Source organism: Nocardioides cremeus, from assembly GCF_030518195.1.
GTDB classification, from domain to species: domain Bacteria; phylum Actinomycetota; class Actinomycetes; order Propionibacteriales; family Nocardioidaceae; genus Nocardioides; species Nocardioides cremeus.
The window spans coordinates 1-45,905 of sequence record NZ_JAULSC010000023.1 but is presented as its reverse complement, the minus strand read 5'-3'; the positions used below and the strand labels follow the sequence as shown (position 1 = coordinate 45,905).

44 protein-coding genes and 1 riboswitch are annotated in these 45,905 nt (G+C 73.2%); of the genes, 16 read left to right on the top strand and 28 right to left on the bottom strand.

What is annotated here, in order from left to right:
• The first annotated feature begins 486 nt into the window (after positions 1–486).
• Both QWJ41_RS17995 and QWJ41_RS17990 read left to right on the top strand, forming a co-directional pair.
• Positions 487–1,113, top strand: a complete 627-nt coding sequence (locus tag QWJ41_RS17995; protein ID WP_302709836.1) for an alpha-ketoglutarate-dependent dioxygenase AlkB — start codon at positions 487–489, stop codon at positions 1,111–1,113.
• A 91-nt stretch (positions 1,114–1,204) separates the two neighbouring features.
• On the top strand, positions 1,205–1,471 hold the full coding sequence (locus tag QWJ41_RS17990) for a hypothetical protein (protein WP_302709835.1): 267 nt from the start codon (positions 1,205–1,207) through the stop codon (positions 1,469–1,471).
• Positions 1,472–1,535: 64 nt separating this feature from the next.
• On the opposite strand, the gene QWJ41_RS17985 is transcribed toward QWJ41_RS17990, so the two are convergent.
• Genes QWJ41_RS17985 through QWJ41_RS17970 form a run of 4 tightly spaced genes read right to left on the bottom strand, consistent with a single transcriptional unit; the run spans position 1,536 to position 6,080 of the window.
• Positions 1,536–2,276, bottom strand: coding sequence for an SRPBCC family protein (locus tag QWJ41_RS17985; protein ID WP_302709834.1), 741 nt, complete (start codon positions 2,274–2,276; stop codon positions 1,536–1,538).
• Positions 2,276–3,133, bottom strand: a complete 858-nt coding sequence (locus QWJ41_RS17980) for an FAD binding domain-containing protein (RefSeq protein ID WP_302709833.1) — start codon at positions 3,131–3,133, stop codon at positions 2,276–2,278. The genes QWJ41_RS17985 and QWJ41_RS17980 overlap by 1 nt, the downstream gene beginning before the upstream one ends.
• Positions 3,130–5,613: a xanthine dehydrogenase family protein molybdopterin-binding subunit gene (locus QWJ41_RS17975; protein ID WP_302709832.1), complete on the bottom strand. Its 2,484-nt coding sequence runs from the start codon at positions 5,611–5,613 to the stop codon at positions 3,130–3,132. Before QWJ41_RS17975 ends, QWJ41_RS17980 begins: the two co-directional genes overlap by 4 nt.
• Complete coding sequence (locus tag QWJ41_RS17970) at positions 5,610–6,080, bottom strand: (2Fe-2S)-binding protein (protein ID WP_302709831.1); 471 nt, start codon at positions 6,078–6,080, stop codon at positions 5,610–5,612. Before QWJ41_RS17970 ends, QWJ41_RS17975 begins: the two co-directional genes overlap by 4 nt.
• Positions 6,081–6,258: 178 nt before the next feature.
• Here QWJ41_RS17970 and QWJ41_RS17965 point away from each other — a divergent pair, with 178 nt between their 5' ends.
• From QWJ41_RS17965 to QWJ41_RS17955, 3 genes are read left to right on the top strand one after another with little or no spacing between them, the layout of a single operon-like run.
• Positions 6,259–6,918, top strand: a complete 660-nt coding sequence (locus QWJ41_RS17965; protein WP_302709830.1) for an ABC transporter permease — start codon at positions 6,259–6,261, stop codon at positions 6,916–6,918.
• A 34-nt stretch (positions 6,919–6,952) separates the two neighbouring features.
• Positions 6,953–8,116: an ABC transporter ATP-binding protein gene (locus tag QWJ41_RS17960; protein WP_302709829.1), complete on the top strand. Its 1,164-nt coding sequence runs from the start codon at positions 6,953–6,955 to the stop codon at positions 8,114–8,116.
• Positions 8,113–8,958 carry an ABC transporter permease gene (locus QWJ41_RS17955; protein ID WP_302709828.1) on the top strand — a complete coding sequence of 282 codons (846 nt, stop codon included), beginning with the start codon at positions 8,113–8,115 and terminating at the stop codon, positions 8,956–8,958. Before QWJ41_RS17960 ends, QWJ41_RS17955 begins: the two co-directional genes overlap by 4 nt.
• Positions 8,959–9,052: 94 nt before the next feature.
• Here QWJ41_RS17955 and QWJ41_RS17950 read toward each other — a convergent pair whose 3' ends face one another.
• The 5 genes from QWJ41_RS17950 to QWJ41_RS17930 form a co-directional block, all read right to left on the bottom strand.
• A complete protein-coding gene (locus tag QWJ41_RS17950; RefSeq protein ID WP_302709827.1) occupies positions 9,053–9,994 on the bottom strand; it encodes a glycine betaine ABC transporter substrate-binding protein in 942 nt (313 codons plus the stop codon).
• Between the two features lie 204 nt (positions 9,995–10,198).
• Entirely contained in the window at positions 10,199–11,431 is a 1,233-nt protein-coding gene (locus QWJ41_RS17945; RefSeq protein ID WP_302709826.1) for a sigma-54-dependent transcriptional regulator family protein, read from the bottom strand.
• 188 nt (positions 11,432–11,619) lie between these two features.
• Positions 11,620–12,762, bottom strand: coding sequence for an XdhC family protein (locus tag QWJ41_RS17940; RefSeq protein WP_302709825.1), 1,143 nt, complete (start codon positions 12,760–12,762; stop codon positions 11,620–11,622).
• Complete coding sequence (locus QWJ41_RS17935) at positions 12,755–13,891, bottom strand: vWA domain-containing protein (protein ID WP_302709824.1); 1,137 nt, start codon at positions 13,889–13,891, stop codon at positions 12,755–12,757. Before QWJ41_RS17935 ends, QWJ41_RS17940 begins: the two co-directional genes overlap by 8 nt.
• Positions 13,888–14,781 carry an AAA family ATPase gene (locus tag QWJ41_RS17930; RefSeq protein WP_302709823.1) on the bottom strand — a complete coding sequence of 298 codons (894 nt, stop codon included), beginning with the start codon at positions 14,779–14,781 and terminating at the stop codon, positions 13,888–13,890. Before QWJ41_RS17930 ends, QWJ41_RS17935 begins: the two co-directional genes overlap by 4 nt.
• A 60-nt stretch (positions 14,782–14,841) precedes the next feature.
• Here QWJ41_RS17930 and QWJ41_RS17925 point away from each other — a divergent pair, with 60 nt between their 5' ends.
• Positions 14,842–15,255: a DUF2256 and DUF3253 domain-containing protein gene (locus QWJ41_RS17925; RefSeq protein ID WP_302709822.1), complete on the top strand. Its 414-nt coding sequence runs from the start codon at positions 14,842–14,844 to the stop codon at positions 15,253–15,255.
• 23 nt (positions 15,256–15,278) lie between these two features.
• Here the strand turns inward: QWJ41_RS17925 and QWJ41_RS17920 are convergent, their stop codons facing one another.
• From QWJ41_RS17920 to QWJ41_RS17870, 11 genes are all read right to left on the bottom strand, one after another.
• A complete protein-coding gene (locus QWJ41_RS17920) occupies positions 15,279–16,208 on the bottom strand; it encodes an aminoglycoside phosphotransferase family protein (protein ID WP_302709821.1) in 930 nt (309 codons plus the stop codon).
• Positions 16,205–16,774, bottom strand: coding sequence for a nucleotidyltransferase family protein (locus tag QWJ41_RS17915; protein ID WP_302709820.1), 570 nt, complete (start codon positions 16,772–16,774; stop codon positions 16,205–16,207). Before QWJ41_RS17915 ends, QWJ41_RS17920 begins: the two co-directional genes overlap by 4 nt.
• A 32-nt stretch (positions 16,775–16,806) precedes the next feature.
• A complete protein-coding gene (locus QWJ41_RS17910) occupies positions 16,807–17,355 on the bottom strand; it encodes a hypothetical protein (RefSeq protein WP_302709819.1) in 549 nt (182 codons plus the stop codon).
• A 135-nt stretch (positions 17,356–17,490) separates the two neighbouring features.
• A complete protein-coding gene (gene groL / locus QWJ41_RS17905) occupies positions 17,491–19,125 on the bottom strand; it encodes a chaperonin GroEL (protein WP_302709818.1) in 1,635 nt (544 codons plus the stop codon).
• Positions 19,126–19,229: 104 nt separating this feature from the next.
• Positions 19,230–20,123: an SGNH/GDSL hydrolase family protein gene (locus QWJ41_RS17900; RefSeq protein WP_302709817.1), complete on the bottom strand. Its 894-nt coding sequence runs from the start codon at positions 20,121–20,123 to the stop codon at positions 19,230–19,232.
• Between the two features lie 78 nt (positions 20,124–20,201).
• Positions 20,202–20,714, bottom strand: a complete 513-nt coding sequence (locus QWJ41_RS17895; RefSeq protein ID WP_302709815.1) for an SRPBCC family protein — start codon at positions 20,712–20,714, stop codon at positions 20,202–20,204.
• Positions 20,715–20,993 carry a MoaD/ThiS family protein gene (locus QWJ41_RS17890; protein WP_302709814.1) on the bottom strand — a complete coding sequence of 93 codons (279 nt, stop codon included), beginning with the start codon at positions 20,991–20,993 and terminating at the stop codon, positions 20,715–20,717. It lies immediately after the preceding gene.
• Between the two features lie 14 nt (positions 20,994–21,007).
• The gene (thrC, locus tag QWJ41_RS17885) at positions 21,008–22,273 is read right to left on the bottom strand and encodes a threonine synthase (RefSeq protein ID WP_302709813.1); all 1,266 of its coding nucleotides are present in this window, start codon (positions 22,271–22,273) and stop codon (positions 21,008–21,010) included.
• 10 nt (positions 22,274–22,283) lie between these two features.
• A riboswitch (SAM riboswitch) is annotated at positions 22,284–22,446 on the bottom strand.
• Between the two features lie 81 nt (positions 22,447–22,527).
• Positions 22,528–23,373, bottom strand: a complete 846-nt coding sequence (gene otsB / locus QWJ41_RS17880) for a trehalose-phosphatase (protein WP_302709812.1) — start codon at positions 23,371–23,373, stop codon at positions 22,528–22,530.
• Between the two features lie 8 nt (positions 23,374–23,381).
• Positions 23,382–23,912: a LytR C-terminal domain-containing protein gene (locus QWJ41_RS17875; RefSeq protein WP_302709811.1), complete on the bottom strand. Its 531-nt coding sequence runs from the start codon at positions 23,910–23,912 to the stop codon at positions 23,382–23,384.
• A 5-nt stretch (positions 23,913–23,917) separates the two neighbouring features.
• On the bottom strand, positions 23,918–24,217 hold the full coding sequence (locus QWJ41_RS17870) for a DUF3263 domain-containing protein (protein WP_302709810.1): 300 nt from the start codon (positions 24,215–24,217) through the stop codon (positions 23,918–23,920).
• 137 nt (positions 24,218–24,354) lie between these two features.
• Here QWJ41_RS17870 and QWJ41_RS17865 point away from each other — a divergent pair, with 137 nt between their 5' ends.
• From QWJ41_RS17865 to QWJ41_RS17855, 3 genes are all read left to right on the top strand, one after another.
• The gene (locus tag QWJ41_RS17865) at positions 24,355–25,398 is read left to right on the top strand and encodes a Gfo/Idh/MocA family protein (protein ID WP_302709808.1); all 1,044 of its coding nucleotides are present in this window, start codon (positions 24,355–24,357) and stop codon (positions 25,396–25,398) included.
• Positions 25,399–25,414: 16 nt separating this feature from the next.
• A complete protein-coding gene (locus QWJ41_RS17860; RefSeq protein WP_302709807.1) occupies positions 25,415–26,848 on the top strand; it encodes an alpha,alpha-trehalose-phosphate synthase (UDP-forming) in 1,434 nt (477 codons plus the stop codon).
• Positions 26,849–26,947: 99 nt separating this feature from the next.
• Positions 26,948–28,255, top strand: coding sequence for an alpha/beta fold hydrolase (locus tag QWJ41_RS17855; RefSeq protein ID WP_302709806.1), 1,308 nt, complete (start codon positions 26,948–26,950; stop codon positions 28,253–28,255).
• 37 nt (positions 28,256–28,292) lie between these two features.
• On the opposite strand, the gene QWJ41_RS17850 is transcribed toward QWJ41_RS17855, so the two are convergent.
• The gene (locus QWJ41_RS17850; RefSeq protein WP_302709805.1) at positions 28,293–29,000 is read right to left on the bottom strand and encodes a TetR/AcrR family transcriptional regulator; all 708 of its coding nucleotides are present in this window, start codon (positions 28,998–29,000) and stop codon (positions 28,293–28,295) included.
• Between the two features lie 60 nt (positions 29,001–29,060).
• On the opposite strand from QWJ41_RS17850, the gene QWJ41_RS17845 reads away from it, so the two are divergent.
• The 3 genes from QWJ41_RS17845 to QWJ41_RS17835 are packed head-to-tail and all read left to right on the top strand — an operon-like array spanning position 29,061 to position 32,334.
• The gene (locus tag QWJ41_RS17845; protein ID WP_302709803.1) at positions 29,061–30,566 is read left to right on the top strand and encodes a flavin monoamine oxidase family protein; all 1,506 of its coding nucleotides are present in this window, start codon (positions 29,061–29,063) and stop codon (positions 30,564–30,566) included.
• Positions 30,563–31,627, top strand: coding sequence for an SMP-30/gluconolactonase/LRE family protein (locus QWJ41_RS17840; RefSeq protein WP_302709802.1), 1,065 nt, complete (start codon positions 30,563–30,565; stop codon positions 31,625–31,627). Before QWJ41_RS17845 ends, QWJ41_RS17840 begins: the two co-directional genes overlap by 4 nt.
• Positions 31,624–32,334 (top strand): uracil-DNA glycosylase, encoded by a 711-nt coding sequence (locus QWJ41_RS17835; protein ID WP_302709801.1) that lies wholly within the window; start codon positions 31,624–31,626, stop codon positions 32,332–32,334. Before QWJ41_RS17840 ends, QWJ41_RS17835 begins: the two co-directional genes overlap by 4 nt.
• A gap of 44 nt (positions 32,335–32,378) precedes the next feature.
• Here QWJ41_RS17835 and QWJ41_RS17830 read toward each other — a convergent pair whose 3' ends face one another.
• Both QWJ41_RS17830 and QWJ41_RS17825 read right to left on the bottom strand, forming a co-directional pair.
• Positions 32,379–33,938, bottom strand: a complete 1,560-nt coding sequence (locus QWJ41_RS17830; RefSeq protein ID WP_302709800.1) for a succinic semialdehyde dehydrogenase — start codon at positions 33,936–33,938, stop codon at positions 32,379–32,381.
• A gap of 3 nt (positions 33,939–33,941) precedes the next feature.
• Complete coding sequence (locus QWJ41_RS17825) at positions 33,942–35,570, bottom strand: GMC family oxidoreductase (protein ID WP_439117345.1); 1,629 nt, start codon at positions 35,568–35,570, stop codon at positions 33,942–33,944.
• Positions 35,571–35,732: 162 nt separating this feature from the next.
• Here QWJ41_RS17825 and pdxY point away from each other — a divergent pair, with 162 nt between their 5' ends.
• Both pdxY and QWJ41_RS17815 read left to right on the top strand, forming a co-directional pair.
• Positions 35,733–36,584 carry a pyridoxal kinase PdxY gene (pdxY, locus tag QWJ41_RS17820; protein ID WP_302709797.1) on the top strand — a complete coding sequence of 284 codons (852 nt, stop codon included), beginning with the start codon at positions 35,733–35,735 and terminating at the stop codon, positions 36,582–36,584.
• 219 nt (positions 36,585–36,803) lie between these two features.
• Complete coding sequence (locus QWJ41_RS17815) at positions 36,804–38,570, top strand: dolichyl-phosphate-mannose--protein mannosyltransferase (RefSeq protein ID WP_302709795.1); 1,767 nt, start codon at positions 36,804–36,806, stop codon at positions 38,568–38,570.
• Here the strand turns inward: QWJ41_RS17815 and QWJ41_RS17810 are convergent.
• Complete coding sequence (locus QWJ41_RS17810; RefSeq protein WP_302709794.1) at positions 38,567–39,361, bottom strand: alpha/beta hydrolase family protein; 795 nt, start codon at positions 39,359–39,361, stop codon at positions 38,567–38,569. The genes QWJ41_RS17815 and QWJ41_RS17810 overlap by 4 nt on opposite strands.
• A 141-nt stretch (positions 39,362–39,502) precedes the next feature.
• Here QWJ41_RS17810 and QWJ41_RS17805 point away from each other — a divergent pair, with 141 nt between their 5' ends.
• Positions 39,503–40,552, top strand: coding sequence for a hypothetical protein (locus tag QWJ41_RS17805; RefSeq protein ID WP_302709793.1), 1,050 nt, complete (start codon positions 39,503–39,505; stop codon positions 40,550–40,552).
• Between the two features lie 31 nt (positions 40,553–40,583).
• On the opposite strand, the gene QWJ41_RS17800 is transcribed toward QWJ41_RS17805, so the two are convergent.
• On the bottom strand, positions 40,584–41,447 hold the full coding sequence (locus QWJ41_RS17800) for an FHA domain-containing protein (protein ID WP_302709791.1): 864 nt from the start codon (positions 41,445–41,447) through the stop codon (positions 40,584–40,586).
• A 5-nt stretch (positions 41,448–41,452) separates the two neighbouring features.
• A complete protein-coding gene (locus QWJ41_RS17795; protein ID WP_302709790.1) occupies positions 41,453–41,719 on the bottom strand; it encodes a hypothetical protein in 267 nt (88 codons plus the stop codon).
• Positions 41,720–41,881: 162 nt separating this feature from the next.
• Between QWJ41_RS17795 and QWJ41_RS17790 the strand changes: the two genes are divergently transcribed.
• Positions 41,882–42,646 carry a phosphatase PAP2 family protein gene (locus QWJ41_RS17790; protein ID WP_302709789.1) on the top strand — a complete coding sequence of 255 codons (765 nt, stop codon included), beginning with the start codon at positions 41,882–41,884 and terminating at the stop codon, positions 42,644–42,646.
• Here the strand turns inward: QWJ41_RS17790 and QWJ41_RS17785 are convergent.
• The gene (locus QWJ41_RS17785; RefSeq protein WP_302709788.1) at positions 42,612–44,753 is read right to left on the bottom strand and encodes a DEAD/DEAH box helicase; all 2,142 of its coding nucleotides are present in this window, start codon (positions 44,751–44,753) and stop codon (positions 42,612–42,614) included. The genes QWJ41_RS17790 and QWJ41_RS17785 overlap by 35 nt on opposite strands.
• A gap of 316 nt (positions 44,754–45,069) precedes the next feature.
• Positions 45,070–45,840: a 2-keto-4-pentenoate hydratase gene (locus QWJ41_RS17780; protein WP_302709858.1), complete on the bottom strand. Its 771-nt coding sequence runs from the start codon at positions 45,838–45,840 to the stop codon at positions 45,070–45,072.
• Between the last annotated feature and the right edge of the window lie 65 nt (positions 45,841–45,905).

Here is a 45,905-nt window from a genome sequence, read left to right as displayed (position 1 = left end):
ACGAGCACCAGCGAGGAGCATCGCCGAGACCCGGTGAGTGACGTGCTCGCCGTACGCCGAGTGGTTGCGGGGTCTCGGCGTCGCTCGAGCCTCCGGCCCTCACTGCTCGACCAACGGTGCGACCCTGTCGTAGGTCGAGCAGCGACGAGCACCAGCGAGGAGCATCGCCGAGACCCGGTGAGTGACGTGCTCGCCGTACGCCGAGTGGTTGCGGGGTCTCGGCGTCGCTCGAGCCTCCGGCCCTCACTGCTCGACCAACGGTGCGTCCCCGTCGTTGGTCGAGCAGCGACGAGCGCCAGCGAGGAGCGTCGCCGAGACCCGGTGGGTGACGTGCTCGCCGTACGCCGGGTGGTTGCGGGGTCTCGGCGTCGCTCGAGCCTCCGGCCCTCGCTGCTCGATCAACGGCCGGCGTACGCCGGTTCTCCGGGCGCGACACGCCGTGGACCATCTCGAACACGCGTTCGAGATGCGTCGTACGATGTCGACATGGACTTCCAGACCACGCTCTTCGCGGCGCCGTCCGACGGGGTGCCCGCCCTGGTCGAGGGCCTCGCCGGACTCGAGCGCCACCACCTCGGCCAGGGGGCCTGGGTGGACGTGCTGCGCTCCTGGCTGCCCGAGCCCGACGACGTGATGAGCACCCTCGTCGAGCAGGTGCCCTGGCGCGCCGAGCGACGCCAGATGTACGACCGGCTGGTCGACGTGCCCCGCCTGCTGCACACCTACATGATCGGCGAGGAGCTCCCGCACCCGGTCCTGACCCAGGCCCGGGAGGCACTGAGCGAGCACTACCTGCCCGAGCTCGGTGAGCCGTTCCGCACCGCGGGCTGCTGCTACTACCGCGACGGCCGAGACTCCGTGGCCTGGCACGGCGACACGATCGGGCGCGGCAGCACCCAGGACACGATGGTGGCCATCGTCTCGGTCGGCGACCCGCGCAAGCTGCACCTGCGCCCGCGCGGGGGCGGTGAGAGCCGGGTCTTCGAGACCGGCCACGGCGACCTGCTGGTGATGGGCGGCAGCTGCCAGCGCACCTGGGAGCACGCGGTGCCGAAGGTCGCGCACGCCGGTCCGCGGCTCTCGGTGCAGTTCCGACCGCTCAACGTCTTCTGACGCCCGCACGGGTCTGGCGCGCTCGTCGCGACAGGCGTTCAATGGAGGGTTCCAGGGCGCCGCTCGGGGTGCCTGCGACGGGAGGTACTCCATGACCAGCCAGGACCCGCACTCCGGTGAGACCGGTCGGCACCGCCAGCACCACGAGCGCCCTCCCGCAGCTCATGTGCGCGGCGACCACCCGGTCGGGGCCAGCACCGATCCGTCCATGGGGTTCAGCACCTCGCCCGAGGACCGGCTGCACCTGCCGGAGACGCCACTGGACTCCGGCAAGCGCACCGGCAGCATGGTCTGGCTGCTGATCGCCGTCGCCGTCGTGGCGGTGCTGGTGGCCGCGCTCGTGGTCGCGCTGCTCTGAGGCGCGCGGGCCTCAGGACGTGACGGCCCCCGCGCGGTCGTGCGACCGCGCGGGGGCCCGCGCGTCAGCCTCGTCGCCGGCTGGCCCACCACACGAGCAGGAGCACGACCAGCCCGGCCCCGACCTTCGGGCCGTAGCTGCGCAGCAGCACCGGCAGCACGGTCGAGCCCAGGTCGAGCGCCTCGTCGCCGGCGCCCGCCGACGTGGGAGTCGACGTGCCCGCTGATGACACCGGCCGGGGCGGCTCCGGTCTCGTGGAGGCCGGCTCCGGTTCCGGCACGCCCGGGTCCTCCCCCATGTGCTTGCCCGGAGGAGCAGGAGCGGCAGGGGGCGGCATGTCGGCCGGCTCCGGTTCCCCCGGAGCCGCGAGGCGCTGCTCGAGGCAGCTGACGAACTGGCCCAGCAGCTTGTCGGAGACGTCCTGCATCACCCCGCGGCCGAACTGCGCGGGCTTGCCCGTGACGGCCAGGTCGGTGACCACCTCGACGTCGGTGCGCTCCGCGCCGGCCGCGCTCATCGAGAGGGTCACCTTGGCCCCGGCCGTGCCGTTGCCGCGCTTGTCCTTGCCCTTGGCGTCGACGACGTAGCGGTGCGACGCGTCGTCCTTCTCCACGAACGTGCCCGACCCGGTGTAGAGCAGGGCGATCGGGCCGAGCTTCACCTTGACGGTGCCCTTGAAGGTGTCGTCCTCGACCCCGGTGACGGTGGCGCCGGGGAAGCACTCGGCGAGCGCGCCGATGTCCTGGAAGTGCTCCCAGGTCTCCTCGACGCCGAGCGGGACGCTGAACTGGTGCCGGAGGTCCACTACGCCCCCGCAGCCGCGAGCACCGCTCGCCGGGTCAGCACCGTGGCCAGGTGGCGGCGGTAGTCGGCGTCGCCGTTGAGGTCGGAGGGCGGGGTGCAGCCCTCCGCGGCGCGCGAGGCCGCCTCGCGCACGGCCTCCTCGGTGGCCGGCTGGCCGCGCAGGGCCTCCTCGACCGCCCGGGCCCGCAGCGGCGTGGAGCCCATGTTCGTCAGGCCCACGCGCGCCTCGGTGATCGTGCCGCCCTCGGCCTTGACGGCCGCTGCGACCGCGACGATCGGCCACTGGTGGGCCACCCGTACGAACTTCTCGTAGTGCGCGCCCCAGCCGGTGTGCTTGGGCAGGCGGACCTCGGTGAGCAGCTCGTCCTCGCCGATCGCGGTCTCGAAGAGGTCGACGAAGAAGTCGTCGGCCTCGACCGTGCGGGTCGAGCCGCCCTGCCCGGCGATCACGAACTGCGCTCCGAGCGCCAGCGCGGGTGCACCCAGGTCGCCGGCCGGGTCGGCGTGGGCCAGCGCCCCGCCGAAGGTGCCGCGGTGCCGGATCTGGGCGTCGGCCAGGTGCTCGACGGCACGCGAGACCAGCCCGGCGTGCTCGGCGACCAGCGGGTCGGAGGCCACGACGCTGTGCGGCGTCATCGCCCCGACGACGACCACGTCGCCCTCGTCGCGCACCCCCCGCAGCGACTCGATGCGCCCGAGGTCGATGACCACCTCGGGGGCGTTGAGGCGCATCCGCAGCACCGGCAGCAAGCTCTGCCCGCCGGCCAGCACCTTGGCGTCGTCGCCGTGCTCGGCGAGCGCGGCCAGCGCCTCCTCCACCGAGGTGGGGGCCAGGTAGTCGAACGGTGCGGGGATCACAGCGTGCCTCCGGTCGTGCGGTCGACGGTGCCGTCCATGCCCGTCGAGGAGTCGAAGTGCGGGGCCGCCGCACCGGTGGTGGGATCGCCGCCGCCCGCGTCTCGGTCGTGCACGGCCTTCCAGACGCGCTCGGGCGTGCACGGCATCTGGATGTCGTTGACGCCGAAGTGGCGCACCGCGTCGACGACCGCGTTGACCACGGCGGGCGTCGAGGCGATGGTGCCGGCCTCGCCGACCCCCTTGGTGCCCAGCGTGTTGGTGATCGAGGGCGAGGAGGTGTGGTCGATGTCGAAGGAGATCGTGTCGGCCGCGGTGGGCAGCAGGTAGTCCGTGAAGGACCCCGAGACCAGCGTGCCGGCGTCGTCGTAGACCGCCTCCTCCCACAGCGCCTGGGCGATGCCCTGCACCAGACCGCCGTGCACCTGGCCCGAGACGATGAGCGGGTTGATGATCGTGCCGATGTCGTCGACGCAGACGTACTTGCGCATCTTCACCTGGCCGGTCTCGGTGTCGACCTCCATGGCGCACAGGTGGGTGCCGTGCGGGTAGTTGAAGTTCACCGGGTCGTAGGTGGCGTCGGAGTCGAGCTGGGGCTCGATGCCCTCGGGGTAGTCGTGGGCGGTGAAGACCGCGGTGGAGACCTCCGCGATGCTCATCCCCTGGTCGGTGCCCTTGACCGAGAACCGCCCCCCGGAGAACTCGAGGTCGTCGACCGAGGCCTCGAGCAGGTGCGCCGCGATCGGCCTCGCCTTCTCGATCACCTTGTCGGCGGCCCGCACCAGTGCCTCGCCGCCCACGACCAGCGAGCGCGAGCCGTAGGTGTCGAGGCCGCGCTGGGCGACCTGGGTGTCGCCGTGCAGCACCTCGACGTCCTCGAAGGGGACCCCCAGGCGGTCCGCGATGATCTGGCTGAACGCGGTCTCGTGACCCTGGCCGTGCGCGGAGGCGCCGGTGGTGACCTCGACCTTGCCGGTGGCCAGCATCCGCACGCTCGCGTGCTCCCAGCCGCCGGCGCCGTAGTTGAGCTGGCCCAGCACCCGCGAGGGGGCCAGGCCGCACATCTCGGTGAAGGTCGAGACGCCGATGCCGAGCTGGACGGTGTCGCCGGCCTCGCGGCGTCGGCGCTGCTCCTCGCGCAGCTCGTCGTAGCCGAACATCTCCTTGGCCTTCGCCGTCGCAGCCTCGTAGTTGCCGGTGTCGTACTCGAGCCCGGCCACGGTGGTGAAGGGGAACTCCTCGTGGCGGATCCAGTTCTTCTCCCGCAGCTCGAGCGGGTCCATGTCGAGCTCGGCCGCGAGCTCGGTCATCAGCCGCTCGATGGCGAACGTCGCCTCGGGCCGCCCGGCGCCCCGGTAGGCGTCGGTCCAGGTCTTGTTGGTCAGCACGGTCTGGCAGTTGAACTGGTAGGCCGGGAACTTGTAGATCGCGTTGAACATGAACGCGCCCAGCACCGGGACCCCGCCGCCGATGAGCGAGACGTAGGAGCCCAGGTCGGCCAGCAGCTCGACCTTGAGACCGGTGACCGTGCCGTCCTTCTCGGCGCTCAGGGTCAGCTTCTGCCACTGGTCGCGGCCGTGGTGGCCGACCATCAGCGACTCGCTGCGAGTCTCGGTGTACTTGACCGGCTTGCCCAGCCGGCGCGCGATCGCGAAGACCAGCCACTCCTCCGGGGTGGTCTGCAGCTTGCCACCGAACCCGCCGCCGACGTCGGGGGCGATGACGCGGATCTTGGACTCCGGCACGCCGGTGGTGGCGGCCAGCGCGAAGCGCAGGATGTGCGGGATCTGGGTCGCCGACCACATCGTGATCTGCTCGCCGGTGGGGTCGACGACCACCGAGCGCGGCTCCATGAACGCCGGGATCAGCCGCTGCTGGCGGTACTCGCGCTCGATGACGACGCCGCCGTCGCGGGCCTTGGCGATGGCCTCGTCGACGTCGCCGCCGGTGCCGGCCTCGGCGGAGTCGAACTTCCAGAACGCGGACTTGTTGGTGCCCAGGTCGGGATGGGCCAGCACCTCGTCGCGCGCGGCCGCCTTGAGGTCCACGGCGGCCGGCAGCTCGTCGTACTCGACGTCGACGAGCTCGGCGGCGTCGCGGGCCTCGGCGGCGCTGCGGGCCACCACCACGGCCACGACCTCGCCGGCGAAGCTGACGCGGTCGGGCGGCATCGGCGGGTGGGCCGGGGCGACCTGGTCGGTCGTGATGGCCCAGGCGTTGATCAGCGTGCCCTGGGACTCGCCGAGGTCGGCGCCGGTGAGCACCGCGACCACGTTGGGCGCGGCCTCGGCCTCGCTCTTGTCGATCGAGGTGATGGTCGCGTGCGCGAAGGGGCTGCGCACCATCGCCAGGTGCAGCATGCCCGGCATCGTGATGTTGTCGGTCCAGCGGGTGCGACCGGTGATCAGGCGCTGGTCCTCCTTGCGCCGGCGGTCGCGGCCGATCTCCTGGGCGACCTCGGCGCGCTCCTGGGTCGCGGTCATGACGCCGCCCCCTGCCCGGCCGCCTGCTGCACGGCCTTGACGATGTTGTGGTAGCCGGTGCACCGGCACAGGTTGCCCTCGAGGCCGAGCCGGATCTCCTCCTCGCTGGGCTGCGGGTTCTCCTCCAGCAGCGCCACGCTCTGCATGATCATCCCCGGGGTGCAGAAGCCGCACTGCAGCCCGTGGCACTCGCGGAAGGCCTCCTGCACCGGGTGCAGGTCCTCCCCCGTGGCCAGGCCCTCGATCGTGGTGACCTCGGCCCCGTCGGCCTGCACGGCCAGCACGTTGCACGACTTCACGCTGGTGCCGTCGAGGTGGACGGTGCAGGCACCGCAGTTGCTGGTGTCGCAGCCGACGACGGTGCCGGTCTTGCCGAGGCGCTCGCGCAGGTACTGCACGAGCAGCATCCGCGGCTCGACGTCGTCGGCGACCTTCGAGCCGTCGACGGTGAGACTGATCCGGGTCATGGACTCTCCCTCTGCAGGTGCGCGTGCGCGCATGCTGGTGTGATGCGGCTCACGCTAGGGCGACCGGGTTGGTCGCCGGTTGGCGAGGCGCTCACGGCGGGGGTGAGACCGGGTACGACCCACGCCCGGTCCGGGACGCCGTAAGGTGAGGGGGCTGTCCGACCCCAGAAAGGCACGCGTGGAAGCACTCGGCAACTGGTTCACCTATGTCCAAGACAACCTCGAGTTCATCCTCGAGGAGCTCGTCAACCACCTCCAGATCGTCGCCATCTCGGTCGGTGTCGCCACCGTCGTGGCGGTGCTGCTGGGCGCCTGGGCGCAGAGCCGGCCGATCGTGCGGGCCCTGGCCCTGTCGATCACCGGCATCTTCCTGACCATCCCCTCGCTGGCGCTCTTCGCGCTGTTCATCCCGCTCTTCGGCATCGGCAACCGGCCGGCGATCGTGGCGCTGGTCCTCTACGGCCTGCTGCCGATCCTGCGCAACACCGTGACCGGTCTCGACTCGGTGAGCCCGGCGGTCGTGGAGTCGGCCCGCGGCATGGGGATGAGCCCGCGCCAGCAGCTGCTCAAGGTGCGGCTGCCGCTGGCCTTCCCCGTCGTGATGGCCGGCATCCGCGTCTCCACCCTGCTCATCGTCGGCCTGACGGCCATCGCGGTGCTCGTGGGCGGCGACGGACTCGGCTCCTTCATCCAGGACGGCCTGACCCGCAACGGCTTCCCGAACGCCGGCAACGCCGTCGTCGTCGGCGTCGTCTTCACCGTGGCACTCGGGCTGGTGCTCGACGCCGTGCTCGCGACCGTGCAGCGGGTGTTCACGCCCCGCGGCCTGCTCGTCTGAGCACCACCCACCAACGCTCCATCGAGAGGAACCCATGAGCCCCGAGCCCAAGATCCACCTCGACCGGGTGGGCAAGACCTACCCCGGCACCAAGATCCCGGCCGTCGAGGACCTGACCCTCGACGTCCACGAGGGCGAGATCCTGGTCCTGGTCGGTCCGTCCGGCTGCGGCAAGAGCACCACCCTGCGCCTGATCAACCGGATGATCGAGCCCAGCAACGGACGCATCCTGCTCGACGGCGAGGACGTCACCAAGGTCAACCCCGACAAGCTGCGTCGTCGCATCGGCTACGTCATCCAGCAGATCGGCCTCTTCCCGCACCAGACGATCGCGCAGAACATCGCGACCGTGCCCAAGATGCTGGGCTGGGAGAAGGAGCGCATCACCGAGCAGGTCGAGTCGCTGCTGACGACGGTCGGCCTGGACCCCGACCAGTACCGCGACCGCTTCCCCAAGGAGCTCTCGGGCGGCCAGGCCCAGCGGGTCGGGGTGGCCCGGGCCCTCGGCGCCGACCCCGACATCATGCTGATGGACGAGCCCTTCGGCGCGATCGACCCGATCACCCGCGACCGTCTGCAGAACGAGTTCCTGCGCCTGCAGGAGGAGCTGCACAAGACGATCGTCTTCGTCACCCACGACATCGACGAGGCGATCAAGATGGGCGACCGGATCGCGATCCTGGGCGATCGGAGCACGATCCGCCAGATCGACACGCCCGAGCGGATCCTGGCCTACCCGGTCGACGACTTCGTCGACGACTTCATCGGCACCGGCTCGACCATCAAGGGACTGAACTTCCTCAAGGTCAGCTCGCTGAAGCAGACCGACTACCCCTCGATCTCCGACGCCGACCCCTGCGCCACGGGAGTGGCCAAGCTCGACGAGGCCGGCCTGGAGTGGCTGGTGCTGGTCGACGCCCAGCGTCGTCCGCTGCGCTGGTTGCACCGCGACGAGCTGGCCAAGTCGCCGGCGTCGTACGACGATCTCGGCGAGGACGTCGGCGACCTGCTGAACAGCGACGACAGCCTCTTCCACGCGCTCGAGCTGATGGTCCAGAGCGCAGCGGGCCAGAGCGTCGTGGTCGACAAGCACGGCGCCTTCGCCGGCGTCGTGGAGATGTCGCACCTCAACAAGGCCATCCGCCGCGCGCAGTACGAGGCACGCTTGCACTACGAGGAGATGGAGGCGAACGCATGACCGGCGTCTTCTCCAGCAGCCTGGGCTGGGTCCGCAACCGGACCCCGGTCTCGACCACTCCGCCCGAGGGCTTCTCACCCGACCCGCGCCGGCGCAACGCCGCCGAGCTGATCGACCGGTGGGGACTGTGGATCGCGCCCGTGCTGATCGCCGGCCTCGCCGGGCTGCTGGCGCTCTACCACCGCAGCCTCGACCTCGAGAGCGCCGTGATGCAGCAGCGCTCCGCGCTGAGCTGGTCGGGCAAGCTGTGGCCGCAGACGCTGCAGCACCTAGAGATCGCGGCGTACTCGACGCTGCTGGTGATCGTGATCGCGATCCCGCTGGGGGTCCTGCTGACCCGCCCGGCTTTCCGCCGGGTCGCGCCGACGCTCATGACGGTGGCCAACTCCGGCCAGGCGTTCCCGGCGTACGGGCTGCTGGTGGGCGGGCTCTTCCTGCTCGGCAACGGAACGGCGACCGTCGTCTACTGCCTGGCGCTCTTCGCGCTGCTGCCGGTGCTGCGCAACACGATGGTCGGTCTCGACGGGGTCGACCGCAGCGTCATCGAGGCCGGCCGGGGCATGGGCATGACCCGCCGACTGGTGCTGACCCGCATCGAGCTGCCCCTCGCGGTGCCGGTGATCCTCGCCGGGGTGCGCACCGCCATGGTGCTCAACATCGGCATGGCCACGCTGGCCTTCCTGATCGGCGGCGGCGCGCTGGGCATCACCATCAGCTCGGGCCTGAAGCTCAACCAGGACCCGGTGCTGATCGTCGGCGCGGTGATGGTCGCGATCGTGGCACTGACCTTCGACTGGCTCGGCGCCATGGCCGAGCGCTACCTGCGCCCGCGCGGCCTGTAGGCCCCGCACCACCACGCACGACGACGCCGCCCGGTCCGAGAGGACCGGGCGGCGTCGCTGTCTGCGGGTGCTGCGGGCGCAGCGGGGGCCGGGGTCAGAGGACGCCGGCGTCCTCGAGGTACTGCTCGGCGACGCGCTCGGCAGGAGTGCCCTCGACGTCGACCTTCGCGTTGAGCTCGGCCATCTTCTCGTTGTCGAGGTCGGCGAAGATCGCCTCGGCGATCTCGTCGTAGGTCTCGGCGTTCTCCTCGTAGATCTCGTTGCTCATCGTGAAGGAGCTGTTGTAGATGATCATGACGCCCGGGTCCTCGACGAGCTCGAGGTTGAGCGCGGTGATCCGGCCGTCGGTGGTGAAGACCTCGCCGAAGTCGCAGTTGCCGTCGGAGGTCTCGGAGTAGATCAGGCCGGTGTCGAGGATCTGCGACTGGCTGCCGGGCAGCTCGTAGCCGGTGGCCTCCTCCCACAGCACCAGGCCGTCGGGCCGGTCGGGGAACTCGGTCTCCATGCAGACGGTGGCGTCGGGGTTGGCCTCGAGGTAGTCGGCCATCGACTGGAAGTCGAAGCCGCCCTCCTGCTCGGCCAGGTCACCGTTGGCCGCGAAGCCGTAGGTGTCGTTGAACGGCGAGAGCCCGATCCACTTGATGTCGTTCTGCTCCAGGTCGGCCTCGGCCGTGACGTCGTAGAGCTCCTGGGGGTCCTGGCTGGGGTCCTCGTTGCCGAGGTGGACCGTCCAGCCGGTGCCGTTGTACTCGGGGTAGACGTCGATGTTGTCGCTGAGCAGCGCGTCGCGGTTGACCGACGTGCCTCCCAGGTTGACCTTGTTGTCGACGCTGGCGCCGCGGGCCTCGAGGGCCTGGGCGAACATCTCGCCGAGCAGGATGTTCTCGGTGAAGTCCTTCGAGCCCACCGTGAGCGAGACCCCGTCGAGCTCGGCGCTCGCACCGCTCGCGCTGCTGCTGTCGTCGCCGCACGCGGTGACGGTGAGGCTCAGGGCCACTCCGGCCGACACGGCCATCAACTTCTTGCCTAGGCGCATCTGTTCAACTTTCCGATCGCTTGCAGGATGGAGCGCACGTCCCCATCACACGACGACCGGTAGCCGCCCGCCGGTGCACAGCGTGCGCCCGAGCGCGCTGCAGGGGACCGTGGGCACCTTCGACCATAGTCCGCCCGGGCGGTCGCTGCGGGCCAGATGTGACGCACGGGGATAACGACTCGGTCTCGTTCGGCACCCCTCTTGTCAGCGTCGGGCGGCGGCCAGGCGGCCCTTGAGCAGCGGGACGAGCGGGTGGGCCCGGCCGCCGAGACGGGCCAGCGCCGCCTCCACGACCTCGGTGTCGTACGGCGCGCGGTCGCTGTAGCGGGCCACCGCCTCGGGCTGCGGGTCGGCCAGCAGGGCCTCGCGGACCGCGACGGCGACGTACTCCCCCAGCTCCTGCAGGGCCGGTGAGTCGGTGCCCGGCAGGAGGTCGCCGCCGTAGGCCTCGACGGCTTGGGCCACCCGACCGCGGCGCAGCAGGCCCAGCACGTGGTCGACGTCGGTGGCCACCGGCATGGTCAGCCGGTAGGGACGCGAGGAGAGCTGGCCGCCCAGCGCGTGGCGCAGGTGCGAGACCTCGGCCTTGAGCGTGGAGAAGGTGACCGCGTGGTCGCCGTAGACGCTCGCGTGCAACCGGTCGAGGGAGAGCCCCTCGGGGTGCAGCGCGAGCAGGGCGAGGATCTCGCTCTGGCGCCGGTTGAGCAGCAGCCGCTGCCCGTCGAGGAGCGCCTCGGCGGTGCCGAGGACCGAGAGCACCAGCCCCGGCTCGCCCTCGTCGGGCTCCACGGCGTGGCCCAGCGGCGTGGCGCTGGCCGGCAGCGCCTGCTCGATCAGGCGGGCCATCACCTGCGCGGTCGCCAGCCCGATCGGGTGGGTGCGCTCCCAGGTCGTGGAGAGGTCGAGCACGCCGAGCTGGACGCCGCTCGCCGGGTCGTGCACGGGGGCGGCCCAGCAGACCCAGTTGTGCACCATCGAGGCGTAGTGCTCGGCGCTGAAGACCGTCGCGGCCCGGTCGTGGCGGTTGGCCAGGTCGAGGGCGTTGGTGCCGGCGGAGCGGTCGTCCCAGCACCCGCCGGGCACGAAGTTGACCGACTCGGCCTTGCGACGCATCGTGCGGCCGCCGTACGTCCACAGGATCCGGGTCTGCGGGTCGGTGACCGCGACCACGAGGTCGCCGTCCTCGGCGGTGCGCCGCAGGTCGGCCTCGACACGCTCGACGGCGGCCTGCAGCGGGGAGTCGCGCCAGTAGGCGGCCGTCTCGGTCTCGTCGGCGAGGGGCGCGTGCGGCACCTCGGGCCCGATCGTCTGCTCCGAGCGCGACCAGCTCGACCAGATCTCGGGGCGCACCAGCGCCTCGGCGCCGTCGCCGTGCTCGACGAACGAGGTCCACGCGCGCACGGCATCGACCCGGCGCGCCCGCAGATCGGCTTCCATGGCCAGAACCTAGCACCGGGGGTGATGCGGGTCACAAGAGTCGGAGCTGCCTGGAGGCCCCACGGCGCGGGAGCTTCATCGGCCGGCCGATGAACCTCCCGGGTGGCCGATGAAGCTTCGTCGTCCACCCAGGAGGTCTGTCGGCCGGCCGATGAATCTCCACGCGCGCCACCCCGCCCGTACGCCGCTCAGTCGAGGTCGTGGGGCAGGTCGCGGTGGATGCGGCCCTCGGTGGCGGCGAGGTGCTCACCCGTGCCGCCCCAGCGCCCGGCGATGATCTCGGCGGCGATCGAGATGGCCGTCTCCTCGGGGGTACGGGCGCCGAGGTCGAGGCCGATCGGGCTGGAGAGCCGGTCGAGCTCGTCGTCGGTGAGGCCGGCGGCGCGCAGCCGCTCGAGCCGGTCGTCGTGGGTGCGCCGCGAACCCATCGCACCGACGTAGGCCACGTCGGGCAGCCGCAGGGCGACCTCGAGCAGCGGCACGTCGAACTTCGGGTCGTGGGTGAGCACCGCGAGCACGGTGCGCTGGTCGATGCGCCCGGCCTCCTGCTCGGCGGCCAGGTAGCGGTGCGGCCAGTCGACGACGACCTCGTCGGCGTCGGGGAAGCGGCTGGTGGTGGCGAAGACGGGCCGGGCGTCGCAGACCGTGACGTGGTAGCCCAGGAAGCTGCCCACGCGGGCGACGGCGGCGGCGAAGTCGATGGCGCCGAACACCAGCATCCGCGGCTTGGGCGCGAAGGCCCACACGAAGACCCGCATCCCCTCGCCGCGCCGCTCGCCGTCGGGGCCGTAGGACAGCGTCGCGCTGGTGCCGCTGGCCAGCAGCCCGAGCGCGTCGTCGTGCACCGCGGCGTCGGCGCGCGGCGAGCCGATCGATCCGGCCACCGGCTCCTCCTCGGGGCGTACGACGATGCGCCGCCCGCGCCAGGCCGGGTCGGGGTGGTCGATGACGGTCGCGAGGGCCACGGGGAGCCCGGCCTCGACGTCGGCCGCCAGGGCACCCAGCTCGGGGAAGCTCTCGCGCGAGACCCGCTCGACCCACACGTCGAGGATGCCGCCGCAGGTCAGGCCGACGGCGAAGGCGTCGTCGTCGGAGACGCCGTAGCGCTCGAGCACGGGGGTGCCGCCCGCGACGACCTCCTGGGCCTGCTCGTAGACGGCGCCCTCGACGCAGCCGCCGGAGACCGAGCCGACCGCGGTGTCGTCGGGGCCCACCAGCATCGAGGCGCCCGGCGGGCGGGGAGCGGAGCGGAAGGTCGCCACGACGGTGGCGACGCCGACGGTCTCGCCGGCCTCCCACCACCTCATCAGCTCGGGCAGCACGTCACGCACGGGCGATCACCTCGCAGAGCTCGGCGTAGGTCGCCAGGGAGTGCCCGGCGACGAAGTCGTCGACGTGCGGCAGGACCGCCAGCACGCCCTGCTGCACCGGCTCGTAGCCGGCCTTGCCGCGGTGCGGGTTGACCCACACCACGCGATGGGCGACGCGCTGCAGCCGCGCGACCTGCTCGGCCAGCAGGGCGGGGTCGCCGCGCTCCCAACCGTCGCTGAAGACCACCACGACGGCGCCGCGGGCCGCCCCGCGCCGGCCCCACCGGTCGAGGAAGGCTGCCAGCGACTCCCCCAGCCGGGTGCCGCCCGACCAGTCGGGGACGGCCTCGCCGGCGGTGACCAGCGCCCGGTCGGCGTCGCGCAGGCGCAGCGCGCGGGTCAGGTGGGTGAGCCGGGTGCCGAGGGTGAAGGTCTCGACGCGGGAGCCCGGCAGCGCGTGGGAGAGCCGGTGCGCGAGGCGCAGCAGCGCGTCGGCGTACCCGCTCATCGAACCCGACACGTCGACCAGCAGCACCACCCGGCGCGGGCGCACGCTGCGGCGGCGCCAGGCGATCTCGGCCGGCTCGCCCATCCGGCGCAGGCTGGCGCGCACGGTGCGGGCGGCGTCGACGTCGCCGCGGCGCCACCGCTCGTGGCGCGAGGTGCGCCGCAGCGGCGCGCGCACGTGCAGCGAGGCGAACATCTCGGCCAGCCGCGCCTTCTCCCCCGGGCTCAGCGAGGCCACGTCGCGGTGGCGCAGCACCTCGACGTCGGAGGCCATCGCGCGCACGACCTCGTCGTCGTCACCGCCGTCGCCACCGGCTCCGGCGTCGCTCTCGGGCAGGAGGGCCGGCGAGGGGGCACCCGCCGGCGCCGGGCGCGAGCGGGGCAGCTCGCCGCGGGGGTCGAACCAGGCGGCGAAGACCTGGTCGAAGCGGTCGAGGTCGTCGGGGCCGGCGCACAGCGTCGCGCGGCCGGCCGCACGCACCGCGACCACGTCGCCGAGCCCGACGTGCGCGGTCGCGGCCAGGAACGAGGCGCCACGGTCGTGGGTGACGCCGACCCCGGCGGCGCGCAGCGCGTGGGTGAAGCCGAGCAGCAGCTCGTCGGGGGCGTGAGCCGCGGTGCTCACGGTGCTCACGGTGCTCACGGGGTGAGCATCCGGTCGAGCGCCTGGCGCACCCGGTCGGCGTCCTCGCGGTACTTCACCAGCGCACCCACGGTGCGCGCGGCCGTGGCCAGGTCGATCTCGGTGGCGCCGAGGTGGTGCAGGGCGCGCGCCCAGTCGAGGGTCTCCGCGACCCCCGGCGGCTTCTGCAGGGGGCCGGCGGCGGTGCCGGTGCGCAGCTGCTGGACCACGCCGACGACCTGGCGGGCCAGCTCCTCGGATACCTCGGGGGCACGGGTGCGCACCACCTCGACCTCGCGCTCGAGGCCCGGGTGGTCGATCCAGTGGTAGAGGCAGCGGCGCTTGAGCGCGTCGTGCAGCTCGCGGGTGCGGTTGGAGGTCAGCACCACCACGGGCGGGGTCGCCGCCCGCACGGTGCCGAGCTCGGGGATCGAGACCTGGTAGGTGGAGAGCACCTCGAGCAGGAACGCCTCGAACTCGTCGTCGGCGCGGTCGACCTCGTCGACCAGCAGCACCGCTGGGGCCTGCTGCAGCGCGGCCAGGACCGGGCGGGCGAGCAGGAAGCGCTCGTCGTACAGGCTCTTCTCGGCGCCCTCGGCGTCGACGTCGCCGCCGGCCGCCTCGAGAGCGCGCAGGTGGAGCACCTGGCGGGGGAAGTCCCAGTCGTAGAGCGCCTGGGTGGCATCGATCCCCTCGTAGCACTGCAGCCGCACCAGCGGCAGGTCGAGCGTGGCGGCCAGCGCCTCGGCCAGCGCGGTCTTGCCGGTGCCGGGCTCACCCTCGAGCAGCAGCGGCCGCTGCATCCGCAGCGCGAGGAACACGACCGTGGCCAGGTCGTCGTCGCAGAGGTAGCCGGTCTCGCGCAGGCGCGCCGCGACGGCGGTGGCGTCGGGCACGTCGGTGGGCGTCATGGACCCAGGCTAGTCAGCGGGTCGTTGGCCTCCGGTTGGGTGCGTCCGCAGACTGGAGAGGTGACCCGTGCGAGCAGTACCCCCGAGCCGAAGACCTGCGCCGCGTGCGGGCGCACGATCGAGTGGCGCAAGAAGTGGGAGCGCGACTGGGACCAGGTGCGCTACTGCTCCACGGCCTGCCGGCGCCACGGCGTCACCGACACCGACCGGGCGCTCGAGGCCAGCATCCTCGACCTGCTCGCAGCCCGGTCGCGCACGAGCACCATCTGTCCCTCCGAGGCCGCGCGGGCCGTCGGCGGTGCCAGGACCGACGGGGCAGACGCGGCCGACGGGGAGGCGTGGCGCGAGCTGATGGAGCCGGCCCGCCGGGCCGCCCGCCGGCTCGTGGCCGCCGGCGAGGTCGAGGTCACCCAGGGTGGACGCGTGGTCGACCCGTCGACCGCCAAGGGGCCGATCCGGATCCGTCGCGCCTGAGGTCCGGGCCCGGGTCGGCGGGCTCACAGCAGGGCGCGGGCGCTGTCGAGGAAGGGGCGGCCCACGCCGGTCGCCCCGAAGTCGCTGACGTAGAGGCCGGTGGAGACCCGTTCGAGGAACGCCCAGGCCCAGACCCGGTCGGCGTCGGCGCCCGTGGCCTCCGCGGCCAGGTCGCACCAGTGCCGCAGCCGTCGGCGGGCGTCGGGGCCGCGCAGGTGGCTGCACCAGTCGCGCAGCAGCACCCCGACGTCGTACGCCGGGTCGGCGAGCACCCCGTCGGGGTCGACCAGCACCCAGCCACCCGGCGCACCCGGGCGTGGCTCCCGGACCCGCAGCACGTTGGCGGGGTGCGGGTCGCCGTGGGCGACGACGCGCGGCCCGGCCCACCCCGCAACCTCGTCGGCGCAGTCGAGCGCGGTGCGCAGCACCCGGGGGTTGGTCGGCTGCCCGAGCCGCCGGTCGCGCTCGACGACCCCGGCACGCAGCCTCGGCGCCGGGTCGGCCTCGCCGGTGGCGGCGCCTGCGGGCAGCTGCCAGGCCTCGGCGAGCACCCCGAGCGCCACCCGGAGCTTGTGCTCGGGGTCGGCGGGCAGCCGGTCGAGCGGATCGCCGAGCGACTCGAGCAGCAGCGCCGAGTGCTCCGGCGCCCGGTCGTGCAGCAGCACGTAGCCGTGGCCGTCCGCGGCCGCCAGCACCCGGGCCTCGTCGGCCAGGGTCGGGTCGGGCAGCACGACCTTGACCACCCGTTCCGCGCCGGCGCGGGTGCGCGCACGCACGACGTACGACGCGCTGCCGCCGGGCACCGGCCGGCCCCAGGCCAGGTCCCAGCGCGCGGCGAGGTCGTCGAGGGTAGCGGGCAGGCCGGCCTGCCAGCGCGCGCCCACCTCGCCGAGGTCGGCGACCCGCGCGCGCGTCAGCGGTTGGAGTCGTACCGGCGGGTGCGCCGGGCTCACCGCGGGGTGTCGACGTCGTCGCCGGAGGCCAGGTCGCCGCACTCCACGAGCCGCACCGACCTGGTGGCCAGGTAGTCGCGGGCGCCCTGGTCGCCCACCGCGCTCGCGCGCACCCCCGCCCAGTGCTCGCGCCCGATCAGCACCGGGTGCCCCGGCACGCCGTCGTACGACGCCCGCGCGAGCGCCGCGGGTCCGTCGCCGCCCGCGCGGACCCGGCGCACCACCTCGGGCACCAGGTCAGGCAGGTCGACCAGGCTCACCAGGGCCGCCTGCGCGGGGCCCGCGTCGAGGGCGGCGAGCCCGGCGTCGAGGGAGGCGCCCATCCCCTCCTCCCACCGGTCGGCGAGGACGACCTCGACGCCGGCGGTGTCCTCGAGCACCTGGAGCAGGCGCACGGCCTCGGGCGCGGAGGCACCCAGCACGACGACCACGTCGTCGCACCCGCCGTCGTCGAGCAGGTGCACCGCCCGGGTCAGCCAGGGGCCGTGGTCGTCGGAGACCAGGGCCTTGGGGGTGCCCATGCGACGCCCCGCGCCGGCGGCCAGCAGCAGTCCTGTCGTGTGCACGTGTGCCCCTCTCCTCCACCGACCTCCGCGGGTCAGCGGTTGAAGGCCTCGGCGTACATCTCGGCGAGCTCGGGCTCGGCAGGCCCGCTCAGGCCGCAGCCCAGCACCCGGCCCTCGACGGCGGCCAGCAGGTAGCGCGAGCCCTCCTCGAGCGCGACGCCACCGACCAGTGCCTGCTGGCTCTCGCTCGGGGCCACCACCTCGACCCGGTCGGTGGCGCGGCCGGCGAAGAACTCGACGGGCTCGAGCACCGCGAGGCCGTCGTCGACGCCGACGACGGTGGCCTCGAGGGCCAGCGGCTGCTCGGCCAGCGCCTCGGCGGTGGGCTGCATGCAGCGCCCGCCCTCCTGGCCGAGGTCGAGGCGGGTCACCGTGGGCTCGACGTCCTCGCCCGGGGTGTCGCTGCCCGTGGTCGTGTCGTCGGCCAGCGGCACCTCGGCGTCGTCGCCCCCGAGCAGCGCCACGCCCCCGACCACGAGGATGACCGCGACCGCGAGCCCGGCGACCACCCAGGTCAGGGGTCCGCGACCCGAGCTGGCGACGGTCTCGGTGCTGTCGGCGGAGCGGGGGGTCTCGGGCACGGCCCCAGCCTGCCGCACGAGCGCCCACCCCAAACGTCTTCCCCCCGACCCAGCACGCAGACAGGGCCCCCGCCCGGAGGCGAGGGCCCTGCTGAGGTCGTGCTGGTCGTGCTGGGTGCTACGGGTGGGGCTGGATCAGAAGTCCATGCCGCCCATGCCGCCCATGCCGCCGTCGCCGCCCGGCATCGCGGACGCCTTCTCCGGCTTGTCGGCCACGACGGCCTCGGTGGTGAGGAAGAGCGCCGCGATGGAGGCGGCGTTCTGCAGCGCGCTGCGGGTCACCTTGGCGGGGTCGATGATGCCGGAGGCGATCATGTCGACGTACTCGCCGGTGGCCGCGTTGAGACCGTGACCGGGGGTCAGGTTGCGCACCTTCTCCGCCACGACGCCGCCCTCGAGGCCGGCGTTGATGGCGATCTGCTTGAGCGGGGCCTCGGTCGCGACGCGCACGATGTTGGCACCGGTCGCCTCGTCGCCCTCGAGCTCGAGCTTGTCGAACGCGGTGGCCGAGGCCTGCACGAGCGCCACGCCACCTCCGGCGACGATGCCCTCCTCGACGGCCGCCTTCGCGTTGCGAACGGCGTCCTCGATGCGGTGCTTGCGCTCCTTGAGCTCGACCTCGGTGGCCGCGCCGACCTTGATGACGGCCACGCCGCCGGCCAGCTTGGCGAGGCGCTCCTGGAGCTTCTCGCGGTCGTAGTCGGAGTCGGAGTTCTCGATCTCGGCGCGGATCTGGTTGACCCGGCCCTCGATCTGGGCGGCGTCGCCGGCGCCCTCGACGATCGTGGTCTCGTCCTTGGTGATGACGACCTTGCGGGCCTGGCCGAGCAGCTCGAGACCGGTGGTCTCCAGCTTGAGGCCGACCTCCTCGGAGATGACCTGGCCACCGGTCAGGATCGCGATGTCCTGCAGCATGGCCTTGCGGCGGTCACCGAAGCCGGGGGCCTTGACGGCCACGGACTTGAAGGTGCCACGGATCTTGTTGACGACCAGCGTCGACAGGGCCTCGCCGTCGGTGTCCTCGGCGATGATCAGCAGGGGCTTGCCCGACTGCATGACCTTCTCGAGGATCGGCAGCAGGTCCTTGACGTTGGAGACCTTCTGGTTGGCGATCAGCACGTAGGCGTCCTCGAGGACGGCCTCCATGCGCTCCATGTCGGTGGCGAAGTACGCCGAGATGTAGCCCTTGTCGAAGCGCATGCCCTCGGTGAGCTCGAGGTCGAGCCCGAAGGTGTTCGACTCCTCGACGGTGATGACGCCTTCCTTGCCGACCTTGTCCATCGCCTCGGCGATGATCTCGCCGACGGTCGAGTCCGCGGCCGAGATCGACGCGGTGGCGGCGATCTGGTCCTTGGTCTCGATGTCGATGGCCATGCTCGACAGCGACTCCGACACCGAGGCGACAGCGGCCTCGATGCCGCGCTTGAGGCTCATCGGGTTGGCACCGGCGGCCACGTTGCGCAGGCCCTCGCGGACCATCGCCTGGGCCAGCACGGTGGCGGTGGTGGTGCCGTCGCCCGCGACGTCGTCGGTCTTCTTGGCGACCTCCTTGACGAGCTCGGCACCGATCTTCTCGTACGGGTCCTCGAGCTCGATCTCCTTGGCGATGCTCACACCGTCGTTGGTGATCGTGGGGGCGCCCCACTTCTTCTCGAGCACGACGTTGCGGCCCTTGGGACCGAGGGTGACCTTCACGGCGTCGGCGAGCGTGTTCATGCCACGCTCGAGGCCGCGCCGGGCCTCCTCGTCGAATGCAATCAGCTTCGGCATATCTGCTGCGATCCTTCGCAATCAAGAGCTGGACGGACCGGTTCGTTGCCCGCGACGGACGGCCAGGCCGAACCGGCGGACCCTTCCCGCCGACGCTGCTGACCTCAACTCCCCGGACCGGGGATGTCTGGCACTCTCATGATGAGACTGCCAGCGTCATGTTTAGCACTCGCCCGGGTCGAGTGCAAACGTGGCAGGCGGTGCCCGCGGGGCACCCGGTCGTGCTCGCCGACGGCGGTGAGCAGCGAGGGCAGCAGGGCCTCGGCGGTGCGTCGGTAGCCCAGTGCGCTGGGGTGGAACCGGTCGAGGCTGAACATCGCGTCGGGGTCGGTGGTGAAGAACGGCCCGACCACCTCGGCCAGCGAGACGGCGTGCGCGCCGGCCTCGACGGCCGCCTCCTCCTGGGCGCGCGCGAGCTGGCGCGAGGCCAGCGAGCCGAGCCGCCGCAGCGGCTGCGGCACCGGGCGCAGCGCGCCGAGGTCGGGGCAGGTGCCGACGACCACCTCGGTGCCCTGGGCGCGCAGGCGGGCGACCGCCCCGGCGAGGTGCGCCGCGGCCTCGGCGACCGGCACCCGGTGGGTCACGTCGTTGCCGCCCACCACGACCACGGCGACGTCGGCGCGGTAGCCGCGCGGCAGGGCGTCGAGCTGGGCGGCGAGCATCGAGCTCTCCGCGCCGACCACCGCCGCGGTGCGCAGCCGCACCCCCCGCTGCAGGTGCTTGGCCAGGCCCTTGCTGAGCCGCCCGCCGAGGGTGTCCTTGCGCCGCTGGGCACCCAGGCCCGCCGCGATCGAGTCACCGAGCAGGAGCAGGTCGAGCGGGTCGCCGTAGGTGCGCTTCCAGACCCGGTCGGCGTACGGCGCCTGCTCGCCCAGCGGCTTGCCGATCAGGTGGCGCGCGGCCGCGGCCTGGCGCGCCAGCAGTCCGCGCACGGCGTACGACGCCACGCCGGCGGCGGCGCCCACGACGACGGCGGGCAGGACGAGGCGTCGAGTCACCGGCCCACCACAGCGCACCCCGGTGAACCCCGGGTGAGGCCCGGGCCGACGGCGCGTGACGACCTGGGGCCGTGCCGCTCAGGCGAAGCGGCGGTCGGTGTAGCGACGCAGCTTCTTGAGGAAGGAGGAGAAGGTGATGTCGAGGACCGGGGCGAAGAGCTTGAGGATCCAGCGCTGGGCGCCGGTCGGCCACATCGAGAGCGTCCAGGTCAGCCGGCAGCCCTCGGCCGTCGGCACCACCACGTAGTGCTCGCCGAAGGCGGCCATGCCGGGGGCGTTGGTGCGGGTGAAGCAGAAGGCCATGGTGCGCGGCGGGTCCCAGTCGAGGAAGACCTCCTCGCCCACGATGCCGCCCTGCATCTCGACGGTGCGGGTCGCACCGACCGCGATGTCGCCCTCGGCCGCGCCCGGGCTGGTCCAGGTGACCCTGGTGATCGCAGTGGCCCAGTGCGGCCAGGCCTCGGCGTCGGCCAGCACCTCGAAGAGCTGCTCGGGGGTGATCGCCAGGTCGACGCTGTTGGTGAAGGGCGCGGGCGCGGCGGGGATGTGGGCGACCTCGACCAGGCGGGTCGCGCGCATCTCGCGGGCCACTCAGCAGCCGCCCGCCACGGCCGGGATGACCGAGACCTGCACGCCGTCGGGCGTGGGCGTGGCCAGGTCGTCGAGGAAGCGCACGTCGTCGTTGCCGACGTAGACGTTGACGAAGCGGCGCAGCGCGCCGTTGTCGTCGAGGATGCGCGCACGGATGCCCGGGTGCCGCGACTCGAGGTCGTCGAGGACCTCGACGAGCGTCGCGCCGGAGGCCGGCACCTCGCTCTCGCCGCCGGTGTAGGTGCGCAGGATCGTGGGGATCCGGACGGACACGCTCATCTGTGTTCCTCCGCTCAGGCGATGCCGGTGGCCACGAACGCGGCGTACGACGGCGCGATGGTCGCCGCCGGGCCCACGGAGTCGGCCACGGCGTCGAGGGTCTTCAGGCCCATGCCGGTGTTGATGACCACCGTCTCGAGCGAGGTGTCGAGCTGGCCGGTCTCGACGAGCTTCTTCAGCACGCCCACGGTGGTGCCACCGGCGGTCTCGGTGAAGATGCCCTCGGTGCGGGCCAGCAGCAGGATGCCCTCGCGCACGGCGTCGTCGTCGATGTCCTCGACCGCGCCGCCGGTCTCGCGGCAGATGTCGAGCACGTAGATGCCGTCGGCGGGGTTGCCGATGGCCAGGCTCTTGGCGATCGTGTCGGGCTTGACCGGACGGATGGCGTCGACGCCGCCCTTGTAGGCCGTCGAGACCGGGGAGCAGCCGGAGGCCTGGGCGCCGAAGATGCGCACCGGCTTGTCCTCGACCAGGCCCAGGCGCACGAGCTCGCGGAAGGCCTTGTGCACCTTGGTCAGCTGGGAGCCGGAGGCGACCGGGATGACCACCTGGTCGGGCAGGCGCCAGCCGAGCTGCTCGGCGATCTCGTAGCCCAGGGTCTTGGAGCCCTCGGCGTAGAAGGGGCGCACGTTGACGTTGACGAACGCCCAGCCCTCCTCCTCGCCGGCGATCTCGGAGGCGAGCTTGTTGACGTCGTCGTAGTTGCCGTCGACGGCGACCAGGGAGTCGGTGTAGACCGCCGAGTTCACCTGCTTGGGCTTCTCGAGGTTGCTGGGGATGAATACCACGGTCTTGATGCCGGCCCGGGCCCCGGCGGCGGCGACCGCGTTGGCCAGGTTGCCCGTGCTGGGACAGGCGAAGACCTTGGCCTTGAACTCGACGGCGGCGCTCAGCGCGCAGGCCACCACCCGGTCCTTGAAGGAGTTGGTGGGGTTGGTCGAGTCGTCCTTGACCCACAGCTTGGTCAGGCCCAGCTCGGCGGCCAGGTTGCGGGCCTCGAGCAGGCGGGTGAAGCCGGGCTCGGTGTTGGGGCTCTGCTCGATGTCGTCGGGCACCGGCAGCAGCGCCTTGTAGCGCCAGATGTTGCGCGGCCCGGCCTCGATCTGCTCGCGGGTGACCGCGGGGAAGTCGTAGGCGACCTCCAGCGGGCCGAAGCACTCGGTGCAGGCGTAGTGCGGGCCGAGCTCGACCTGGTGGCCGCACTCGCGGCAGACCAGCCCGGTGGCGTGGCCGAACGCACCCTCGCGCAGGGTGGGCTTCTCGGTGATGACAGCGCTCATGAAGTCCTCCTTCTCATCTTCCCCGGGCGTCTCTCGCACCGGGCCGGATGTAGCACCGTTTCCACGAACCGCTGTCGCAGGTGGTCCGCAGGTGCGGACGCCCTGGTGGGCGGAGGATCGTGGCGGTTGCCGGGACGTCGACGGGCCGTTCCCTCAGTCCCTCTTGATGAGCAGGCGCCACTGTACGCGTCGACCGTCTCGCCATGCGAACCGGCCATCCAGGATGCGGACGCCCTCCGGGTCGCCCGCAGGGCTCAGGCCCGCAGCGCCTCGGCGTCGGCGGTGAAGGTGCGCAGCAGCTCGAGCACCTCGTCGGGCCCGGAGACCAGCACGTCGGCGCGCTCGACGAGGGCCTGCTGCTCCTCGGAGGCCACGGCGACCAGCAGGGTCGCGGCGCCGCTGCGTCCGTGGGCGCTGACCGCCTCGAAGGCCTCGACGTCGCCGAGGTCGTCGCCGGCGAAGAGGAGTCCGGAGGCCCCGGTCAGCCTGACCAGGGTGTCGACGGCCTGGCCCTTGTGCATGCCCGGCGAGCGCACCTCGAGCACGTGGCGGCCGGGCTCGACCACCAGCCCGTGGGCCCGGGCGAGGTCACCGACCGGCCCCTCGAGCCGCTCGAAGGCCGCGGTGGGGTCGGGCAGCCGGCGGGTGTGCACCGCGACCGCGAGCCCCTTGTCCTCGATCCAGGCGTCGGCGGCGTCGCCCTCGCGCAGCACCCGGGGCAGCTCGCGCTCGAAGGTGGCCAAGCCGGCGGGCGGGCGCGGGGAGACGATGCGCCGCTGGTCGGAGGACCACCGCTCGTTGCCGTACTGGCCGAAGACGTAGAGGTCCTTGCCGCTGGCGTGCACCGCGTCGGCGACCTCCTCGAGGCCGCCGAGGTCGAGCGCCTGGCGGGCCGGGCGCCCGGTGACCACGGCGACCGCCCGCACCTGCGCGGCCAGGGCGACCAGGACGTCGGCGGCGTCAGGGTGGATGTGCGCCTGCTCGGGGTCGTCGACGATCGGCGACAGGGTGCCGTCGAAGTCGAGGCCCACGACGCTCTCGGCGGCGGCGCGCACCAGGGCGGCGTAGCGGCCCTCGGCCGCGGCGGAGACGAACTCCATGGCCAGGCTCAGTCGAGCTCGCCGGTCAGGATCAGGGTGAGGCGGTCGAGCTTCATCGCACCCGTGGCCGGCAGGGTGCGGTCGATGCCGAGGTCGAGGGCCAGCAGCTTGGCGGCCCGCTCGAGCTTGGGCGGGTGGTAGACGGTGGTGGCCGGCACGGTGCCGTACCAGTTGTCCTCGCCGACCACCTGCCAGCCGGCGCCGGTGGCGCGCTGGGCGACCCGCCCGGCCAGGCCGGTCACCGAGGAGTTGTTGTAGACCTCGACGTAGACCTCGCCGCGCTTGATCGCCGGCGCGGGCTTCTTGGTCGGCTTCGGCTCGGCCGGCTCGGCCTTCTCCTCGACCTCCGGCTCCTGGTCCTCGCCCTGGTCCTGCACCGCCTCGCGGGCGGCGGGGGTGATCTCGCGCTCGGTGGGCTCGGAGCCCTGGGTGGCCACGAAGGCGAAGGCGGCCATCGCCACGGCGATGACCGAGAGGATCACCACGGGCGAGGGCAGCACGGTGCCGCGCTCGGTGCGGGGACGCTGGTGGGGGGCCACGGCGCTCAGACCTCGAAGCCCAGTCGGCGGGCGGAGCGCTGGCGCTGGCGCGCGGCGCGCAGGCGGCGCAGCCGGCGCACCAGCAGCGGGTCGGCCTCGAGGGCCTCCGGCTTGTCGATGAGGGCGTTGAGGACCTGGTAGTAGCGCGTCGAGCTCATGTCGAACTTCTCGCGCACCGCGCTCTCCTTGGCACCGGCGTACTTCCACCACTGGCGCTCGAAGGCCAGGATCTCGCTGTCGCGATCGCTGAGCAGCGGACCCTCGGTGACGGGCTGGGCGTGGGCGGCGTCCCGCTGGGGCTCCATGCGGCATCTCCGGACTGGGCTGACGAGGTGGGTGGACTGGTGCTCATCGTAGACCACCGAACTACACCCGTGTCATTACCGCGAGGCGTGTCCGCCACCGCCCTCGGGCACCCAGAGGGGTCCCTAGGGTGGGCCGCATGACGAGCGAGCAGCAGACGGTGCGGTGGGGCTTCCTCACCACGGGCAAGATCGCACGCAAGGTCGCCGCCGACCTGGCGCTGGTGCCGGGCTCGGAGCTGGTGGCCGTGGGAGCCCGGCGCCTGGAGTCGGCCGAGGCGTTCGTGGCCGAGCACGCCCCCGGCGCCCGCGCCCACGCGTCGTACGCCGACCTGGTCGCCGACGAGGGGGTCGACGTCGTCTACGTCGCCTCGCCGCACGCGCTGCACCTGGAGCACGTGCGGATGGCGCTCGAGGCCGGCAAGCACGTGCTGTGCGAGAAGCCGGTGACCCTCGACCCGGCGCAGGCGCAGGAGATGGTGCGCCTGGCCCGCCACCACGACCGCTTCCTGATGGAGGCGATGTGGACCGCCTGCCACCCGGTCGTGCGCGAGCTGCGCGAGCGGCTGGCCTCGGGCGAGCTCGGCACCCCCCGCACGCTGCGCGCCGAGCTGGGCTTCCACGTCGACGCCGCGCCCGACGACCGGCTGCTCGACCCGGTGCTGGGCGCCTCGGCGCTGCTCGACATGGGCATCTACCCCTTGACCCTGGCCCACCTGCTGCTCGGCGCGCCCGAGCGCCTGCACGCCGAGGCGAACCTCTCCGAGCGCGGCACCGACATGGACGTCGCCGTGCTGGGCCGCTACCCGGGCGGAGCGCTGGCGACGCTGTCGGCGTCGATGACCGCGTGGTCCGACCGCTCCGCGGCTCTGGCCACCGACCGCGGCCACGTGCACCTCGAGGGGCAGTTCCACCACCCCGACGCGGCGGTGTTCGTGCCCCGCGACGCGGCGGGCGTGGAGGGCGAGCCGGTGCGGATCACGGGCCGGGAGCCGGTCGTGGGCGGCGGCTACGGCAACGAGGTGGCCGAGGTGGCCCGCTGCGTGCGCGAGGGCCTGCGCGAGAGCCCGTGGGTGCCGCACGAGCAGACGCTGGCGCTGATGGCCCAGCTCGACGACGTACGCCGCCAGGTCGGGGTGGAGCTGCCCGGCGCCGACCCCCTCCTCCCGGGCGACGCGGGGTGAGCCGACGCCACCTAGGGTGAGTCCCGTGTCCTACGACCTCGTGATCGTCGCCAACCGGCTGCCGGTGGACAGGGTGGTGCTGCCCGACGGGTCCAAGGGCTGGCGCACCTCCCCCGGTGGTCTGGTGACCGCCATCGAGCCGGTGATGCGCGCCAACCACGGCGTGTGGATCGGCTGGCCCGGCGGCACCGACCAGGACCTCGAACCGTTCGAGCACGACGGGCTCGAGCTGGCGCCGATGACGATGAGCCAGGACGACATCGAGGGGTTCTACGAGGGCTTCTCCAACGGCACCCTGTGGCCGCTCTACCACGACCTGGTCGCCAAGCCGGAGTTCCACCGGGAGTGGTGGGACTCCTACGTCTCGGTCAACCAGCGCTTCGCCGAGCGCGCCGCGTCGTTGGCCAACGAGGGCGCCACGGTGTGGGTGCACGACTACCAGCTGCAGCTGGTGCCGCAGATGCTGCGCGACCTGCGCCCCGACCTTCGCATCGGCTTCTACCTGCACATCCCGTTCCCGCCCGGCGAGCTGTTCCAGCAGCTGCCGTGGCGCCGCCAGGTCCTCGAGGGCCTGCTGGGCGCCGACCTGGTCGGCTTCCAGATGCCCGGCGGCGCGCAGAACTTCGTGCGCCTGGTGCGCCAGCGCGTGGGTCACAAGACCCACCGCGACCTGGTCTACCTGCCCGACGGACGCACCGTGCGGGCCCGGCCCTTCCCGATCTCGATCGACGCCGCCGGCTTCGAGGAGATGGCGCGCTCTGAGCCCGTGGCCGAGCGCTCGAAGGAGATCCGCGAGGCGCTGGGCAACCCGCGCAAGATCTTCCTGGGCATCGACCGCCTCGACTACACCAAGGGCATCTTCGCGCGGCTGCGCGCCTTCAGCGAGCTCATCGACGACGGCCACTTCGACGTCGAGGACGCCGTCTTCGTGCAGGTCGCGGTGCCCAGCCGCGAGCAGGTCGAGCAGTACCGCATCCTGCGCGACGAGATCGACCGGCTCGTGGGGCGCATCAACGGCGACCTGGGCCGCATCGGCCGCCCGGCGATCTCCTACCTGCACTCCTCCTACCCGCGCGAGGAGATGGCCGCGCTCTACCGCGCCGCCGACGTCATGGTCGTCACGCCCTACCGCGACGGCATGAACCTGGTCGCCAAGGAGTACGTCGCCTGCCGCTTCAACGACGACGGCGCGCTGGTGCTCTCGGAGTTCGCCGGCGCCGCCGACGAGCTGCGCCAGGCCTGGCTGGTCAACCCCTACGACATCAACGGCATGAAGAGCGCGCTGCTCGAGGCCTACCAGGCCGAGTCGAAGGAGACCACGCGCCGGATGAAGGCGATGCGCCGCACGGTGACCCAGCACGACGTGGCCGCCTGGGCCGACTCGTTCATGACCGAGCTCTCCGACGTCGGCACGCACGGCAAGGCGGTCCGCCCGGCCCGCCGCTCGTGACCGCCCTGCCACCCTCCGACGAGCGATCGCGGCCAGGGGTGTCGCGGGCCACCCGTAACTCACGGGGGCCGGGGTAGTTTGCGGGGCAGGAGGTGGATCGTGGACCTGATCCCCAAGCCCGACCAGGTGGTGTCGGCGGCCAGCAACGTGGCGCACAAGGTGCTGTACGGCGGCATCGCCGACCTGCGCCCGATGCCGCGCACCCTGATCGACGACGGAGAGCTGCGCGAGGTCTACCACTACCGCCCGGCGGCCACGACCCGTCAGGTCGGCGACCCGGTGCTGCTGGTGACCCCGCTGGCGGCGCCGTCGACCTGCTACGACCTGCGCCGTGGCTGCTCGCTGGTGCAGCACTTCGTGACCGAGGGCCGCCCCACCTACCTCGTGGAGTACGGCGAGGTCTCCTTCCGCAACCGCAACCTCGGCCTGGAGCACTGGGTCGACGAGGTGGTCCCGACCGCGGTCCGCGAGGTCTCGGCCCACGCCGGCGGCCGGCCGGTGCACGTGGTCGGCTGGAGCCTCGGGGGGATCTTCGCGATGCTCGCCGCCGCCGACTCCCCCGACCTGCCGATCGCCTCGCTGAGCATCGTCGGCTCGCCGGTCGACACCTCGCTGGTGCCGCTCGTGGCGCCGCTGCGCCCGCTGCTCCAGCTCAACCCCACCGCCGGGCGGGGGGCGGTGACCCGGGCCTACCAGGCGATGGGCGGGGCGCCCAAGCCGCTGGTCAAGTGGGCCTTCCAGCTCTCGTCGTTCCAGAAGCTCGTCACCAAGCCGCTCGCGCTGGCCACCCACCTCGACGACGCCGACTTCCTGGCCCAGATCGAGGCCGTCGACCGGTTCACCGCCGGCATGATCGCCTACCCCGGTCGCACCTTCGGCCAGCTGTACCACCGCTTCGTCAAGGGCAACGTGCTGCGCACCGGCACCTTCGAGCTCGACGACCGCACCATCGACCTGGCCCGCATCGACGTCCCGGTGCTGGTCTTCGGCGGCGCCACCGACGGCATCGCCCCGGTGCCCGCGGTCAAGGCGCTGGTGCCGCTGCTCTCGGGCTCGCCCGACGTGCGGTTCGAGATCGTCCCGGGCGGACACCTCGGCATGCTCACCGGTCGCGCGGCCCGCGACACCACGTGGCGGGTGCTCGACGCGTGGTTGGCCGAGTGGTCCACCCCCGAGGAGGCGCCGAGGAAGGCACCCGCCAGGAAGTCGGCCTCGAAGAAGGCACCGGCCAAGAAGACGGCCGCGAAGCGGGCGCCTGCGAAGAAGGCTGCAGCCAAGAAGGCACCGGCGAAGAAGGCTGCGGCGAAGAAGACGCCGGCCAAGCGGACCGCCGCCAGCAGGGAGTCGATCGGCGCCAACCCGCAGCGTCGCTACGGCTCGGAGGGCTCGCGCTCGCTGTCCCGCTGAACCGCCTCCGCGCAACGAACCCGTGGCGGGCGGGAGGTCAGCGGCGCAGCCCCTCGAGACCGGCGGCGGTGGCGTAGCGCTCGAGGTAGGCGGTCATCATCAGCACGCCTTCCTCGACCAGCGTCGGGTCGCCCTCGGCATCGTGCTCGTAGGCGAGCTGGAAGACGCGGTCACCGACCTCGACGGCCAGCTCGGCGGCCGCGGGGCTGAGGTCGTCGCGGCACAGGCCGCGCTCGAGCGCGAAGTCGCGCAGCGCCTCGGCGATGCGGATGTTGTGGGCGCGCCCGAAGCGCGCCACCGCGGCGTTGCCGCGGCCACGCAGGTAGATCTCGACGAACGCCGGCCGGCGGCGGTAGACCGCCACGAAGGCCTCCATCGCCGTGCGCACCACCGCGGCCACGCTGAGCTCCCCCAGCTCCTCCAGCGCCGCCAGGTCGGTGGCGACCTGGTCGTCCATCTCGGCGGTGTCGCGCCCGGCCAGGGCGAGCAGCACCGCCTCCTTGTCGCCGAAGTACTGGTAGAGCGAGGCCACCGGGACGCCGGCGTGCTCGGCGATGGCCCGGGTGGTCAGGGACTCGACCCCCTGCTGGACCACCAGTGCCTCGGCCGCGTCGAGGATCGCCTCGACGCGCTGGCGGCTGCGGGCCTGCGTGGGCACGCGGCGTACCGCTCCCAGGGCCGGGTCCATCCCGGATGCCGCGTCGCCGGTCTCCCCGGGGTGCTCTCGCGCTCGTCCCGCTCCCATGCGGCGCAGTGTAGGGTACGGCTGAAACTGACACACGTTCACGTTTGCACCGGGAGCCAGATGACACCGCAGTCCCCCGACCTCGACCTCTCCCGCCGCCTGCTGCTGGGCGGCGGCGCCGGCGCGGCCCTCGGCGCACTGGCGCCCGGGCTGCTCCACGCAGCCGACGCCCAGCCGGCCGGCCGACAGGGGCCGCTCCCCCGGCGCGCCGACGTGGTCGTGGTCGGCGCCGGCATCTCCGGGCTCGTCGCCGCGGAACGGCTGGCTCGCCGGGGGGTCGACGTGCTGTGCGTCGAGGCGCGCGACCGGGTCGGCGGGCGGGTGCTCAACCACCACCTCGAGGCCGGCGGCACCATCGAGGCCGGCGGCGCCTTCATCGGCCCGACGCAGGGCCGCATCGCCGCCCTGGCGCAGCGGATGGGCGTGCGCACGTTCCTGCAGCACAACGAGGGCAACAGCGTCTACATCTCCTCGACCACCGGCCGCCAGGAGTACACCGGCACCGTCCCGCCGGATCCCACGATCCTGCCCGACGCCGGCGTGCTGCTGACCCGCATCGACTCGATGGCCGCCGAGATCGACGTCAGCGCCCCGTGGTCGCACCCGAGCGCGCGCGAGTGGGACGCGATGAGCCTGGGCGAGTTCATCCGCCGCAACGCCGTCAACGCCTCCGGCGTGGGCAACCTGATCAAGTCGTGGACCCAGCCGGGCTTCGGCGCCGACCCCGACGAGCTCTCGCTGCTCTTCGTGCTCTGGTACGTCGCCGCCAGCGGCGACGAGACCCACGTCGGCACCTTCTCCCGCAACTCCGACACCGCGGGAGGCGCCCAGGAGCGCCGCTTCGTCGGCGGCTCCCAGCTGGTGCCGATCCGGCTCGCCCGCCGCCTGGGTGACGTGGTCGCGCTGCGGGCCCCGGTCCGTCGCATCGAGCAGCGCGGCCCCCACGCACTGGTGCAGACCCGGCGCGGCACCGTGCGGGCCCGACGCGTCGTGGTCGCGGTGCCGCCGCCGCTGGTGCTCGACATCGACTGGGACCCGCAGCTGCCCACCGACCGGCGACAGCTGCTGCGGCACATGGACATGGGCCAGCTGATGAAGTGCGACGCGGTCTACGAGACGCCCTTCTGGCGCGAGGACGGGCTCAACGGCTTCGGCATCAACGACTCGGGGGCCGCGCGTGCTGTCTTCGACAACTCCCCGCCCTCGGGCACCCCCGGCGTGCTGCTGGCCTTCGTCGGCGGCAGCACCTGGCGCGAGCAGGGGCCCCGGCGCCGGCGCGAGCGGCGCGAGGCCGTGCTGCGCGGCTTCGCCGACATGTTCGGCGAGCGCGCACTGCGCCCGATCGAGTACACCGAGAGCGACTGGACGAAGGAGCGCTGGACCCGCGGCGGCCCGACCGCGCTGCACGCACCCGGCACGATGGTCGACTTCGGCCCGTCCATCCGGCGTCCGTTCGGGCGGGTGCACTGGGCCGGCACCGAGACGTCGACGTACTGGTCGGGCTACATGGACGGCGCCGTGCGCGCGGGCGAGCGTGCCGCCGTCGAGGTCGGGGACCGGCTGTGAGGCGCCTGGTCGCCGGGCTGGTGCTCGCCCTCGCCGTGGCCGGCGCGCCCGGCGTCGCGGTGGCGGCGCCCGAGCGCGAGAAGTGGGACACCCGGGTCTTCTCCCTCGTGCCCCCGCCCGGCTACCCGGCCTACGTGCACGCCCACAGCAACGGGCGCGTGTACGCCGGCACCTACCTGGCCCGCGACCCACGCCGCGCCTCGACACCCTCGAAGGTCGTGGAGTGGTCGGCGGGCGGCACGCTGCTGCGCTCGTGGACGGTGCCCGGACAGGACCTCGACGCCGACCACGGCGTGCAGGTGGCGCACGAGACCGCCGACGGCGAGCTGGTGCTGCTCGAGATCTCGCGCTCGCGGGTGATGACGCTCGACACCCGCACGGGCCGCTTCCGCACCGTGGCACGACTGCCCGAGGGCGCGGTCCCGAACTTCGCGACCTGGGGCCCGCGCGGGCTCTACGTCACCGACTACGGCGACGGCGTGATCTGGCGGGTGCGCCGCGACGGGCGCGTCCAGGAGTGGTTCCGCGCCCCCGAGCTCGACGGAGTCGCCGGCTTCGGCACCACCGGCATCCGCTGGATGAAGGGACGCCGCGAGCTGCTCGTGGCACAGCAGACCCTGGGCACCGGCGCCACCCTGCCGACCAACGGCGCGCTGCTGCGCCTGCCCGTCGACCGGCGCGGGCGCCCGGGCGAGCTGTCGACGCTGTGGACCTCCGCGCCCGGCGACCTACCCGACGGCTTCGGGGTCGCACGCTCCGGCCACGTGTACGTCGCACTCGCGGGCCTGGCCGCCCAGCTCGTCGAGCTCGACGCCCGCGGTCGCGAGGTCGCCCGCTTCCCCGAGGTGCCGCTGAGCGGCGACAACGGCTCCGAGGTGCCCTTCGACACCCCGAGCTCGGCCACCTTCCTGGGCACCTCGGTGCTGGTGGCCAACCAGTCCGCCGTCGCCGGCGAGCCGTCGCACCAGGCGATCCTCGACGTCGAGGTCGGCGAGCGCGGACGCCCGGACTTCCTGCCCCGGCGGGCCCGCTTCCGCCAGCGGCTACGGTCGCCGGCATGAACGTGCTCGACGAGCTGGTCGACCAGGGCCGGATGGCCCCCGACTGGGCCCAGGCCCTCGCGCCGGTGGCGCACCAGGTCGAGCAGGTGCGGGAGTTCCTGCGAGCCGAGACGGCTGCCGGGCGGCCCTGGCTGCCCGGCGAGGACCGGCTCTTCCGGGCCTTCGAGCGCCCGCTGGCCCAGGTGCGGGTGCTGCTGGTCGGCCAAGATCCCTATCCGACTCCGGGGCACCCGGTGGGCCTGTCCTTCTCGGTCGACGCCGCGGTGCGGCCGGTACCGCGCAGCCTGGCGAACATCTACCGCGAGCTCGAGGACGACCTGGGCCACCCGCCCCCGCCCCACGGCGACCTGACCGCCTGGGCCGACTCCGGGGTGATGCTGCTCAACCGGGTGCTCAGCGTGCGAGCCGGCGCCGCCGACTCCCACCGCGGGCGCGGCTGGGAGCAGGTGACCGAGCAGGCGGTGCGGGCGCTGGGCGCGCGCGGCGGTCCGCTGGTGGCGCTGCTGTGGGGCGCTCGGGCGCGCGGGCTCGCCGGCCTGCTCGGGTCGGTGCCGGTGGTCGCGTCGGCGCACCCCTCGCCGCTGTCGGCGTACCGGGGGTTCCTCGGCTCGCGGCCCTTCTCCCAGGTCGACCGGCTGCTCGTCGAGCAGGGCGGCGCCCCGGTCGACTGGGCCCTGCCCGCCGACCCGGCCCAGATCTCACGCTGACCCGGCCCAGACTTCGCCTCGACCCGGCCCGGACCGGCACCTGCTCAGCGCAGCCGGGTGCGCCGCATCATCCGTAGGCCGCTCAGCATCTGCTTGACGTAGGCGTCGTAGTCCTGGCCCGGGCGCGGGCCGAGCACCTGCTTCTTGAGCACCGCCAGGTTCTGCACGTCGGTGTACTTCAGCAGCCCCTGGTCGCCGTGGCGCGCACCCACCCCCGACTGCTTGACCCCGCCCGAGGGCGTCGACTTCGAGGCGTACGCCGTGGCCAGCGCGTCGTTGACGTTGACGTTGCCCGACTCGATGCGTGCCGCGACGGCCTGGGCGCGCTCGAGGTCGCCGCCCCAGACCGAGGCGTTGAGGCCGTAGTCGGTGTCGTTGGCCAGCGCCACCGCCTCGTCGACGCTGCGGTAGCGGTGCAGCGCGACGACGGGCCCGAAGGTCTCGGTGACCCCGCAGAGCATGTCGGTGGTGACGCCCTCCAGCACGGTCGGGTCGAAGAACGCCGGGCCCAGATCGGGGCGCGGCCGCCCGCCGGTCAGCACCCTCGCGCCCTTGGCCACCGCGTCCTCGACGTGCGAGAGCACCCGGTGCATCTGGTCGACCGAGACCAGCGAGCCGACCTCCGGCCCGAAGTCGTACGACGCCCGCACGTCGAGCGCCGCCGTGGCCCGCACGAACTTCTGCTTCAGCTCGTCGTAGCGGCTGTCGGGCAGGTAGATGCGCTCGATGTGCATGCAGATCTGCCCGGTGTTGCCGAAGACGCCGAACAGGGTGCTGGCCACCCACTCGTCGGCGTCGACGTCGTCGAGCACGACCTGCGGGTTCTTGCCGCCCAGCTCGAGGCAGGCACCGATGAGGTTGCGCCCGGCGCGCTCGCCGATGGTGCGTCCGGTCGCGGTGCTCCCGGTGAACATGACGTACGACGCGTTGTCGATGAGGGTGGGCCCGACGTCGGGCCCCTCCCCGCAGACCACCTGGAAGAGCCCCTTCGGCAGTCCGGCCTGCTCGAGCATCGCGATGCCGTGCAGCGGCGAGAGCGCGGTCTTGTTGTCGGGCTTGAGCACGACGGCGTTGCCGGCCATCAGCGCCGGGATCGCGTCGGAGATGCCGGTGGCGAAGGGGAAGTTCCAGGGGGCGATGATGCCCACGACGCCCTTGGGCTGGCGGATCTCGGTGGAGTGCGAGACCACGGGCACCGGCCCGCCGTGCCGCTTCGGCGCGAGCAGCCGGGGCGCCCGCTTGAGGTAGTGGCTCATCACCATCGGCGGGTCGCAGGACTCCTCGACCGCCATCCGGCGGTTCTTGCCGCTCTCGGCCTGGATGAGGTCGGCGGTGGTCAGCGCGTTGGCCACGAAGATCTCGTGGGCCCGCTTGAAGACCGCCAGCCGGCGGCGCAGCGGGGTGGCCGCCCAGGCCCGCTGGGCCTCGCGCGCGGTGGCGAAGGCACGCTCGATGTCGGCGGGGGTCGACTGCGGCAGGTCGACGAGGTGCTCGCCGGTGTAGACCTCGGTCAGCTTCCAGGTGCCACCCGAGGTGGAGGGCACCCGGGCGACGAGGTCGCGCATGAAGTCGTCGGTCAGGACGGCGGGTCGCTGCAGGGTCATCGCTCAGCCCCGCCCCAGCACGAGGTCGGCACCGCGCTCACCGATCATGATGGCCGGCGCGTTGGTGTTGCCGCCGGTGATGGAGGGCATGATCGAGGCGTCGCAGACCCGCAGCCCCGCGACGCCGCGGACCTTGAGCTCGGGGTCGACGACCGCGAGCTCGTCGACGCCCATCCGGCAGGTGCCCACGCCGTGGTAGACCGACGTGGCCCGGTTGAGGATCTCCTGGCGCAGGTCGCTGCCGCGCAGGTGGGCACCCGGGTGGGTCTCGCCCTTGACCGCGCCGCGGAAGGCCTTGTTGGCGAAGATCTCGCGGGTGATCTCGGAGCCCTCGACGAGCAGGTCGAGGTCGGCGGGGTCGGCGAGGTACTGCGGGTCGATCAACGGCGCCGCGGTCGGGTCGGCCGAGGCCAGGCGCAGGGTCCCGCGGCTGCGGGGGTAGATCAGGGTGCTCAGCACGGTCAGCGACGGGCGCTGGTCGACGTCGTGGCGCACCGGCGCATCCTGGTTGGGCGAGACGTAGGCCCAGGGCAGCAGGTGCAGCTGCAGGTCGGGGATGCCGCCGGTGGCCTGCGAGGTCTGCAGGAAGGCCAGCACCTCGAAGACGGAGTTGGCCAGGAACGTCGACCCCGGTCGCAGGACCTCCTTGGCCACGCCCTTGCCGAAGAAGGTGGCGCTGCCGCGCAGTGCCGACGAGGTTGCGTGGAAGGTCAGGGCGTGGAAGAGGTGGTCGTGCAGGTTGTCGCCCACGGGGAGGTCGGCGACCACCTCGATGCCCTGGTCGCGCAGGTGCTGGGCGTGGCCGATGCCCGAGAGCATCAGCAGCTGGGCCGAGCCCACGAAGCCCGCGGAGAGGATGACCTCCTTGGCGGCCCGGATCGTGCGGCTGGTGCCGTCCTTGTCGCGCACCACGACACCGGTGGCACGACCGTTGTCGATGACGACCCGGGTGGCCAGCACCCGCGACTGGACCTCGAGCGTCGGCGGCGCGAGGTGGTGGATGTAGCCGCGGGAGGCGGAGTAGCGCAGGCCGTCGGCGGCGTTCTGCTGCATCCGGGCCACGCCCTCCTGCGAGGCGCCGTTGTAGTCGTCGAGGATCGGGGCGCCGACGGTGTCGGCGGTGGCCTCGAGGAACTGCAGCGACCCCTCCTGGGGCGTCTTGTTGTAGGTGACCCGGATGGGCCCGCCCTCACCACGGAACTCGTCGGCGCCGCCCTCGTAGTCCTCCATCCGGCGGTAGGCGCGGTTGACGGAGTCGGCGTCCCAGCCGGTGCAGCCCTCGGCCGCCCACGAGTCGTAGTTGGCCCGGTTGCCCCGCACGTAGACCATGCCGTTGATCGAGCTGGAGCCGCCGAGCACCTTGCCCCGCGGCACCGGCATCTTGCGGTCCAGGATGTGCTTCTGCGGGGTCGTGTAGTAGCCCCAGTCGACGGTGCGCTTGATCTGCGGCACCGCGTGCATCGGCCCGATCATGCCGGGCTTCCTGGTCAGGAACTGCTCGTCGCTCCTGCCGGCCTCGAGCACGATCACGCTCGCGCCCGACTGGGCGAGGCGACCTGCGATCGTCGCGCCGGAGCTCCCGGAGCCGACCACCACGTAGTCGGCCTCGTTGCTGGGTGCCTTCTTGGCCATCGGAGCCTCCATGCGCTCGGGCGGTGCGAGGTCCGTGGCCGGGGGGGGCGGCTTCACATACCCTCGGAATGTGTCGGCGCCCACACTAGGGCACGAATGGAACTTGTTCTAGTTATCTGCGCCGGTTGACCGCCGGACTGGACACCTCGCCACAATGGCCGCGTGCGCATCCTGTCGATCCAGTCCTCGGTCGCCTACGGCCACGTCGGCAACTCCGCCGCCGTCTTCCCCCTCCAGCGCCTGGGCCACGAGGTGTGGCCGGTGCTGACGGTCCACTTCTCCAACCACACGGGGTACGGCGCCTGGCGCGGGCCGCTGCTCGACCCCGCCGACGTGCGCGAGGTGATCGCCGGCATCGACGACCGCGGCGTGCTCGGCAGCGCCGACGCCGTGCTCTCCGGCTACCAGGGCGACCCGGCCGTGGGGGCCGTCGTCCTCGACACGGTGGCGCGCGTCAAGCAGCTCAACCCCGACGCCGTCTACTGCTGCGACCCGGTGATGGGCGACGTGGGGCGGGGCATGTTCGTGCGCCCGGGCATCCCCGAGTTCATGCGCGACACCGTCGTGCCGGCGGCCGACGTGATCACCCCCAACCACTTCGAGCTCGACTTCCTGGCCGGCACGACGACCCGCACGCTCGACGAGGTACTCGCCGCGGTCGACGTCGTGCGCGAGCGCGGCCCCCGCGACGTCCTGGTCACCAGCGTGCTGCACGACGAGGTGCCGGCCGAGCACCTCGAGGTGGTCGCGGTCTCCGACGAGGGCGCCTGGGCGGTCACCACTCCCCTGCTGCCGATCAGCCCGAACGGCTGCGGCGACGTCACCGCCGCGCTCTACCTGGCGCACCTGCGCAGCACCGGCTCGCCCGGCACCGCGCTCGAGCGCACCACCGCCTCGGTCTTCGCCATCCTCGAGGCCACCCTCGCCGCCGGCACCCGCGAGATCCAGCTGGTCGCTGCCCAGGAGGCGATCGCGACCCCGCCCGCCACCTTCTCCGCCCGCCGCCTGCGCTGACCCGGCCCGAATCTCCCGCCGAGCCGGCGCAAACCTCCCGCCCAGCCGGCCCGAACTTCGCGCCCAGTCGGCCCGAATCTCCCGACGTACCGACCTGGACCTCCCCTCGGAGATCTGGGCCGGGTCAGCGCGAAGTTCAGGCCGGGTCAGGGGGAAGTAGGGGCCGGGTGGGCGGGAGGTTCGAGCCGGGTCGCGGGGGCGACCGTAGAGTTCGGCGTCGTGAGCACCGACGCCCCCGAGCAGCCGACCGCCCAGGCGGGCGAGCAGGCCGCGACCGACGGGGACGGGCGGGTGCTGCTCTCGCGGACGGCCGACGGCCGCCCCGTCCCCTCGGCCCACGACCGGGCCGGCGCCCGGGCGTGGCTGCGGCTCGAGGACCCGTTCGTGGGCTGGAGCGCCGCGGTCGGGCTCGGCCTGGTCGCGCTGTTCCTGCGGCTGTGGAAGCTCGGGACGCCCGCGGAGTTCCAGTTCGACGAGACCTACTACGCCAAGGACGCGTGGTCGCTGGTCAACCACGGCTACGTGCGCGGCTACGTCGACGACGCCGACGAGCAGATCCTCGACGGCACCGTGCGCGGGCTGTGGCAGGACGACCCGTCGATGATCGTGCACCCCGAGGTCGGCAAGTGGCTGATCGGCCTCGGCGAGCGGCTCGTCGGGATGGACCCCACCGGCTGGCGGGTCTCCTCGGCCGTCGTCGGGGCGCTGATGGTGGTCGTGATGGCGCGCCTGGGCCGCCGCCTGACCGGCTCGACCGGCCTCGGCCTGGTCGCCGGGCTGCTGCTGATGCTCGACGGGCTGCACTTCGTGCTCTCGCGCCTCGCGCTGCTCGACATCTTCCTGGCCTTCTTCGTGCTCTGCGCGGTGGCCTGCCTGGTCGCCGACCGCGACTGGTACCGCGCCCGGATGGCGCGCCTGCAGACCACCGCCGTCACCGACCCCGCCTCGTGGGGGCCGGTGCGCGCCCTGCTGTGGCGGCCCTGGCTGCTGGCCAGCGGCGTGTGCTGGGGCCTGGCGATCGGCACCAAGTGGACCGCGCTCTACCCGTTGGCGGCCTTCGGCGTGCTGGTGTGGGTCTGGAGCGCCGGCGCGCGCCGCTCCTTCGGCGTACGCCGCCCGGTGCTGCGCTCGGTGCTGGCCGACGGACTGCCGGCGTTCGGCCACCTGGTGCTCGTGGCCCTGGCCGTCTACGTCGCGACGTGGACCGGCTGGATGGTCCACGCCGGCGACTACGAGCGCTCGCTCTCCTCGACGCAGTACACCCAGTTCACCGGCGAGGGCGAGTGCCAGGACGAGTCGTTCGTGGCCAGCGACCCCGACACCGGCGCGCGCTGGCCGACCGCCGACCAGGCCGACGCGTCGGGCCCCGGCGAGGTCGTGCAGTCGCTGCGCTCGCTGTGGGCCTACCACCAGGACGTCTACGCCTTCCACACCCACTTCCTCAGCTGCTCCACGCACACCTACCAGTCCGACCCGCTGGGCTGGCCGCTGCTCAACCGCCCGGTCGGGGTCGCCGCCGACACCGGCATCCAGCCCGGCACCCGCGGCTGCGAGGCACCCGAGGGCAGCGACTGCCTGCGCCAGGTGCTGCTGCTGGGCACCCCCGTGCTGTGGTGGGGCTCGAGCCTGGCGCTGCTCGCGGCCGCGGCGCTGTGGATCGGCGCGCGCGACTGGCGCTACGGCGTACCGGTCGTGGGTGCGCTGTCGACGTGGCTGCCGTGGCTGCTCTACGACGACCGGCCGATCTTCCTCTTCTACGCCGCGGCGATGCTGCCGTTCATGGTGCTGGCCACCACGCTGCTGATCGGCAGGATCGTCGGCCCCTCGCGCGAGCCCAGCACCCGCCGCACGGTCGGCGTGGTGGCGGCCGGCTCGTTCGTGGTGCTGGTGCTGCTCAACTTCGCGTGGTTCTGGCCGATCTGGACCAACGAGCTGCTCACCCACTCGCAGTGGCTCGACCGGATCTGGTTCGGCCGCTGGATCTAGCCCTTCGCCCCCTGCGCCGCGGCGCACTCGTTGGCGAAGCGCACCACGTCGTAGGCGCTGTAGTGCGACGGGTCGTCGTGGGGGCCCTGCACGGTGCGCACCGAGACGTCGGCGCCGAAGCCCTGCAGCGCCGCCGAGAGCCGCCCGGTGTTGGCGTCGTAGGGCACGTAGGGGTCGAAGGGGCTAGCCACGAAGCGGAACGTGGTGCCCGTCTGGGCCAGCTTGTACGCCGTGTCGACGGGGTTGCGCTCGCGCGGGTAGGGCCCGCCGCCGTAGGCCTTGCGGATGAAGCCGTTGGCGCCGGGCACGTTGCCCATCGTGGACATGTCGACGGCCGCCTTGACGCCGTACCAGCACGGCGGCGCCTCCTTGCCGTGCAGCAGCGCGTTGAGGGAGGTGGTGCCACCCATCGAGGTGCCGAGGTACATCGTCACCTCGGCGCCGCCCTGGCGCTCGGCCCACTCCCAGACCCGGTCGGCGTCGTCGGTGGAGGCGGGGTTGCCCCAGGCCTCGCGGTGGAACATCGAGGAGGCCACCACCCAGCCGTCGCGGCGCAGCGCGTCGAGCCAGGGGCCCTCCATCTTGTCGTTGACGTTGCCGCCCTGGCCGTGGAAGAAGACGACGACGCCCTTGGGGTCGTTGGTGGGCGGCAGGTTGACGCGCACCTTCTGGCCGGCGAGGTTGTCCTCGACCTTCTCGGCCGGGTGCTCGCCGCTCGCGCCGGTGGTGCCCAGCACCAGGCCCACCGCGAGCAGTGCCGCGAGCACGACCTGGGTCAGCCTCTTGACCACGTCTCCCCCTCCTCCGACCCCCTCCGGGCCGCTCCCACCAGACAACGAGCACGCCCGCCAGGGGTGACGCCCCGGCGATCGTGTCGCAATCGTGACCGCTGGTCGACCTCGCTGCCACACCGGCCCACTAGACAGGGTGCCGTGCCCCGTCCCTCCCGCCGTGCGCTCGTCGGCACCGCACTCGTCCTGCTGCTGGGGCTTGGCGGCCTGGGGGCCTGCCGCGACGACGCGACCGAGCCCGACGACGAGGCGGGCGCACCGTTCACGCTGCCGGTGGGCTCGCCGCGCTACGACCACCGCGCACCGGCCTGGGCGGTCGGAGCGACGCTGCACGTGGGCGAGGTGACGATGGAGCTCGACCCGGCGCCCACCGCGTTCGTGGTGACCCGCTGGGGCGTGCACTACCTGGCCGAGGGGTCGCTGTGGTGGAGCGACGGCGGCGCCGCCGAGCGGGTGGCGCGGGTGGGCACGAGCGAGCTGAGCCTCTCGGCCGACGGGCGCCACCTCGGCCTGCTGGACGCGGCGCGCGGACGCCAGGACGAGTTCGGCACCCACCTGGCCGTGCCGGTGGTGCTCGACGCCGGCACCGGCGAGCAGGTGCTGCGCGAGCCGGCGCCGGTGGAGGAGCTCGGCGACCTCGCGGACCTCTACGAGGACGCCGAGACGGGCTTCCTCGGCTTCTCCGACGATGCGGCGTACGCCGCCGACCCGGTGGCCGGCGGCACCCTGCGGCTGCCGCTCGACGGCTCCGAGCCCGAGCTGGTGCGCCCCGAGCGGGCCCTGGTCCTGCCCGAGGAGCGCGGCACGCCGGTGCGGCTGCGCGAGACGGCCGACGGCCGGCTGCGGCTGGCCCGGCCGCGCGAGCAGTCGACCGCCGCCGGATGGCTCTCGCCGGGCAGCGACGCCGTGATCGCGGCCGAGCGCACGACCGGCGTCTGGTACGACGCCGTCGACGGCACCCCGCACGAGGTCGAGACCGGCGACCGGTTCTTCTACCTCGGCGGCTGGGTCGACGACCGCACCTTCTACGGGGCGGCCAGCGCGCGGGGCAGCGCACTGGGACCCTCCGGGCGCACCGTCGTGGTCGCCTGCACCCTGGGCGAGCGGCGCTGCGAGTCGGTGGGCACCGAGTTCGCGCTGCCCGAGCGCCCCCAGCTGCTCTTCGGCACGGGGCGCCCGGCCGGGCAGTGAGGGCTCGGCCGGGGCGTCACGTGCGTCCGGCTCAGGCGCTCTCGGACAGGTCGGCTCGCGCCGGTGGTCGCGGCGGCTGCGGCACCTGGTGGCCCAGCTCGCCGCCGATGCGGCCGCCGTGCGGTCGGCCGTGGTCGGCGAACTCCTCGCGGGAGTAGACCAGGTGGTGCTCACCGAGGTCGAGGCGGCTGCCGGTGCGCAGCAGCACCGGCTCGGTGACCGGGGCGCCGTGCACCCGGCTGAGCCCGGCGACCGGGTGGACGCAGAACTCGTCGCGCTCGTCGTGCACGACGCGGGCGTGCACCGGCTCGAGGCCGGGCAGCACGATGTCGCAGGACTCGTCGGAGCCGATCGTCTGGGTCTCCTCGAGCCAGAAGACGGGCTGGCGCTCGCCGCCCCAGACGTGCTCGCGCACCAGCACGAGCCGGGGGCTGCCGCCGCCGGCGGGGTCGTGGGTGGTGCTGACCGGGCGCCGCGCCTGCGGGTGCATCGTGGGGAACGGGGGCCACAGGGTGGCGGGCGGGCTCAGCTCGAGGCCGGGCAGCACGGGGCCGCGACCGGCCGCACGCGAGCGGGCCGAGGTCCAGGCGCCCTTGAGGCTGCCCAGGCGGATGTGGCGCGACCGGGTCACCCGGCGCTGCCACCAGGGGGCGCGCACCGCACCGAGGGTCACCAGGTGCGTCTCGCCCTGCACGACCCGGAGCACGATGTCGCGCGCGGCCAGCTCGCCGGCGACCCGACGGATGAGCGGGGCGTCGCCGGCCCCGGCGAACGCGCCGGGGTCGTCGACGTCGAGCGTGAGCCGGCTGCCGGCGCCGGTGAGGTGGCCGTGCAGGTCGTCCTTGCCCTCGCGGCCGAGGCTGAAGTGCAGGTCGGCGGAGACCTGGGTGGCCATGACTCCTACCGTCCTTCGGTGGGGGGCGTGGGCTCGCCCCGGTCGGTGGTGGTGATGGTCAGGCGTCCGTCGACCTTCCAGGTCGCACGGGGGGCGCGGGCGCCGGTGTCGCGGGGGACCTCGACGGTGATGTCCTCGAACGCGTAGTGGATGGCCGCCTCGCGGCCGGTCAGGAACGTCCACATCCGGCGGCCGAGGTCGGTCCAGTCGACCACCTCGTCGCTGCGCGAGCCGTCCACGGCCTGGGTGCTGGTGTCTTGTGTCGTCGCCATGCCTCCTCCTTCATAGTGAAACAACTTGTTGAGGTTTCTCGCTTAGAGTTCAACACAGGTTGTGCAGGAGCGCAAGGGGGCGGCGGGTGCGACCTGCCCGAGAGGAGCACGACCACCAGAAGGGGGGCGCAGCCGAGGCCGGTCGGCAGCGATGATCGAGGGATGAGGGAGGCCACCGTCGGCTCCGCCGCGCCCACCGTCCGGTCCCGGCTGCTCCCCGCCCTGCGCGAGCTGGCGCTGCTGGCCGTGCTGTACCTCGGCTACACCGCCTCGCGCCTCCTGGCCGACGACGACCTGGCCGCGGCACAGCGGGTCGCCGAGCGCATCTTCGAGTGGGAGCGGACGCTCGGGATCGCGGTCGAGCCCACCCTGAACGGCTGGACCGCCGCGCACGTGGTCGTCGGCGTCGGCGCGGCGTACTGGTACACGGTCACGCACTACGCCGTCACCGCGCTGGTGCTGCTCGTCGTCTGGCTGCGGCGACCCGGGGCCTACCGCAGCGCCCGCACCGTGCTGGTGGCCTCGACGCTGACCGCCCTCGCGTTCTACCTGGTGGTGCCGGTGGCTCCCCCGCGCCTGGTGCCGGGGTACGTCGACGTGCTCGCGCAGACCGCCGACTGGGGGTGGTGGGGCCAGAGCGCCTCGGCACCGCGCGGACTGGGCTCGATGACCAACCAGCTGGCCGCGATGCCCTCGATGCACGTCGGGTGGGCGGTCTGGGTCGCCCTCACCCTGTCGCGGCTGGTGCCGGGGCGCTGGCGCACGCTGGTCTGGTGCTACCCGGTCGTGACCACGTTGGTGGTGGTGATGACCGGCAACCACTGGCTCCTCGACGCCGTCGCCGGGGCCGCGGTCGTGCTGCTCGTCGACCGGGCCGTGCGGGCCCGGCGGCTCAGCGGGCCTGCTCGGCCTCCAGCGCCTCGGTGAGCAGCGCGACCAGCGCCTCGAGCTGCACGTCGGCCGACGAGCCGACCTCCTCGTCGGAGCCGTCGAGCGCCGTGGCGGCCAGGCCGGCCTTGGAGTCGATCAGCTCGGCGATCTTGGTGTCGAGGGTCTGCGCCGCGATCACGCGCCAGGCGGTGACCGGCAGCTCCTGGCCGATGCGGTGGATGCGGTCGATCGCCTGGGTCTGCTCGGCGTCGGTCCACGACAGCTCGGCCAGCACCAGGTTGGAGGCCACCTGCAGGTTGAGCCCCACGCCGGCGGCCGAGAGCGAGCAGACCACCACGGCGACGTCGGGGTCCTCCTGGAAGGCCTTGATGGCGGCTTCGCGGGCCTTGGGCGTCTGGTCGCCGCGGATCGAGGTGTAGCGCAGCTCGCGGCGCGCGAAGGTCTCCTCGGCCACGTCCATCACGTCGACGTGCTTGGCGAAGAAGACGACCTTGCCGACGCTGCGCGCCAGCTGGGCGGCGTAGTCGGCGGCCAGCCCGGCCTTGGCCTGGCCGATGCGGCGCATCATCGAGAAGACGTTCTCGCCGTTCTTGGCGCCGGCGGTGTCCTCGCGCTCCCACGTCGCGACGCGGCGTACGAGCTCGTGGTCGATGCCGTCGACGACCACGCCGGAGGTGCGGGTCTCCAGGGCGGAGTGGTAGCGGGCCACGAGGCGGCGGGCCAGCTCGCGCTCGGCGTCGCGGATCGAGCGGCCCAGGGCGTCGTCGAGCTCGACGGGCAGGTCGGCGACCCGGCGGGCCGGGATGTCGGCGGCCACGTCGACCTTGCGGCGGCGCACGATGCCCATGTCGATGACCTTGGCGCGCGCGGCGCCGTAGAAGGCCGGCTCGGCCGGGGTCAGCCCGGTCTCCTCGAGCGCGTCCATGAGCTTGCCGAGCGGCTTGCGGTCGTCGATCCAGCCCAGGAACTGCCAGATCGCACGGAAGTCCTCGAGGTCGTTGATCAGCGGCGTGCCGGTCAGCGCCATCAGCAGCGGGTGCGCGGTGCGCGAGCGGATCCGCTCGGAGAGCTGCAGCACGTGCTGGCTGCGCTGGGAGGTCTTGTTCTTGATGAAGTGCGCCTCGTCGACGACCATCCCCTTGAAGCCGAGGTCGCCGAGCCAGCCGACGTGGCGGTCGAGCACCTCGTAGTTGACCACCACGATGTCGGCGAAGCCGTCGATGTCGCTGCCGTCGCCGTGGATCACGGTGACCGGGCGGTGCGGGGTCCACAGGCCGGCCTCGCGGGCCCAGTTGGTCTTGACGACGTTGGGCACCACGCACAGCAGCGGGTAGGCGTCGGCGGCCTGTGCGGCCAGCAGCGCCTGCGCGGTCTTGCCCAGGCCGGGCTCGTCGGCCAGCAGGAAGCTGCGGTGGCCGGCGGCGGCCGCGGCGACCATCTGGGCCTGGTGCGGCATCAGCTGCATGCCGTCGGGGGCGCGGAAGGCCGACGGGTCGGGCAGCGGCATGCACGCCGGGGCACCGCCGCCGGCGTACTCGAAGGAGCGGAAGAGAGGGCCGAGCAGCTCCCAGCCGGCGAGGCGGCCGTTGCGCGGCCGGGTCGCGTCGGCGACCCCGAAGTCGGGCACCAGGAACGGGTTGGCCAGCTGGCGCGAGATCACCGACGGCGGCACGACGCGTCGGTCGACCTGCGCGTCGGCGCCGGGCTCGGGAGCCGGGGCGGGCTTCTCGACCTCGACCTCGAGGCCGGCCGCGCGCTGCATCTCGGCCTTCAGCTCCCGCGCCGAGTGGGAGAAGTCGGCGTCCTCGGCGAGCAGCGCGAGCATGCTGGTCTCGCGCGTGGAGGTCTTGGCCAGGATCGTCGCGACCCCGTCGAGGCGCTTGAGCTGGGCGGCCTTCTGGCCCTCCGAGGTCTCCTCGTCGGCCTTGATCCGGGCCCGCTCCTCGCGCACGAGGTGGGCCACCACCTGGAACTTGGTGCGCACGGAGGGGCGCACGGCGCCGCGCTGGACCGCGCCCTCGACCTCGCGCACGGCCTTGGCGAGCACGGGGATGATGCCCTCGTTGTCGAGATCGCGGGTACGCCGCTGCGCGCGGGGCGCCGTGCGGGCGCCGCCGGACCGGCGCTGGCCTCGTTGAGCCACAAGCTCCTCCTCTGGAGTGACACCGGTGCACTCGCGCGGCGGGGCTGCTCACCACCGTCCGCGGACCCGTGCACCCGGGCGTGCCCCGCCTCGTGGAGCCTGCTGGCGCACACGAGGACGACGCGTCCAGCACGTCCCGACGGCGACGGCGGACCGATCGGCGGGACCGAGGAACTCGGGTCCGGGGCCCGCGACGACGGGATCGGTGCTGGTCGTGCCCGGACACGCGTCCAGGCACGCCTCCACCGTACCGCGCCGCCCCGGGTCGCGGCGCATCGCCGTGCGGTGCGTCACCTGTACAGGTGAGGGTGGGCGCTCAACCGGGGAAGTGGGCGGTGACGCTGCCGAGCCCGCTGATCTCGGCGACGACGGTGGAGCCGGGGGCCACCGGGCGCATCGGCCCGAGCGCTCCGGACAGCACCACCTGCCCGGCGCGCAGCGGCTCGCCGAAGAGACGGGCCTGGTGGGCCAGCCACGCCACCGCCCGCAGCGGGTCGCCCAGGCAGGCCGCGCCGGTGCCCGTGGAGACCTCGACGTCGTCGATGCGCATCGACATCGTCACGCCCACGGGCTCGACCTCGGCCAGGGTGCGCCGGCGGGAGCCCAGCACGTAGAGGCCCGAGGAGGCGTTGTCGGCGACGGTGTCGGCGAAGGAGATGTCCCAGTCGCGGATGCGCGAGTCGACGATCTCGAGCGCGGCCACGGCGTGGTCGACCGCGCCCCGGACCTGGGCGAGGTCGAGGGGGCCGTCGTCGAGGTCCTCGCCCAGCACGAACGCCACCTCGGCCTCGACCTTGGGCTGCAGGAGGCGTCCGACCGGCACGTGAGCGCCGTCCTCGAGGCCCATGTCGTCGAAGAGCACCCCGAAGTCGGGCTGGTCGACCCCCAGCTGGGTCTGCACCGCCTCGGAAGTGGCGCCGATCTTGCGGCCCACCACGCGGGCGCCCGCCGCGACCCGGCTGGCGTTGAGGTGCCCCTGCACGAGGTAGGCCGCCGCGACGTCGGTGGCCCCGATCAGGTCGCGCACCGGTGCGCAGGGGGTGGTGGTGGCCAGCGCCCGCACGAGCCGCTCGCCCGCCGCGGCCACGGTCGCCGCGTCGACCTGCGAGCGCGGGCGCTCGACCCGGCCCGCGGGCACGTCGTACGCGTCGC

Bases quoted from the DNA above. Each gene is read 5' to 3' on its own strand.
- QWJ41_RS17850 (WP_302709805.1), bottom strand. From the start codon at position 29,000: ATGGGAGCGGGACGAGCGCGAGAGCACCCCGGGGAGACCGGCGACGCG.
- QWJ41_RS17865 (WP_302709808.1), top strand. From the start codon at position 24,355: ATGACGAGCGAGCAGCAGACGGTGCGGTGGGGCTTCCTCACCACGGGC.
- thrC (WP_302709813.1), bottom strand. From the start codon at position 22,273: ATGAGCGCTGTCATCACCGAGAAGCCCACCCTGCGCGAGGGTGCGTTC.
- QWJ41_RS17930 (WP_302709823.1), bottom strand. From the start codon at position 14,781: ATGACGCCCACCGACGTGCCCGACGCCACCGCCGTCGCGGCGCGCCTG.
- QWJ41_RS17835 (WP_302709801.1), top strand. From the start codon at position 31,624: ATGAACGTGCTCGACGAGCTGGTCGACCAGGGCCGGATGGCCCCCGAC.
- QWJ41_RS17950 (WP_302709827.1), bottom strand. From the start codon at position 9,994: ATGCGCCTAGGCAAGAAGTTGATGGCCGTGTCGGCCGGAGTGGCCCTG.
- QWJ41_RS17955 (WP_302709828.1), top strand. From the start codon at position 8,113: ATGACCGGCGTCTTCTCCAGCAGCCTGGGCTGGGTCCGCAACCGGACC.
- QWJ41_RS17995 (WP_302709836.1), top strand. From the start codon at position 487: ATGGACTTCCAGACCACGCTCTTCGCGGCGCCGTCCGACGGGGTGCCC.
- QWJ41_RS17945 (WP_302709826.1), bottom strand. From the start codon at position 11,431: ATGGAAGCCGATCTGCGGGCGCGCCGGGTCGATGCCGTGCGCGCGTGG.
- QWJ41_RS17800 (WP_302709791.1), bottom strand. From the start codon at position 41,447: ATGGCCACCCAGGTCTCCGCCGACCTGCACTTCAGCCTCGGCCGCGAG.
- otsB (WP_302709812.1), bottom strand. From the start codon at position 23,373: ATGGAGTTCGTCTCCGCCGCGGCCGAGGGCCGCTACGCCGCCCTGGTG.
- QWJ41_RS17845 (WP_302709803.1), top strand. From the start codon at position 29,061: ATGACACCGCAGTCCCCCGACCTCGACCTCTCCCGCCGCCTGCTGCTG.
- QWJ41_RS17960 (WP_302709829.1), top strand. From the start codon at position 6,953: ATGAGCCCCGAGCCCAAGATCCACCTCGACCGGGTGGGCAAGACCTAC.
- QWJ41_RS17975 (WP_302709832.1), bottom strand. From the start codon at position 5,613: ATGACCGCGACCCAGGAGCGCGCCGAGGTCGCCCAGGAGATCGGCCGC.
- QWJ41_RS17830 (WP_302709800.1), bottom strand. From the start codon at position 33,938: ATGACCCTGCAGCGACCCGCCGTCCTGACCGACGACTTCATGCGCGAC.
- QWJ41_RS17970 (WP_302709831.1), bottom strand. From the start codon at position 6,080: ATGACCCGGATCAGTCTCACCGTCGACGGCTCGAAGGTCGCCGACGAC.
- QWJ41_RS17990 (WP_302709835.1), top strand. From the start codon at position 1,205: ATGACCAGCCAGGACCCGCACTCCGGTGAGACCGGTCGGCACCGCCAG.
- groL (WP_302709818.1), bottom strand. From the start codon at position 19,125: ATGCCGAAGCTGATTGCATTCGACGAGGAGGCCCGGCGCGGCCTCGAG.
- QWJ41_RS17825 (WP_439117345.1), bottom strand. From the start codon at position 35,570: ATGGCCAAGAAGGCACCCAGCAACGAGGCCGACTACGTGGTGGTCGGC.
- QWJ41_RS17795 (WP_302709790.1), bottom strand. From the start codon at position 41,719: ATGGCGACGACACAAGACACCAGCACCCAGGCCGTGGACGGCTCGCGC.
- QWJ41_RS17890 (WP_302709814.1), bottom strand. From the start codon at position 20,993: ATGAGCGTGTCCGTCCGGATCCCCACGATCCTGCGCACCTACACCGGC.
- QWJ41_RS17870 (WP_302709810.1), bottom strand. From the start codon at position 24,217: ATGGAGCCCCAGCGGGACGCCGCCCACGCCCAGCCCGTCACCGAGGGT.
- QWJ41_RS17790 (WP_302709789.1), top strand. From the start codon at position 41,882: ATGAGGGAGGCCACCGTCGGCTCCGCCGCGCCCACCGTCCGGTCCCGG.